Origin of the sequence: Pseudoalteromonas sp. P1-26, assembly GCF_001401795.1 — a bacterium.
Classification (GTDB): domain Bacteria; phylum Pseudomonadota; class Gammaproteobacteria; order Enterobacterales; family Alteromonadaceae; genus Pseudoalteromonas.
In genome coordinates this window covers 1-57,671 of record NZ_LKDX01000003.1, presented here as the reverse complement: position 1 = coordinate 57,671, position 57,671 = coordinate 1, and the positions used below count along the sequence as shown (strand labels likewise).

Annotated in this window: 49 protein-coding genes and 1 pseudogene (1 of these 50 running past the window's edge); 23 read left to right on the top strand and 27 right to left on the bottom strand. The window is 41.9% G+C overall.

Going from position 1 to position 57,671, the window contains the following annotated elements:
* Positions 1-1,360 carry the 3' portion of an efflux transporter outer membrane subunit gene (locus tag AN394_RS02940; RefSeq protein WP_055020761.1) on the top strand. It extends 38 nt beyond the left edge of the window, so the window shows 1,360 of its 1,398 coding nt (coding positions 39-1,398); its start codon lies beyond the left edge, outside the window; the stop codon is at positions 1,358-1,360.
* A 34-nt stretch (positions 1,361-1,394) separates the two neighbouring features.
* Here the strand turns inward: AN394_RS02940 and AN394_RS02935 are convergent, their stop codons facing one another.
* Genes AN394_RS02935 through AN394_RS02920 form a run of 4 tightly spaced genes read right to left on the bottom strand, consistent with a single transcriptional unit; the run spans position 1,395 to position 4,959 of the window.
* On the bottom strand, positions 1,395-1,883 hold the full coding sequence (locus tag AN394_RS02935) for a DUF3299 domain-containing protein (protein WP_054552700.1): 489 nt from the start codon (positions 1,881-1,883) through the stop codon (positions 1,395-1,397).
* Between the two features lie 8 nt (positions 1,884-1,891).
* Positions 1,892-3,184, bottom strand: a complete 1,293-nt coding sequence (locus AN394_RS02930; RefSeq protein ID WP_055020760.1) for an FtsX-like permease family protein — start codon at positions 3,182-3,184, stop codon at positions 1,892-1,894.
* Positions 3,171-3,869 (bottom strand): ABC transporter ATP-binding protein, encoded by a 699-nt coding sequence (locus AN394_RS02925; RefSeq protein ID WP_055020759.1) that lies wholly within the window; start codon positions 3,867-3,869, stop codon positions 3,171-3,173. The genes AN394_RS02930 and AN394_RS02925 overlap by 14 nt, the downstream gene beginning before the upstream one ends.
* 16 nt (positions 3,870-3,885) lie before the next feature.
* Complete coding sequence (locus AN394_RS02920; RefSeq protein ID WP_235576234.1) at positions 3,886-4,959, bottom strand: CDP-glycerol glycerophosphotransferase family protein; 1,074 nt, start codon at positions 4,957-4,959, stop codon at positions 3,886-3,888.
* A 217-nt stretch (positions 4,960-5,176) separates the two neighbouring features.
* Here AN394_RS02920 and AN394_RS02915 point away from each other — a divergent pair, with 217 nt between their 5' ends.
* From AN394_RS02915 to AN394_RS02875, 9 genes are all read left to right on the top strand, one after another.
* Positions 5,177-6,283, top strand: a complete 1,107-nt coding sequence (locus tag AN394_RS02915) for a phosphoribosylaminoimidazolesuccinocarboxamide synthase (RefSeq protein WP_054561015.1) — start codon at positions 5,177-5,179, stop codon at positions 6,281-6,283.
* Positions 6,284-6,450: 167 nt separating this feature from the next.
* Positions 6,451-7,101 (top strand): methylamine utilization protein, encoded by a 651-nt coding sequence (locus AN394_RS02910; RefSeq protein WP_055020758.1) that lies wholly within the window; start codon positions 6,451-6,453, stop codon positions 7,099-7,101.
* Positions 7,091-9,406, top strand: coding sequence for an EAL domain-containing protein (locus AN394_RS02905; protein WP_055020757.1), 2,316 nt, complete (start codon positions 7,091-7,093; stop codon positions 9,404-9,406). The genes AN394_RS02910 and AN394_RS02905 overlap by 11 nt, the downstream gene beginning before the upstream one ends.
* Positions 9,393-10,226 (top strand): DUF3034 family protein, encoded by an 834-nt coding sequence (locus AN394_RS02900; protein ID WP_055020756.1) that lies wholly within the window; start codon positions 9,393-9,395, stop codon positions 10,224-10,226. Before AN394_RS02905 ends, AN394_RS02900 begins: the two co-directional genes overlap by 14 nt.
* The gene (locus AN394_RS02895; protein ID WP_054561011.1) at positions 10,226-10,645 is read left to right on the top strand and encodes a group 1 truncated hemoglobin; all 420 of its coding nucleotides are present in this window, start codon (positions 10,226-10,228) and stop codon (positions 10,643-10,645) included. The genes AN394_RS02900 and AN394_RS02895 overlap by 1 nt, the downstream gene beginning before the upstream one ends.
* Positions 10,646-10,726: 81 nt before the next feature.
* A complete protein-coding gene (locus tag AN394_RS02890) occupies positions 10,727-11,797 on the top strand; it encodes a CDP-glycerol glycerophosphotransferase family protein (protein ID WP_327077752.1) in 1,071 nt (356 codons plus the stop codon).
* Positions 11,794-12,201: an adenylyltransferase/cytidyltransferase family protein gene (locus tag AN394_RS02885; protein ID WP_054561010.1), complete on the top strand. Its 408-nt coding sequence runs from the start codon at positions 11,794-11,796 to the stop codon at positions 12,199-12,201. The genes AN394_RS02890 and AN394_RS02885 overlap by 4 nt, the downstream gene beginning before the upstream one ends.
* A gap of 51 nt (positions 12,202-12,252) precedes the next feature.
* On the top strand, positions 12,253-13,416 hold the full coding sequence (locus AN394_RS02880; protein WP_055020755.1) for a capsular biosynthesis protein: 1,164 nt from the start codon (positions 12,253-12,255) through the stop codon (positions 13,414-13,416).
* On the top strand, positions 13,416-14,255 hold the full coding sequence (locus AN394_RS02875) for a sulfurtransferase (protein WP_054561008.1): 840 nt from the start codon (positions 13,416-13,418) through the stop codon (positions 14,253-14,255). The genes AN394_RS02880 and AN394_RS02875 overlap by 1 nt, the downstream gene beginning before the upstream one ends.
* Here the strand turns inward: AN394_RS02875 and AN394_RS02870 are convergent.
* From AN394_RS02870 to AN394_RS02860, 3 genes are all read right to left on the bottom strand, one after another.
* Positions 14,230-15,768, bottom strand: a complete 1,539-nt coding sequence (locus AN394_RS02870) for a sulfotransferase (RefSeq protein ID WP_055020754.1) — start codon at positions 15,766-15,768, stop codon at positions 14,230-14,232. The genes AN394_RS02875 and AN394_RS02870 overlap by 26 nt on opposite strands.
* A gap of 292 nt (positions 15,769-16,060) precedes the next feature.
* Positions 16,061-18,493, bottom strand: a complete 2,433-nt coding sequence (locus AN394_RS02865) for a TonB-dependent receptor (protein ID WP_055020753.1) — start codon at positions 18,491-18,493, stop codon at positions 16,061-16,063.
* Between the two features lie 180 nt (positions 18,494-18,673).
* Positions 18,674-19,030: a DUF5522 domain-containing protein gene (locus AN394_RS02860; protein WP_055020752.1), complete on the bottom strand. Its 357-nt coding sequence runs from the start codon at positions 19,028-19,030 to the stop codon at positions 18,674-18,676.
* A gap of 43 nt (positions 19,031-19,073) precedes the next feature.
* On the opposite strand from AN394_RS02860, the gene AN394_RS02855 reads away from it, so the two are divergent.
* Positions 19,074-19,397, top strand: a complete 324-nt coding sequence (locus AN394_RS02855) for a hypothetical protein (protein WP_054561005.1) — start codon at positions 19,074-19,076, stop codon at positions 19,395-19,397.
* Positions 19,398-19,437: 40 nt separating this feature from the next.
* Here the strand turns inward: AN394_RS02855 and AN394_RS02850 are convergent, their stop codons facing one another.
* On the bottom strand, positions 19,438-20,406 hold the full coding sequence (locus AN394_RS02850) for a class 1 fructose-bisphosphatase (protein ID WP_055020751.1): 969 nt from the start codon (positions 20,404-20,406) through the stop codon (positions 19,438-19,440).
* Positions 20,407-20,566: 160 nt separating this feature from the next.
* Between AN394_RS02850 and AN394_RS02845 the strand changes: the two genes are divergently transcribed.
* Together AN394_RS02845 and AN394_RS02840 are read left to right on the top strand one after the other, a co-directional pair.
* Positions 20,567-22,996, top strand: coding sequence for a zinc-dependent metalloprotease (locus AN394_RS02845; RefSeq protein ID WP_054561003.1), 2,430 nt, complete (start codon positions 20,567-20,569; stop codon positions 22,994-22,996).
* A gap of 105 nt (positions 22,997-23,101) precedes the next feature.
* Positions 23,102-23,884, top strand: coding sequence for a YggN family protein (locus AN394_RS02840; RefSeq protein ID WP_054551020.1), 783 nt, complete (start codon positions 23,102-23,104; stop codon positions 23,882-23,884).
* Between the two features lie 61 nt (positions 23,885-23,945).
* On the opposite strand, the gene AN394_RS02835 is transcribed toward AN394_RS02840, so the two are convergent.
* Both AN394_RS02835 and rsuA read right to left on the bottom strand, forming a co-directional pair.
* Positions 23,946-25,520, bottom strand: coding sequence for a methyl-accepting chemotaxis protein (locus tag AN394_RS02835; protein ID WP_055020799.1), 1,575 nt, complete (start codon positions 25,518-25,520; stop codon positions 23,946-23,948).
* 154 nt (positions 25,521-25,674) lie between these two features.
* The gene (rsuA, locus tag AN394_RS02830; protein ID WP_055020750.1) at positions 25,675-26,373 is read right to left on the bottom strand and encodes a 16S rRNA pseudouridine(516) synthase RsuA; all 699 of its coding nucleotides are present in this window, start codon (positions 26,371-26,373) and stop codon (positions 25,675-25,677) included.
* A gap of 58 nt (positions 26,374-26,431) precedes the next feature.
* Here rsuA and zapE point away from each other — a divergent pair, with 58 nt between their 5' ends.
* Positions 26,432-27,544: a cell division protein ZapE gene (gene zapE / locus AN394_RS02825; protein ID WP_055020749.1), complete on the top strand. Its 1,113-nt coding sequence runs from the start codon at positions 26,432-26,434 to the stop codon at positions 27,542-27,544.
* A gap of 60 nt (positions 27,545-27,604) precedes the next feature.
* Here the strand turns inward: zapE and AN394_RS02820 are convergent, their stop codons facing one another.
* Positions 27,605-30,625 (bottom strand): TonB-dependent receptor domain-containing protein, encoded by a 3,021-nt coding sequence (locus AN394_RS02820; RefSeq protein WP_055020748.1) that lies wholly within the window; start codon positions 30,623-30,625, stop codon positions 27,605-27,607.
* A gap of 330 nt (positions 30,626-30,955) precedes the next feature.
* On the opposite strand from AN394_RS02820, the gene AN394_RS02815 reads away from it, so the two are divergent.
* Positions 30,956-33,085 (top strand): winged helix-turn-helix domain-containing protein, encoded by a 2,130-nt coding sequence (locus tag AN394_RS02815; protein ID WP_055020747.1) that lies wholly within the window; start codon positions 30,956-30,958, stop codon positions 33,083-33,085.
* On the opposite strand, the gene AN394_RS02810 is transcribed toward AN394_RS02815, so the two are convergent.
* Together AN394_RS02810 and AN394_RS02805 are read right to left on the bottom strand one after the other, a co-directional pair.
* Positions 33,086-33,415, bottom strand: coding sequence for a 5-carboxymethyl-2-hydroxymuconate Delta-isomerase (locus AN394_RS02810; protein ID WP_054560998.1), 330 nt, complete (start codon positions 33,413-33,415; stop codon positions 33,086-33,088). It abuts the gene before it with no gap.
* Positions 33,416-33,425: 10 nt separating this feature from the next.
* Entirely contained in the window at positions 33,426-34,013 is a 588-nt protein-coding gene (locus AN394_RS02805; RefSeq protein ID WP_054560997.1) for an outer membrane beta-barrel protein, read from the bottom strand.
* Positions 34,014-34,116: 103 nt separating this feature from the next.
* Here AN394_RS02805 and AN394_RS02800 point away from each other — a divergent pair, with 103 nt between their 5' ends.
* From AN394_RS02800 to AN394_RS02775, 6 genes are all read left to right on the top strand, one after another.
* The gene (locus tag AN394_RS02800) at positions 34,117-34,587 is read left to right on the top strand and encodes a CreA family protein (RefSeq protein ID WP_054560996.1); all 471 of its coding nucleotides are present in this window, start codon (positions 34,117-34,119) and stop codon (positions 34,585-34,587) included.
* Positions 34,588-34,590: 3 nt separating this feature from the next.
* Positions 34,591-35,373, top strand: a complete 783-nt coding sequence (locus tag AN394_RS02795; RefSeq protein ID WP_054560995.1) for a hypothetical protein — start codon at positions 34,591-34,593, stop codon at positions 35,371-35,373.
* Between the two features lie 6 nt (positions 35,374-35,379).
* On the top strand, positions 35,380-36,000 hold the full coding sequence (locus AN394_RS02790; protein WP_055020746.1) for a LysE family translocator: 621 nt from the start codon (positions 35,380-35,382) through the stop codon (positions 35,998-36,000).
* Positions 36,001-36,007: 7 nt separating this feature from the next.
* Positions 36,008-36,523 (top strand): gamma-glutamylcyclotransferase family protein, encoded by a 516-nt coding sequence (locus AN394_RS02785; RefSeq protein ID WP_054560993.1) that lies wholly within the window; start codon positions 36,008-36,010, stop codon positions 36,521-36,523.
* Positions 36,520-38,067, top strand: a complete 1,548-nt coding sequence (locus AN394_RS02780; RefSeq protein WP_055020745.1) for a serine hydrolase — start codon at positions 36,520-36,522, stop codon at positions 38,065-38,067. The genes AN394_RS02785 and AN394_RS02780 overlap by 4 nt, the downstream gene beginning before the upstream one ends.
* Positions 38,068-38,135: 68 nt before the next feature.
* Entirely contained in the window at positions 38,136-39,056 is a 921-nt protein-coding gene (locus AN394_RS02775; RefSeq protein WP_054560991.1) for a histone deacetylase family protein, read from the top strand.
* Here the strand turns inward: AN394_RS02775 and AN394_RS02770 are convergent.
* Positions 39,053-39,346, bottom strand: a complete 294-nt coding sequence (locus AN394_RS02770; RefSeq protein WP_054560990.1) for a hypothetical protein — start codon at positions 39,344-39,346, stop codon at positions 39,053-39,055. The two genes, AN394_RS02775 and AN394_RS02770, sit on opposite strands and share 4 nt — an antisense overlap.
* Positions 39,347-39,424: 78 nt before the next feature.
* Between AN394_RS02770 and AN394_RS02765 the strand changes: the two genes are divergently transcribed.
* Positions 39,425-41,929 (top strand): EAL domain-containing protein, encoded by a 2,505-nt coding sequence (locus tag AN394_RS02765; RefSeq protein WP_055020744.1) that lies wholly within the window; start codon positions 39,425-39,427, stop codon positions 41,927-41,929.
* On the opposite strand, the gene AN394_RS02760 is transcribed toward AN394_RS02765, so the two are convergent.
* The 13 genes from AN394_RS02760 to rsmD form a co-directional block, all read right to left on the bottom strand.
* Positions 41,926-42,735 carry a DUF2797 domain-containing protein gene (locus AN394_RS02760; protein ID WP_054560988.1) on the bottom strand — a complete coding sequence of 270 codons (810 nt, stop codon included), beginning with the start codon at positions 42,733-42,735 and terminating at the stop codon, positions 41,926-41,928. The genes AN394_RS02765 and AN394_RS02760 overlap by 4 nt on opposite strands.
* A 46-nt stretch (positions 42,736-42,781) precedes the next feature.
* Positions 42,782-45,280, bottom strand: coding sequence for an EAL domain-containing protein (locus tag AN394_RS02755; RefSeq protein ID WP_055020743.1), 2,499 nt, complete (start codon positions 45,278-45,280; stop codon positions 42,782-42,784).
* Between the two features lie 94 nt (positions 45,281-45,374).
* Positions 45,375-46,661: a phosphoribosylamine--glycine ligase gene (purD, locus tag AN394_RS02750; RefSeq protein WP_055020742.1), complete on the bottom strand. Its 1,287-nt coding sequence runs from the start codon at positions 46,659-46,661 to the stop codon at positions 45,375-45,377.
* A gap of 15 nt (positions 46,662-46,676) precedes the next feature.
* Complete coding sequence (locus tag AN394_RS02745) at positions 46,677-47,498, bottom strand: class I SAM-dependent methyltransferase (protein WP_055020741.1); 822 nt, start codon at positions 47,496-47,498, stop codon at positions 46,677-46,679.
* A 102-nt stretch (positions 47,499-47,600) separates the two neighbouring features.
* The gene (gene purH, locus AN394_RS02740) at positions 47,601-49,187 is read right to left on the bottom strand and encodes a bifunctional phosphoribosylaminoimidazolecarboxamide formyltransferase/IMP cyclohydrolase (RefSeq protein ID WP_054560984.1); all 1,587 of its coding nucleotides are present in this window, start codon (positions 49,185-49,187) and stop codon (positions 47,601-47,603) included.
* Positions 49,188-49,421: 234 nt separating this feature from the next.
* Positions 49,422-49,712 (bottom strand): DNA-binding transcriptional regulator Fis, encoded by a 291-nt coding sequence (fis, locus tag AN394_RS02735; protein ID WP_002957804.1) that lies wholly within the window; start codon positions 49,710-49,712, stop codon positions 49,422-49,424.
* Positions 49,713-49,733: 21 nt separating this feature from the next.
* Complete coding sequence (dusB, locus tag AN394_RS02730; RefSeq protein WP_054551040.1) at positions 49,734-50,705, bottom strand: tRNA dihydrouridine synthase DusB; 972 nt, start codon at positions 50,703-50,705, stop codon at positions 49,734-49,736.
* A gap of 270 nt (positions 50,706-50,975) precedes the next feature.
* Positions 50,976-51,857: a 50S ribosomal protein L11 methyltransferase gene (gene prmA, locus AN394_RS02725; protein WP_055020740.1), complete on the bottom strand. Its 882-nt coding sequence runs from the start codon at positions 51,855-51,857 to the stop codon at positions 50,976-50,978.
* A 64-nt stretch (positions 51,858-51,921) separates the two neighbouring features.
* Positions 51,922-53,778, bottom strand: coding sequence for an RNA polymerase sigma factor RpoD (gene rpoD, locus AN394_RS02720; RefSeq protein ID WP_054560981.1), 1,857 nt, complete (start codon positions 53,776-53,778; stop codon positions 51,922-51,924).
* A gap of 123 nt (positions 53,779-53,901) precedes the next feature.
* Entirely contained in the window at positions 53,902-55,653 is a 1,752-nt protein-coding gene (dnaG, locus tag AN394_RS02715) for a DNA primase (RefSeq protein ID WP_054560980.1), read from the bottom strand.
* A 136-nt stretch (positions 55,654-55,789) separates the two neighbouring features.
* Positions 55,790-56,236, bottom strand: coding sequence for a GatB/YqeY domain-containing protein (locus AN394_RS02710; protein WP_054551044.1), 447 nt, complete (start codon positions 56,234-56,236; stop codon positions 55,790-55,792).
* Between the two features lie 21 nt (positions 56,237-56,257).
* Positions 56,258-56,473 (bottom strand): 30S ribosomal protein S21, encoded by a 216-nt coding sequence (rpsU, locus tag AN394_RS02705; protein ID WP_002957797.1) that lies wholly within the window; start codon positions 56,471-56,473, stop codon positions 56,258-56,260.
* Between the two features lie 145 nt (positions 56,474-56,618).
* A complete protein-coding gene (rsmD, locus tag AN394_RS02700) occupies positions 56,619-57,236 on the bottom strand; it encodes a 16S rRNA (guanine(966)-N(2))-methyltransferase RsmD (RefSeq protein WP_054560979.1) in 618 nt (205 codons plus the stop codon).
* Positions 57,237-57,298: 62 nt separating this feature from the next.
* On the opposite strand from rsmD, the pseudogene AN394_RS21590 reads away from it, so the two are divergent.
* Positions 57,299-57,671: pseudogene (locus tag AN394_RS21590) on the top strand (hypothetical protein); the annotation flags it as partial.

The window sequence follows — 57,671 nt, the reverse complement described above, 5'->3', positions numbered from 1 at the left end:
TCAAGGCTGTGCTGTAGGGCCTGATTTTGAAGCACCTGAGCATAGTGAAGTTGCTAATTTTATGGGCGCAACAGCAACGCCACAATCGGAGGCTTTAGCGGGCTGGAAGCAAATTTATAGCGACCCTCATTTGCAAAAGCTGATTAGCCAAGCGCTTCTTAACAACCAAGATATGTTAATTGCGCAATCGAAAATTATTGAAGCGCGAGCTCGGTATCGAATTACGGATGCCGCTTTATGGCCTGATGTGAATGTAGGGCTTACTTCAGAGCGAGAAGAAGAGCTTAATAGCAGCCCAGAAAATACCTTTGATTTAAAAGGTTACTTAAGTTGGGAGCTAGATTTATTTGGTAGTAACCGACGCGCAAGCGAAGCCGCACTGGCAAATTATTATAGCCAAGAGCAAGCAAGAAACGCGTTGCAGCTCGCCTTGATTGCTGATGTTGCTCAGCAGTTTTTTGCCCTCAAAGAAGTTGAAGAGCAATTAAAAATTAGCCTCAGTACGATTAAGCTTCGCGAGAAGGAGCTTGAAATTGCGCGTATTCGTAAAAAAGGCGGTATTATTTCAGGGCTAGAACAGCGCCAAGCCGAGGTTGAATTAGAGTCAGCGAAAGTGAAGATCCCTCCTTTACAGCACAGTGAAAGGCGGATTATTAATCAGTTAAAGTTTTTGATTGGTGATGCCAATGCTGATGTGCAAGGGGGGAATGAGTTATCTGTGCAAACCCTTCCTAAGCAATTACCCACAGGACTACCTAGTGAACTGTTAAAGCGTAGACCAGATGTGCAGCAAGCAATGTATCAATGGCAAGCGGCCATGGCTGAAATTGGGGTCGCAAAAGCGGCCTTATTCCCAAAACTTAAGTTGTATGCCGAATATGGCAGTGAAAGTACTGATTTTAGTGATTTGCTCGCCAGTAATTCGCAGGTTTGGTTGCTGGGCTCAGAGCTTTTAATGCCAATATTTAATATGGGGCGCAATCAGGCAAATTTAACGGTGGCGGAACAACGAGCTTATCAGGCAAGTATTCAATATCAGAAAATAGTGTTGGTGGCACTGCAAGAAGTGAGCAATCAGCTTTCGAACTATCAGTCGGCAGAAAAAAGCTATGATGCGCAAAGAAGCTTGGTGCTCAGTAGCCAAGATTACTATCGCTTAGCACGCCTAAGATATAGCAATGGTGTTGCCAGCTCCCTTGATTTAATGGATGCACAGCGCCAGTTATTTTCGGCAGAAATTGCGTTATCGCAGGCAAAAAATGATCGTCTGCAAAGCCTAGCAACGCTTTATAAAGCCCTTGGTGGCGGGTGGTATGAATTAAGCGAACAGGAACTAGAAAAAGAAAAAGTGGTGGATTAATTTAAAGAGCATGCAAAAACATGCTCTTTAAAACTTATAACTCAAATGGTGCTACACCGACGGCTTTCATTTTATAGCCGACTTGGGCAATTTCACCAGACCAGGTTTCGGTGCTGATAACGCCTGTCACGACAATCGCATCGTAGAGGCTTTCGATTGGTACGCCGTCTTTAATCGTGACATGCACAATTTGATTTGGTGGCGGTGGTGGCACGTGGATACAGGCACCAAAATAAGGAACCAATAAAAACTCGGTGATCACTTCGCTGTCGCCTTCAAGGGGAACAACAAAACCAGGCAAACTCACTGATTGGCCATTAAGCTCTTTTACCACGGGTGCATCAAGGTCTGGTTGCACCCAGTTTTGCTCGCTACCTTCATGGTTTGCTTGCGCTTGGGTGTCGATTTGGACATGACCTTTTGGAATTAAATCTTCCCAGAAGATTTCTTTAGGTGCGCCAGCATTAGCTCCAGCACACACAACTAATGCGACTAAAGCGACGAATTTTCGAAAAAACGGCATAACATTCCTTAAATTTTAATACTCATACCATCAGCAAGAGAGTAGAAATACGCGCGAGTTGCGGGAATTAACCCAACAATAAAGCCTGCAACCATTATCGCAGCTAAAAGCATGAGTTCATAGGATGACAATAAGGCTATATTTAGGCTTATTCCGGCATGGCTTTGCAAGTAATCTGCGCCGAGTAGCATTAAAGCATAGAATAATGCGATACCAACAATGCAGCCAAGCCCTGTAATGAGTAATGATTCGACACTGATCAAGGTGAAAATATGCCAAGGTCTTGCGCCAACAGAGCGCAAAATTGCAAGTTCTCTGCGGCGTTGATTGAGGCTTGAAAGCAGGCTCGTTAACATGCCAAGCAAACTGATCAGCACCACGACGATAGAAAATAATAGCAATATTTTTTCAACGATAGAGAGCATCTCCCATAGTTCACGCAAAGTAACACCCGGCATGATGGCAAGCAGTGCCTCATCTTTGTATTGGTTGATATTACGACGTACTTGTAAGGTATAAAGAGGTGAATCGAAACCAAGTAAAAAAGCGGTTATTTGTTTTGGTGTGCCAACTAAATCAACATCACCATGCTGGTCGTGGTCGTGGTCGTGGTCGTGGTCGTGGTCATTTGCATCAGCCTGAGCGGCTTCATGCTGATGAGCATGACCACCATGAATCGCTTCAATTGCTGCAAGTGGAATATGCAGGGTTTTATCAACAGGCGTGCCCGTTGGATTTAAAATACCGACCACTTTAAATGGGTTATCGTCATGATTATGAAAGCTGGTATTGCCCATGCCGTGCGCAATCACTACTTCGTCACCAAGCTGATAGCCAAGGGTATTGGCAACCTCAGCACCTAATACAACCTCAAATAAGTGATTAAACTCATGACCTTGTGAAAAGCTCAACGACTGCTTTTTAGCAAAGCGATAGTGCTCAAAATAGTCTTTATTTGTACCAAGTACAGCTAAACCTTTATGGCTGTCGCCAAGTGACATAGGAATAGCCCATTTCACACCCCGTTGCCCTGAGATGTATTGGTAACTTTTCCAACTCACGCCATTATTAGCATGACCAATGCGAAATACCGAAGACAGCAGCAACTGGATATCACCGGTACGCGCACCGACAATTAAATCAGTGCCAGAAATTGTATTGCTAAAGCTACTTTTAGCATCAACTCGAACCCGCTCAATCGACATCAATAACATTACGCTGATAGCAATTGTAAATAGGGTGAGTAGGGCGCTGGCCTTTCGGTTTAATAAACTTTTTGTGGCGAGTTTAATGAGTAGCATCTGTGCCTCCTTGTAACTCAATAAGGCTGATACTGCGGGTAAATAGCGTTTGTAATGTTTCATCATGGCTAACAAAAATTAGCGTGCTATTTGCTGCGCTTGCCTGCTCAAATAACAATTTTACGAATGCTTGGCGATTTTGTGTGTCGAGTGCTGAGGTAGGTTCATCTGCAATAATAATTTCAGGGCTGCCAATAAAGGCTCGCGCTGCGGCAACTCTTTGTTGCTGGCCAATACTCAGCTGTGCAACTGCTTGATGCTGCAAGTTATCATTTAGCCCTAAAGCGCTCAGTAAGCGGCTTGCTTCAGCGGCTATTGTTGCACTATTTTTTAATGCGTTTTTTTGCCTTTGCTTTGAAAATTGGCAACCTAAAGTCACATTTTCAATAGGCGATAAATAAGGTAGTAAATTAAAGTTTTGAAAAATATAGCCAATATGGTCGGCACGAAAACGGTCCCTTTTACTATTACTAAGTTGGTTAATCGCTTTACCAAGCAGCTCGATATTGCCCTGTGTTGGCACTGTGACGCCAGCAAGCAATGATAATAACGTTGATTTACCACAACCACTCGGACCGTGAAGAAAAACATGTTCGCCTTGATCAATATCTAGCTTAGTAATATTGATCGTCGGCTTGGGTTGTTTTGCGTGCCATTTAAAAAGCACATTTTCAAGCGTGATCATAACGACCTATGAATTGTTACCATCGCCAGTAATTTAATTTTCTACGCATTTTAAAATTACGAATAAAATTACGTGGTTTCGGCTTAAGTGCAGGATTGCTCAATAGTAATTCATTGCTAGCAGCAAGTACACGTTGACTCGATAAGCCGTCTTGATATGGATGCAGTTGCTGGCAGAAGTGCTCAATTTTCGCCATTAATTCAGCAGGCTGTGTGAAGGCATAATCAATCGCTTCAGTTAGTTTATTGACATCTGTAATATCAATAAGATGTTCGCCAGGTGCTTGATTGCAGAAAGTTACGACAGGCTTTCTTTGTAAGATAAACATAAGCAAAATGGATGAGGTATCACACAGCATGACATCAGCAGCTTGTAAGAGTGGTAATACATTATCTGTCTCGACAAAAGTTAGATTGTCGTTTTGTAGAGCCTTGTATCGTTCAACAAGCTCGCTTGGCATTTTCGGGTGAAATTGCACCAAAATTCGCCACTTTCCTTGCTCACTGTATGCTTTTATTTGTTCGTATAATTTAGGTGCAAGAGACAGGCGTTTTGAAAAAGTCGAACAAATTAAGAGTGTTTTTCTGTTGTCGTCTGGGTTTTTATACGGATTGTTTTCAATCTCACTAAAAAAAGGATCGAGTGTTGGCCAGCCGGTTTCTTTTACTTGAAAAAAGCCATGCTTTTTAGCTAAAGCTTGGAAAGGTGCAGTAGTATTTGGACCTTGCGTACAGTACAAATCAAAACAACCTCTAACTTTAAAATGGTCATTTTGGCCTTTGCTATTTAACTTCCCCGCATCAAAGCCATGGAATACACCAACTTTAACGCCAGGTATAAAAGTGGGAATACTATTAGAAGGTGCAAAAAGTACATCGGGTTGCCAATCGTGTATAGCATCAACGCTATCTAAGGTTTGCTCGCTTTCATCAAGAAAATCACGATTTACAGTTTTCCCATGTAAAAACCATTTAACTTCACCACCACGAGCTAAAATCTCCCGTTGCAATGGGCGTAAGATCGCGTACGAATAGTTCTGCGAAATAAACATTAAATATTTTTTTTCTGCGGTAGCTGCTAAGTAATCCAAGAAAACCTCCTATTTCGAGGGCACTAGTATAGCGAAATAATGTTTATGACAGCAAAATTACTGAAAGTTTAAATTTTTATGGTTTTTATTACATCCGCAGGCTGCTGATGATAGTGCAATGATTGAGCTTTCAAAGCGTCTAGATTATTATAGGCGGCCATAACCCCAATCCCATACATGTGCTCACAAGAGCATGCCAAATACTATCGGAGATAGCATGACTAGCTATAAAGTTTTAGACGTAAACGATGATTTACCGATCCGTACTAAAGGTGCGGTACACAGTGGTAAAGTGCGTTCAGTTTATTGGTTAACTGATGAAGACAGCGCTCGTTTAATTAATGACAAAGGTTATCAAGTTCCAAAAGGAACTGAGCTAGCTATTATGGTTATTTCTGACCGTATTTCTGCGTTTGATTGTATTTGGCAAGGTGAAAACGGTTTAAATGGTGTTCCTGGTAAAGGCATCGCGCTAAACTCTGTGGCATCTCATTGGTTTAAGTTATTTGATAAAGCAGGCCTTGCTGGTAACCATATTGTTGATATTCCACACCCTTATGTATGGATTGTGCGTAAAGCAAGTACTGTAAAAGTTGAAGCCATTGCTCGCCAATATATTACTGGCAGTATGTGGCGTGATTATGCGAAAGGCACGCGTAATTTCTGTGGTATTGATTTACCAGAGGGACTAGCTGCGAACCAAAAGCTAGATGAAGTTTTAATTACGCCATCAACGAAAGGCATTATCACAGGTGTTACTGACATTCCTGAAGTAGATGATGTGAACATTACTCGTGAAAACATCACTAATAACCTATCTGTTTTTAACTTCAAGTCTGAAGACGATGTGGCTAAATATGAGCAACTACTTGTTGAAGGCTTTAAGCTGATCAGTGATGAACTAGCGCAGCTTGACCAAATCTTTGTCGATACTAAATTTGAATTTGGTTATGTTGAAGACATTGATGGTTCAGATAAGCTTATCTACATTGATGAAGTAGGCACGCCTGATTCATCACGTATCTGGGATGGCCCAGCTTACCGTGACGGTAAAATCATTGAAAACTCAAAAGAGGGTTTCCGCCAGTTATTAATTAATAACGTGCCAGACAGCGATGTGTTATTAAATAAAGACCGCATGGACGAGCGTGAGCAGCTTGCTAAAGACTACACCTTGCCAGAATCAGTGATGCTTGAAGTGTCTGATACTTACGTTGGCATTGCGAGTAAAATCATTGGTCAAGAAATTACTATTCCAAGCGACCCACGTAGTGAAGTAATCGCTATTTTAGATAAAGAATACGGCTTAATTAAGCACAATTAATTGCTATTTTTTTAACTTAGATATGCTCTAAGTCAATATTATTAAAGCCAAGTTGGTTTTCTATTAAAACTGCTTGGCTTTTTTCTTGCTTTTCATACCCTCTCTCATTAACTTAAGCTAAGATTAATCTATACTTATTAGCAAACTAGGCTAAGCAAGGTTCAATTATGACGTTTTTTGCGCACTGTGCTCGCACGGTATGTTCTTTTGTAGTTCTGTGCTGTGCAGCAACTGCATTCGCTGCTGATATTTCATTTACCGTTCGTGATCAATTTGGTCAGCCTTTGGCTGATGCTGTCATCGAATTAGAAAATAATGCGAACTTACCACGTTCGCAATTACCCGTTGCTGTGATGGATCAGGTAAATAAGCAGTTTTCACCTAATGTATTGGTGATACAACAAGGGCAGTCTGTTGATTTTCCTAATAGCGATAATATTCGCCATCATGTTTATTCCTTTTCAAGTGCTAAACCTTTTAATATTAAGCTTTACGCTGACCGTCCAGAAAAACCAGAGTTGTTTGATAACAGCGGAGTTGTAGTTTTAGGCTGTAATATTCACGATTCTATGGTGGGTTATATCTATGTCGCAAATAGCGCTAATACACTAAAAACAGCAGAGGATGGCAAAGTACAATTAAAAGGGATTACTGTTCCAACTAGTATAACGATTTGGCACCCAAACCAAGCAAGTGAAATTAATAAAAAATTATCAGTCACTGTAACTGAGCAAGTCGCTGATATTACAATTAATACGAATGAACCTGCACCGCGTAATACGTTTGGTGAGATGTTTAAGGCAGATAATGATTCATAGTTTAAGAGGGCGGATCATAGCCTTATGCGTTAGCCTGGTTTTATTAACTAGTTTAGTCAGTTTAGCGAGCTCTTGGTGGTCGACAAATCGCTTTAACGATCAAAAGCTACGTGAAGATATTAATGTCGCTGAAAATGTTTTTAAGCAATATTTAAGCGCTAAAGAGAGCCTGCTATTAACTGCTGCAAAGGTGCTGACCGCAGATTTTGGCTTTAAACAAGCGGTCGCAACTCAAGACGCCGATACCATTAGTAGTGTATTGAATAACCACAGTCGTCGAATAAATGCTGATTTGATGTTGCTTGTGGATTTATCAGGGCAATTGGTCTCAGCAAATACTGAATTTAATCATAGGCCAGATGAGTTTTCTGCATTGATGAATGAATTACTCATTGATGCTGAGCAATCAAATTTCATTGTACTTGATCAAACCCTTTACCAAGTTATTTTACTGCCAGTACGTGCGCCGCGAACTGTTGCCTACAGTTTAGTGGGGTTCGAGATTAACGATCTGGTTGCTGCAGAGCTTAAAAACCTCACCACAATGGATGTGAGTTTTATTGGTGAAGATGATGGTGTGGTAGAGACATCGCTGCCCAAGCAACCACAAAGCACCTCTGTATTAGCGCATTTTAATAACGAGACAACGCAGCGCATATTTGGTGAAAAGCCGGTCTATAGAAACCGCCTGGTTGAACTTCCATCTTTGCCCGGACACCTAGTTTCTGTGCTATTAAGTGCTGATTTAACCCAGAGTTATCGTGAGTTTGAACAGCTGTTTTTCACCATTATTGTGCTTGCTGCTATTACGGTTGTGATAGGCGTATTGACCAGTGGAATCTTAGCTAAAAATCTCACAACACCGCTTTCAAAGCTTACTTTACTTGCGCAGCAATTTGCCCGTGGCAACTATAAAGCTGAATTTGTAGGTAAAAAGCAAAGTAGTGAAATCACCACCTTAATTGATGCCTTTAACAACATGGGTAACGACATTAAAGAGCGTGAACAGCAAATAAGTTTTCAAGCTAGCCATGATTCATTAACTGGCTTTTATACCCGTTCTGCTATGTTAGAAAACATGGAAAACTTGTTTGCCGAAGGGGCTGAGTACACACTGGTTGCTATAGATATCCGCGGCCTTCGCCATATCAATGATAAATTAGGCCCGCGTATTGGCGATGATTGTCTTAAAGCGGTTGCTGAGCGGATTGGTGAATACTCAGCTCATCATAATGGTGTTAATGCTCGGATTGGCGGTGACGAATTTTTAACTTTATTGCCAGCCGATGAAACGAAACAATTTAAAGATGCGGTAATGAAGTTAGTTGCTCAGTTACAGGCTGGCTACTTAATTCAAGGCTTAAACATTACGTTACGCTTTAGTGTTGGGGTGGTGCATTGCCTTTCGCAAAATGTCAGCCCTGAGGATTTAATGCGTCGCTCGTTAATTGCTGTTGATACCGCATCTTGCGAGCATAAAACTATTCATTATTATCAAGAAGGTGAAGACGAAGAACATCTTGAGCGCCTAGCAATAATTGATGAACTTAAGCAAGCCCTTGTTGATGATGACGGTCAGCTGTTCATGACCTATCAGCCAAAACTAAATATTAAAACTAATAGCATTGATAAAGTTGAGTCGTTAATCCGCTGGCAACGCAAAGACGGTCAGTGGGTTTCACCAGAACTGTTTATTGATTTAGCAGAGCAATCGGGGGTGATTGTTGAGTTAACTTCTTGGGTTGTTAAAACCGTAGTGTCGCAAGTTGCAGCATGGCAACAGCAAGGTATTACTATGCAGGCTGCAATTAATGTTTCTGCGCAAGATATTGCATACCCAAGCTTTTACTCACACCTTGCTAAACAGTTAGAAAAACATGCTGTTAATGGGCGCTTGATCACAATTGAGCTTACAGAACGCGATATGATTGAGAACGAAGAGCAAGGTATTAAGGCGCTAGAAAACCTCAAAACCTTGGGGGTTAAAATCTCGTTGGATGACTATGGTGTAGGGCAAACATCGCTTGGGCGCTTAAAGTCATTACCGATTGATGAGCTAAAACTTGATAAGTGTTTTATTTTGCAATTAGATCAGTCTCGTCAAGATCAATACATAGTGCAATCTACGGTTACTCTAGGTCATCAGCTGGGCTTTTCGGTTGTTGCTGAAGGGGTTGAGAACAAAAATTCACTGGATATTTTAGTGCAAAATAAATGCGATTATGCACAAGGGTATTATTTAAGTAGGCCACTAAAATCAGAGCAGTTTTTGCAGTGGTTAGAGGTGTACAATGAAGCGTCTTAATTGGTTGTTTGGGTTAACTTGCCTTGCTTTTACAAGTTCAGGGTTAGCTGCATCGGGTAAATTATTAGCAACGCCCGGAGTCTCCCAAGTTGAAGGTAGTGCGGGTGGTGGTATTGTCCCTTGGGCGCAACTTGCAGGCTATGCAAGTGATGATGAAATAGCAATAAATGGTTTTTGCAGCCGTGCAGACGTGAGTGATTACCGCTTAGATGTTTGTGGCGCGCAGCTAAATATTTATGATCGCGTTGAATTTAGTTACGCAGAGCAACGCTTCGAAGTTCCGGCATTAAATACCGATATTGAGCAATCAATTACAGGAGCGAAAGTGCGCTTATACGGCGATATCGTTTACAGTAAATGGCCGCAGCTGAGCTTGGGTGTGCAACATAAATCACTGGATGACGGCAGTATCGCAAACCTACTCGGTGCCAAAGACACCAGCGGTACCGACGTATATCTTGCTGCTAGTAAACTACATTTGGGCGCGCTTGCTGGGTATAACTGGTTTTGGAACACCACCTTTCGTTATAGCGATGCTAATCAGCTTGGCTTGTTAGGCTTTGGCGGCCCTGATAGCGATAAAGAATTGTTATTTGAAGCATCGACAGCTGTGTTTTTAACCCACCAAATAGCCGTTGGTGTTGAGTATCGTGAAAAGTCCAATAACCTAGGCTTAGGGGAGCAAGATTGGCAGGATGTGTTTGTTGCTTGGTTTCCTAATAAGTATGTTAGCGTGACTGCTGCTTGGTTAGACTTAGGAAGTATTGCTGGGGCTAAGGATCAAACAGGTTGGTATCTTTCTGTAACAGGGTATTGGTAATGATGAAAACACTTTTTACATTTGTATTTGCCGTTATGTTAGTTGGTTGTGCAAGTAGCAACAATAGCACCTTGTATCAGCAAATTAATGGCGAACAAGGAGTTGAAAAACTGGTTGATAGTTTTATCAATCAAATAGGCCGTGACGAACAAATTTTAGCTTATTTTAAACAAACGAATGTCGCCCATTTTCGACAAGGCTTTATTACTCATTTGTGTAGCGTCACAGACGGTCCTTGTGAATATAAAGGCGATAATATGGTTGATATCCACACCGGAATGAATATCCCTGAAAAAGACTTTAACCGTGTGGTAGAGCTTTTGATTAATGCTATGGACGAACAACAGATCCCGCAAACGGTACAAAATCAAATCCTTAGCCGCCTAGCACCGCTGCGCCCTGAGGTAATTGATATTTAGCTAATATAAACTTTAATTGTGGGCTGAAACAAAAATGTAATTTATGTACAATAGCTATTGATTTAAGTTATTAAGTTGTAAATGATGCAGTTATATTTTGATGTTCAACATCTATATTATATTCCACAATACCTGCCTGTTTTAAAGGAGTTAAAAGAAAAAGGCCACAAAGTCTCAATGGTTTTTTATAAAGAACAAGATGAGCGCAGTCGTGCAGTATGCTGTGACTTTATAGATAAAAATGCAATAGTTGCAAAGTGGTTAACAAACACAAGTGAAACCTTTGACTTTTATCAGAACTCAGATGCAGATTGGGTCGTATTTGGCAATACATTCGCAGGTGCTGAGGATTTAAATAAAAAGACTGTACTGATGCAGCATGGGATAGGCCCAAAACAGTGTTATTACGACGTATCGAACAACAAGATGACAGTGCGGTTTGTTGAAGGTGAACACCGACTTCAACGTTTAAAAACACTCTATCCTGAAGGTAACTTTATTGATAGCGGCTACGCAAAATTAGACCCTATTTTTAATCAGACTCTTGGTACTATAAGCCTCAAAAATCTAGGCCTAGATCCAACAAAAAAAACTTTGCTGTATGCGCCTACTTTTTATCCGAGTTCTTTAGAATGTTTCAGCGATGATTTCCCTGAGCATTTTGATGAATTTAATATTATCGTTAAGCCTCATTTCTTTAGTTTGTTTAAGAAAAAATATAAAAAACAACGCCTAAAGCTTGAGAAGTGGGCTAGCGCTAAGAATGTTTACCTTGCTAATGAGTTCGATTTTGACCTTACTCCTTTTTTAGAACTTGCTGATATAATGATTTCTGATGCATCGTCAGCCATATTTGAGTTTGCAGCATTAGAAAAGCCTGTTATCTGGTGTGATTTCTATAAGCTGCGCTGGTCTTACAGAGGTATTTTTTCTTATAGGTTAAAAGCTCGACTTGATGAAGATATCAAATACTTCAATGAGCTATGTACTCGTGCAGGAAGTTATAAAGATTTAAAGCAGTTATTAACTTCAAGTGTTAACGAAACAGCCGAATTTAAAGAAAAAAGAAAAGAAATAGTCTATAAACTGGCAGGTATTACGGATGGTCACTCTGCTAAGAGAATTGTATCTTATTTAGAGGAGCACCAATGAAACGGGTAATTACATTTGGTACGTTCGATATTTTTCATGTGGGACACATCAATATATTAGAACGAGCTAAAGCGTTAGGAGATTATTTAATAGTTGGTGTATCTTCCGATGAACTAAACTTCTCTAAGAAAGGTCGAAAGCCCGTATATAGTGAAGCTGATAGGCTGAAAATTATTAGTTCATTGAAGTGTGTCGACGAAGTATTTGTAGAGCATTCTCTAGAATTAAAAGGTGAGTATATAAAAGATCATCAAGCCCATTTGCTAGTTATGGGGGACGATTGGGCTGGTCGATTTGATCAATTTAGCCAACTTTGTGATGTAACTTATTTAGAGCGTACTCCCTCTATCTCTACAACAGAAATAATAGAAGTTGTGAGGCAACCTTCAAACTGTCATTTATAATTAATAAAATAGCTGTATGCGCTTACGTTCAATCAAAAATAAGATGTGTATATGGCTTTTTTATTTATCTCTCGCAACAATGTGCACGCCCGCTATTACAAAGAACTGACTAGGAAACTGCCTTTAAAGAGTAAAGTGCACTGCATGGGCTTACCTAGATTTACTGCTCTTAAATACTTTAGCAAGGCAATACAAATTGATTTTAGTAAAATAATCTCGGAGCAACTATTACGTAAACAAGCGCGTAATAGTTTATGGAATAACCCGCTAATAATTAAAAGTTACTCTGCTTTGATGCTGCTGGTGGAGCGGTGTCGGTTCGCTAAGTATTATGATTTATTGAAGTCAGAATCGCCACAAGCTTTAGTCATTTGGAATGGTAATAAATTACCGAATGTTACTGTTTGTATGGCTGCTAAGGCTTTAGGAGTGACCACCTATTACTATGAAAATGGGTTACTGCCCGGAACAACAAGCTTAGATCCAAAAGGTATTAATTTTGCGGCTTCTGTACCGCGAGATAGTCAATTCTATTTAAACTTTGATCCGCAGGGGAAGTTGCCATTTTCTGCGCCTGATTTAATTCCTAGAGCGAACCATAAAAAGCGTTGTAAGTTTGACGCAATCGAGTTACCCAAAAAATACTTATTTGTGCCATTTCAAGTTCCACACGATACTCAAATAGCTTGTTACTCTCCTTGGCTTAAGTCAATGGAAGAGTATTACGATGCTGTTGTTTCAGCTGTAAAACAGTTAAATGATCCAGAACTTAAAGTTGTTTTTAAAGAACATCCTTCATGGCATAAGCACTATGAGCACTTGTACGATAGAAATGATGTTGCCGTTTTTGCCAACGGAAATTGTACTCGAGAACTTATTAATGGTGCTGAAGCCGTTATAACTATTAACTCGACAGTTGGCTTAGAATCTTTATTACTTGATAAAAAAGTGATTACCTTGGGGCTTGCTTGTTACAACATTGATGAGCTCGTACTAAACGCAAGTGATCAAACTGCCTTGATTAAAAGCTTGGAAAAACTACAAAATGGCTGGCAGACCAACAGTATTCTGAGAGATAAGTTTTTTACCTACTTAAAGCATGTGTATTGCTTGCCTGGTGTTTGGAAAGAATGTACAACTGAGCATGTTGAAGCGGTCGAAAAACGCTTAACTCAACAAGATACATTTGCACAGCTATCGCAAAAGGAAAGCTAATGAAGAACATCGTCTCGCCAGAATGGCTTAACGAGCATTTAAACCAGGATAACTTGGTTGTCTTTGATGCAGGAATGGTGCGCCCTGGTTTACCGGGTGAGTATGCACCTAAGGCTATGCTGCCTAATGCACAGCGTTTTGATTTCAAAAAGACGCTGGCAGATAACAGTAATCCTGTACCAAGTATGATGTGCAGTACCGGGCAGTTCACAGAACATATGCAGCTTGCTGGGGTTAACCAAGACTCTCTGGTTGTGATTTATGAAGACCAAGGCTTATTCAGTTCAGCGCGTGCGTGGTGGATGTTTAAAGCAATGGGCTTTGATAATGTAAAAGTGTTAAGTGGCGGTTTAGCTAAGTGGCAGGCACTTGGTTTTGCTACACAAGCAAGCTATTCAGCTGCTTATGGTCAAGGCAATTTTGTTGCCAGCCCGCGTGCTGATTACTTTATTAGTGCTGAGCAAGTACTTAACTCACTTGACGAACAAAGCACACTAACACTCGATGCTCGCCCTTATGAGCGCTTTACCGGTGAACACGCTGAGCCGCGCGAAGGTATGCGCAGTGGTCATATTCCAAATAGTCGCAGTTTATCTCTAGCAACAGTGCTAAATAACGGTGAGCTTAAACCGCTTAGCGAATTGCAGGCATTATTTGAACAACACATAGCGCCGCATCACACCCAGTTGCAGTTTAGCTGTGGTTCAGGTGTAACCGCTTGTGCAATTGCATTGTGTGCCGATGAATGCGGTTACGCTAACTTACGTGTTTACGATGGCTCATGGAGTGAGTGGGGCGCTCGTCACGACCTACCTATTGAAACAGGTCCGCACCAATAAACTCAGCGTAATTTTGCCAGCTGCCGATACTGTTTTTATTCAATGGCTGGCGAATTTGCTTTTTACTCGCCGTGGCTGATGCCGCATTGCTTTTATAAAAAGTGAGGCAGTTTTCCTGCCAGCTTAAATCACAAAACGCATAGAGCTTTTGCGTTTGTAGGGTCGGCTCAGCCACCAATTGCTCATAGCTTTGCAAAAAAACGTTCTCAGGATACTTGTTGGCAAAATGACTGACTAATGCCGAGTAATCTTGATGGAATGAGGCAATATCTTCAAGTGTAAAACTGTAGTGATGGAACACACTTTGCGGGCTATACATCTGCCTAAAATTGGCAATGCTGCAATCTTGCCAGCCCCGCTGCATACAAACGATTTTCGCATTAGGAAAAGCCGCTAAAATAAAATCAATATAGTAAAAGTTAAATGGCTGTTTATCACAACTTCTTAGGCCGTCACTTAGCAGCTCGGCTCTTTGTTGATAGCTAGCCAATGCTGTTTTTATTGCCTCAGATTCATATGCCTTATCGAGCATTTCGCTGTCAATCACACGAGCTGATTGCGTGGCGTCTTGTATGAGTTGCGCAATATCATTAAACTCCCCAACCCCTTGCAGTTGTGTACTTTGATTAAGGATTTTTTCAACTAAGGTTGTGCCAGAGCGGGGAAGGCCAACAACAAAAACGGGTGAGAACTCAGAGTCACTACTAGCTGGTGCTTGCTGTTTGCTTTGAGTAATGAGCTTTTGACAAAAGTGGTGGTGTTGGCTTGCTTGATAGTTAAGTTTACCGGCTATCGCTTGCTTACTTAGTGCAAAGTATTTAAATGCATTTTTGTAGTCATTAAGGTGCTCATAATTAAGGGCAAGACTATGAAAATACACTTGCTGTTCAACAATGCTTTTTTCTTTATCCGCCAAGGCTTGAAGTTTTTGGATATGTTGCTCTGCATCTATAATAGTATTAAGTTCAGCCTGCGAATAGTGGGCTTGATAAAAGCTAGGTTGCTTTGTGGTTAGTTGCTGCAATAAGCTTTTAGCTTCATCGAACAGTCCGTGAATTTTATAACACACCGCCAAATTATAGCTAATTTGTGGGTTATCTTTATTGCGCTGGTAGGCTGCTTGTTGGAAGCTAAGAGCGTCGTCATAATGCCCTAAACGGGTCGCAATGTTGGCTAATGTATCAAAGTCTGCGCCACTAAAACCAGCTGTTTGTATAGCGCTTTGATAATGCACAGCTGCATTACTGACTTTGCCTAACAGTACGTATAACTTGGCAAGTGCTAAATGATAAACTGCAAAAGGGGCTAGGCTTAGCGCTTTTTCAAGGAGCTTAATAGCTTTGTTGATATCGCCAGCTGCGGTGTTGACTTCGCTGAGTAAAAAGTAACAAACGTGGTCTTCAGGATTTTGTTTTAGGCGCTGCACAAGTAGGTGATGTGCATCGTTTAGTTGTTTATTTGCTAACAACTGTTGGATATGAGCGCGAAGCGCTTGTTGGGTATCATTTAGCATAAGCGCATATTATATCAATTCACCAGAAACTTAATTTTATACCAATCCAATAATACTTAATCATTTTGAGGGATTAAACCTGTCGCTAGCTGCGTTAAAAATTTCTGATTTACGACTGCATGGATGCAGAAGGTAGAGCAATGCAGGAGCAATTGCCGAGAACAACTAAATAACGAAATTTTTGCCTTGCTATCAACGAGGTCTTCTTGCCTCAAAATAGACCAATTAATTAAGCGAATTGGTATTAAAAAGCCCTGCCTGAAGGTGGCAAGGCTTTTATGGGTATGTTTAATTACAGCTCAAAGTTGTAGCTAAACTTCATACCGATAGTACGCGGCGCTGTGGTGTAGTGACCATAAACACGCTGTAGCTCAGGTAGCTCTTTATTAAGCTCAGCATATTGCGACATACCAGCCCAAGACTTATCACGACGTACAGAAGTGAATGCGTACTTATCGAATAAGTTGTCTACGTAAAGCGTTGCAGACCACATATCACCAGTAATTTTGGCAGATAAGTTACTTAGTGCATAACCTGGTAATACTTCGCCGTCTGCTTTTAAGCCTACTTTGGTGATCACATCGCTTTGCGCTGTGATACCGTAGTTTACGCTTAATAACTTATCACCTAAGACATCTTGCTCGTAACGAAGACCAAACGAGAATTGATGCTCAGGAGCGCCCGGTAAACGGTCGCCTTTGGCACCATCATAGTAGCTTTGGTACTGTGCTAAGTCATCGCCTAACACACCAAATAAGTAAGGCGCATCTTCGGTCAATTCAGCCTTTGCATACGCGTATGTCGCATATGCAGCCCAATTATCACCAATCATTGCGCGAGTAGAAAGCTCAACACCTTTCGAATTAGCAGAGCCTGCATTTGAGGTAATTAGCTCTTGACCATTTACGGTGCTGCTACCCACTTGTGCATCTTTCCAATCAACATTAAATAGCGCCGCATTAAAATGTAGGCGGTTACGTAACCATGATGACTTAAAGCCTAGCTCGTAGTTGACCGTTGTATCTGGTTTGTAATCTTCTTCGTTTGGCAGGGCACAAACAATTTGTTGCTCAGGTAATACATCAGGGCAAGGAGCAATACCGTTACCACCACCAATACGGAAACCTTCACTCACGGTAAAGTAAGCAAGTACACCATTATCGAATGTATAGTTAGCATTAAACTTAAATAAGTTACCGTTATCGCTAGCGCTCACATTTTCCATAACAAGGTTATCTAGTGAATCAAAATCACCAGAATAAAGCGGTGTAGCAGAGCCTGATGTTGTTGATACATCGTATTCGTAAAAACGAGCACCTAAAGTTACATCAAACTGATCTGTGATGCTGTAGCCGACTTCACCAAAAAGTGCTTTTTCAGTGGTCTCGCTATCTGAAATTAGAATGTACTCAAGGTCTTGTTCAACATTTGGAATACCACCACCCCAGTACTCAGTCAGACCCGGCGTGTACTCACGATCATCAGAGTAACTTTCTACTTTGTTGTAGAAGCCGCCTACAATCCAGCTAAAAGCACTATTACTATTTGAAACTAAACGAAGCTCTTGCGTAAATGTATCGCGATCTGAGGTATCGTGCGTGTAGCCAACAAAAGAAGGGAAATCGGCATAGCCTGACCAAATATCGTAAAGTAGATCAGTTTGATCGCGCTGACCAGATTGCTCATAGCTAGACCAACCAGATGCAGATACCAGCTCAGCAAAACCAAGATCTGCTTTTACTTCTAAGCTTAATAAATCGTTTTCTTCTTCACCTGGTTCAAGTACACGAGCTACGTTTTCGTACTTTCCTGGGACACCTTGTAGCGCACTGCTATCAGCAAGAGAGCCGTATTGCGATGTCGAGTTACCGCCATTTTCTTGCTTTTGATAGAAGTAGTTTAGCGTTGCATCAATATCTTCGGTTGCAAGCCAACGAAGTGATAAACGTGCAGTGGTGATTTGCTCATCGTTAACATCGCTTACGCTTTTTAAGTTGGCATTTACATCGCTGCTGTCTGAAAAATCAGGATTTGGGTTTGATACACCCGGTTCTTGAACCACGTGGGTGTAGTCAATGTAACCAGGGTTATCGTAATAATTTAAGCTAGCACGAAGCGCTAGTTTTTCTTCAATTAGCGGGGTATTGAATACCACACCAAACTCACCGCCAGTGCCGTCACTTTCGTTAATGCTAAATACATCGCCTGTAACCTTACCTTCGGTGATATCAAGCTCTGGTTGTTTTAGTAAGTAACGAATTGCACCACCTAAAGTACCTGCACCATACAGTGTACCTTGTGGGCCAATTAGCACTTCAACACGGTCAACGTCAGTTAAACGTAAGTCGATGCTAAGTGGAATTTCACCAACATAGGTTGCCACTGTGCCACTATCAGAAATACGGTCAGAAGTATTTGTATTCAAACCACGAACGATAATCGGAGAACCTTCACGGCCACCTTGATCAGAAATTGTTAAGCCAGGTACCCAGCGTGCGACATCTTCTAGATCACCAATGTTTTGGTCGCTAATTACATCGCCATTGAGCGCTGTGATATTAAGCGGTGCATCTTGCACAGAGCCTGCACGTCGTGTTGCAGTAATTTGAATAGTTTCAATTGATTTATCAACTTCGATAGCATCTTCTGCAGCAAACGCCATATTGCTATTGATTAAAACTGCAGAAATTGCACTTGCAAGTAGAGCAGGCTTAAAAGTGTTCATGATTGATTCCGACTTAGTTACAGTAAATTTATGCTTAAAAAATAGACGTTACTAGTAATTTAAGCTTAAAAATTGATGATTTAGTGAATTTATATCCAATTATAATGTATTTTTATTCTTATCGTCCATGCGTTATTTGCAATTAAATGCAAAATATTTGAATAAATACTCTGTAAGAGGTTAGCTATCGGAATAAGGGCAATGAGTACAGCCATTACTACAGCAGTGGCCACGTTTTAAAAAGAACCAGCGGCTAAATACCATGTAGTTGTTTTGCATGGTGTAATCGAGATTTTCTATTAAATTACCTTGAGTAAAATAAGGCTTAGCGAAGGCAACCTGCTGTTCAAGAGGCTGTTGGTAAAGTTTAGATAAAAATGAATTGATCTTTTTTATAGTACAGTCTCGGCATAAACATTCTGTTGCAGCCTCATCGAGTGGTAAAATGTTGGGCAGCTCACTACACCAACAGGCATTAATATTGTCGGCTTGGCAGTTAAGCGTTGCTTTGCATTGTGAGCAAGTAAGGGTTGTCATTAAGTAAAAAGATGCTTTGAGATTGAAAAGGTAAGCATAGCAAATGGATAAATTAGACGCATTAGATGAGTTTGCCCGCTTTGGTGATAACCGATTTGAGGCAATCTCAGTAATTACCAGTACTCCAGACACACAAGGTGGTGTCCATACTCTGACGCAAGATGTTTTCTGTCAGGTTTTACAGCGTGTTATAGACGGCGAAATAGATATCGATGAATTAGAACTTTGGGCAAACGTAGTCGAGTCTAGGCAAGACATCGACGAAAGCGCCGTTGAAGGGGCTATTTATGCGCTAAGTAATAACGAGCAAATGGGTGAGTTGAGTACAAGTACGCTAAAGAAGTTATTAGCAGTGACTTTAGGCTGAAAGAATTTTATACCTTTCAGCCTAAGGCATTTACTGCTTACTATTTATGGTAGCTTAAGCAGGTTTCCACTTCGTTCTTCGAACCTAAAATCACCGCCACACGTTGGTGAATAGCATCAGGTTGAATGTCCATGATGCGCTCAGTGCCTGTTGAGGCAATACCGCCAGCTTGTTCGATTAACATTGCCATTGGGTTTGCTTCGTATAATAAACGTAATTTGTTAGGTTTATTTGGATCTTTCGTGTCGGTTGGGTAAGTAAAAATACCACCACGGCATAATACACGGTGCACATCACCTACCATTGCAGCAATCCAGCGCATGTTAAAGTTACGACCACGCGGTCCAGTATCACCAGCAATTAAGTCATTGATGTAATTTTGCATTGCTGGTTGCCAATGGCGTTGGTTTGAAGTATTGATTGCAAATTCGCTAGTCTCTTCAGGTACGGTTGCAAAATCTTGCGTTAATAAGAAGGTACCGTGCGTTTTATCTAAGGTGAAAAAGCGTGTGCCTTTGCCAGTTGTTAACGCCAGCACGGTTGATGGGCCATATAATACATAACCCGCTGCAACTTGGTTTTTACCCGGTTGCATAAAAATACTAGGATCAGCCGGATCAGCCCCTTCAGGCGCCGCCATAATTGAGAAAATCGTACCAACGAGTGAGTTGATATCAGTATTTGATGAGCCATCAAGTGGGTCGAATGCAACAATGTAGTTGGCATCTGGATTACCCGCAACGGTGAAGTCTTCTTCTTCAGAGGCAATGGCTTTTACGTAGCCCGATTCTAATAAAATATCTTTTAAAAGTTGGTTAGTTAGAACATCGAGTTTTTTCTGAGTTTCACCCTGAATGTTTTCGTCTAGGGTTGAGCCTAATACGCCAGATAGGGCGCCTTGACCAACACGAAATGAAATTTCTTTACATGCCGCAAGTACCGTTCTGATCAATGAGATCAGTTCACGAGGGCAACCATCTTCTAACAATACCGGTGGGAGTCTACGCATTCTATTTTCCTGATAACGTTGTAGCCAGACATTTTTAGTGTGAGAGAGAATGTCTTAGCAAGCGCTGAATTTCGTCTTAAATAGCTGATTTTTCTTGGCGGTACTTTATACTGCTTAATACCTATACAGTATTTAAAACGCGAATAACAAAGATAAGATTATGCAAAAAATACCATTACTACGATATCTGCTCTTAGCTGTGCTACTTACTATGATAACTCAAGCACACGCAGCAATTAAGTCTATAAATGATTTTACTGAAAAAATGACTCATTTTTCAGGCTATTTTTCATTTTACTACGATACAGAAAACGGCAAATTGTATCTTGAGGTGGATAAACTCGAGCAACAATTTTTATTACAACAAAGCTTACCTTACGGTGTTGGTTCAAATGATATTGGCTTAGATCGTGGTCAGTTAGGCGATACTCACTTAGTTCAATTTGAGCGTTTTGGCGATAAGGTGATGCTAAGAGCTATTAATACTTATTACCGTGCTAATACTAATAACCTTGCGGAACAACAAAGTATTAAAGAGGCGTTCGCATCAAGTATTTTAGCGGGTTTTAGTGTTGTAGCTCAGTCAGATACTGCCGTACTTGTGGATTACACCCCTTATTTATTAAGCGATGTTCATGGTGTAAGCCGTCGCTTATCGGCAACCGGGCAGGGAAGTTTTAACTTAGATAGCAACCGCAGCGCGGTTTATTTAGCACGTTCAAAAGCATTTGAAAAAAATACTGAATTAGAAGCCGTGCTAACTTTTCAAGGTAATAACCCAGGAAAGTATGTTCGCCAAGTTAGCGCAGACCCTTATGCGCTGACAGTGCATATGCATCACTCATTAATTGAGTTACCGGACGATAACTACACCCCTCGCAAATTCCACCCTCAAGCAGGTTTTTGGAGCATTGAGCACAAAGATTATGCGGCAGCGCTGGGTGAATCTATGTATGTGCGTTACATCCCGCGTCATCGTTTAGCGAAAAAAGATCCGAGCCTGCCAATCAGCGAGCCCGTTGAGCCGATTGTTTATTACTTAGATCCGGGTGTACCTGAGCCAGTTAAAACAGCGTTACTTGATGGGGCTAAATGGTGGAATGATGCCTTTAATGCAGCAGGTTATAAGAACGCATTTATCGTTAAAGTGCTCCCTGATGATGCAGACCCTATGGATATTCGCTACAACGTAATTCAATGGGTGCACCGTGCAACCCGTGGTTGGTCATACGGCAGCTCCGTGATTGACCCTCGAACAGGCGAAATTATCAAAGGTCATGTGACACTGGGTTCACTGCGTGTTCGTCAAGACATCCTAATTGCAGAAGCATTAGCAGCTCCCTATTTTAAAGGTAATGAAGTGGCTAAGCGCTTACAAGCAATGGCACTTGATCGTATTCGTCAATTAAGCGCCCATGAAGTCGGGCATACTTTAGGTATTTCGCATAATTTTGCAGCGTCAGTGGCAGACAGAGCCTCTGTAATGGATTATCCACACCCACTACTGAGCTTTAACGAGCAAGGTAAATTAGATGTAAGCCGAGGTTATGCTGCTGGCATGGGCGTGTGGGATACCCAAGTGGTTAAATACGGTTATAGCGACTTCACCAATCAAGATGAAGCACAGCAATTGGCCGCAATTTTAGCTGAAAACAAAAGCAAAGGGCTGGAATTTATTTCAGACAGTGATGCCCGCGCTCAAGGTGGTGCTCACCCAACAGGGCATTTATGGGATAACGGCAGTTCACCGAGTGATGAGTTAATGCGTGTACTTGATGTTCGTAAACAAGCGCTGACGAGCTTTGGTATCGAAAACATCAAAACAGGCACTGCTTTATCGCAATTAGAAGAAATGCTGGTGCCACTTTATTTGTTCCATCGCTATCAAGTTGAAGCTGCGGTTAAATTAATTGCCGGTGTAAATTACGAATACGAAGTACGCGATGGTTCACAACCAAAAGGGGCGCAGGTTGTGGCAAAGCAAACACAACAAGCGGCAGCCGATGCAGTACTTGCGACATTAAAAGCTGAGAACCTTGTTTTGCCTGAGTCGGTATTAGCGCTTATTCCACCAAAAGCGTATGGTGAATCAAAATCACGCGAGAGCATTGTTGGCCGCACAGGACTCACGCTTGATGCGATGGCGCTGCCTGAGGTTGCTGCAGCACATAGCTTGAGCCTACTTTTTAATAGCCAACGCATTAACCGTTTAGCACAGCAGCAAGCACGAAGCGATGCATTTTATGGTTTAGATGCGCTATTAGCACAAACTTATCAGCAAGTTTTTGAGCAAAAAATTGCTTCAGGGATGGCAGGTAAAATTAGCCAACGTGTACAGCTTTTAACTGCAAAACAGTTTGCTGACTTAGTGGCAAGCAATGAGGTGGCACCCGAAGTGCAAGCACAGCTTCGTTACTACTTAGCTAAACTTGCAAAGAGTTACCAGCAAGAATCTATGCTAGGCAGTGCATCCGTTGGTAACAGTGCATTTAAGCAATATTTAAGCGAGCAAATCAGTTACTTTTTAGAAAGTGGTGAATGGCCTACAAACTTTAAAGTGCTGCCAATGCCACCGGGCTCACCAATTTAATCCTCCTTTATTTTAAGACGCCTAGCATAGCTAGGCGTTTTACTTGCATAAAATTGGATATTTGCTAATCTAGCGGCCTTCCTTTTTTGTCTTTTTGAGGTGTATATGGCGTTCTTTTCTCGCTCGTTGTTAGCAGCGGCCATTACATTCTCTAGCTTTTCAAGCTACGCAACCCTAGAAAAAAAACAATGCGATGTAGAGCTAAGCCATGGCTTAATCATCACCGATGATGTCATTCGTATCGTTGATAAAGGTCAAACTCGCGTACAGATCAACAACGATAACCAATTATTTATACGAGGTTATTGGGTTGATTTAAGCCCTGATGAAAGCAAAGTTGTGGAGCAATTCAGTCGAGGCATTAGGCAAACCGTCCCTGAGCTTGTTGACTTGGCGACCGATGGTGTAAACCTTGGCTTAAGTGCTATCGAGCAAGTTGTTGAGGGCATGTCAGACAAAGAGCCAGAAGTGTTAAAAACTCAGCTGCAATATGTTGAGCGTGCACTGATGGATAAATTTAAGCGTGGTGATGACTTTTTCTTTATTGCTCCACAGTCGCTGTCGAAAATCGATGACTTTTTTACCAAAGAAATCAGTCAGAAAATTCACTCTGCAGTGCACGGATCACTTGGCGCTATTTTAGTCTCGTTAGGCGATGCTTTTAAATCCCGCGAAGGTAATATCGAAGACCGTATCAATGATATGGGGCAGCGTATGGATATCATCTCAAAAGAAATTGATAAATCACTGCAAAAGAAAGCTGAGCAATTAGAGATGAAAGCCTCAGAGTACTGTGAGTGTTTGAACTCATTGGATGTCACTGAATCGCGCTTACAACAAATGGTGCCGGGGATGGCCGATTTTGATTTGGTACAAATAAAGTCTTAATACGAATTTAAAACGAGAAAGCCCAGCAGTTGCTGGGCTTTTTCGTTTTTACTTGTTTGAATTAGCTAAACTTAGCGGTTTCAGTTTCTAAATTGCTAGTAAGACCTTTGATCAAATCGGTTGCTGTATGGGCCTGATTTGATACATCAGCCGTTTGTGAAGCGGTGTCTGAGATAGTCACGATACGTTTGGCAGTGTCTTCACCGGCATCAAGCTGCTCTTTTGCAGCAATAGCTATCTGATGGCTCATTTGCGCGATTGCGCTGAGTGAACTGGCAACGCGTTTTAGTTCTTCATTGGCTTTAGTCGACTTTTCAACGGTTTGTTCACTGGTACTAATACTAAGCGAAACAGATGACTTGGCATCTTGGGTTGCAGCTTGTAGTTTGCCAATCATATTGCGGATTTCTTCAGTGCTGGTCTGTGTGCGCTGAGCAAGCCCACGAACTTCATCAGCAACTACAGCAAAACCTCGTCCTTGCTCGCCTGCTCGGGCAGCTTCTATCGCCGCATTAAGCGCAAGTAAGTTCGTTTGTTCGGCAATACCTTGAATAACACTGAGCACATTAGCGATATTATTTACTTCATCATCAAGCACTTGAATGTTATTACCAGCGCTGTCAATTTGCTGCTCTAAAAGCGCGATGGTATCAGCAGCCTCGCTGGTTAAGTGGCTGGCACTTTGACCTTGTTGCTCAGCTTCTTGCACTGAGTAAGCAGCTTGTTCAGCATGCTCCACAACGGTTTGTGCTGAGGCTGTTAACTCGGTAATAGCTGAAGCAACCATTTGAGTTTCTTCGTTTAGGCTACGAGTCAGTTTGTCGAGCTCAACAGAGCGAGACTCGTTATCAACACTTTGATTTTTTAAGCTATCTGTAACGCCTTTAATGCCGCCAACAACGCCACGTAAACCTTGCTGCATGTAATGCATGGCAGCAATAATGCTCTCAGGTGGAGCATCTTGGCGAATATGTGAGTTTAAGTTGCCGCGAGAGACGTTTTTTACAATACCAATTACTTCGTCAATTTCGCCGCCCAAGGCATTAGTGAGCGATGAACCAAAGCGGGCAATGGCAAAGGTCAGCGCAATGGCAATAAGCATAGATAAGCCGAGCAGCCACTTTGCAGTATTCCAATAACGTTCATCAACTTCTTTGGCGCTAATGCCTGTACCAACATACCAGCCAAACAGCGGTGTTTTTTGTACTACAGAGGTTAAATCAACGGTTTCACCATCTCGCACTGAATCCCAGTGATAGGTGATGATTTTATTGGTAGTGTTACCCACGAGATTTTCGACCATACGGCCGATACTGTTGCCGCTGGCATCTTTAAAATCGTTAAAGCTGGTACCGTGTAGTTCTGGGTCGTGCGGAGTAGCAACAAAATCTAAGTTGTTGTCGACGACGTAGACATATTCTGAGTCATGGTATTTATTTTCTCGAAGTACCTGAATAGCGAGCTGCTTTGCTTGTGCTTCTTCGAGTTGATTGCTTTTAACCATCAACTCAAATTGCTCAACAATATTGGTGGTGCTCTTCATGAGCTGATTGATACGCGCGATATTGTCGCTTTCGCTGGCATGGCGTAAAGATTGTAAGCCAAGTAACGCTATCGCAGATAACGCAATAAACATAGCGATAGCAAATAAGGTAATTTTTGTTTTTAAAGCTAATCCTGATAACACAGTCAGCCTCCTTTATTATTTCCCCTGTTAACTTTTACCACGTTTGTCTGGTTTTATTAAGGAAAAATGACAGCGTTATCATGATTTTTGCTCAAGTACCTATTTAGAGCTTCAGTTCGGCTTCTGTGAGGGCACGATATTCACCGCTTGCAAGGCTTTCGTCGAGGGTGATGTCAGCTATTTTTTCACGATGTAATTCAACAACTTTATTATCTACAGCAGCAAGCATTCGCTTAACTTGATGGTATTTACCTTCGCAAATTGAAAGGCGTAAGCTGTAGCTTGCAAGTTTTTCAACAACCGCAGGGCGAGTTAGCTCTTTTTCGTTGTGCAATTGCACCCCTTGCTCTAACGCTGTAATGGCTTCTTCATCGATAGGTTCTTGAGTTTCAACTAAATATGTTTTGAATTTGTTATGCTTTGGTGCAGTAATTTTGTGTGACCAGTCGCCATCATTAGTGATGATCACTAACCCTGTGGTATCGATATCTAAACGGCCTGCAACATGAAAGTCGCTCATATTTGGTTCATCAAGCAAGTCAAATACAGTCGGGTGAAGGTCATCTTTATTGGCACATACATAGCCTGCTGGCTTATGAAGCATGAAGTAGCGCTTACCTAAAAACACCAGCGGCTCGCCTTGCCAGCGCACGTCATCATCTTGGCTGATTGAATAATCAAATGAGGTGATCACCTCGCCGTTAACAGTGGCGTATTTACGTTTGATACCTGCTTTGGTTTTGCTGCGAGGTAACTCGGCAATATGGCTGATAAATTTATCTAAACGGCATGGAAATTTCATTGGGATCACATTTTTAGTCGGCTACAATGGCGGCGAGTATAGCGGATACTAGTTACCTATGACAGTACAGCAAGGACAAATATTACAGCATTACCAAGCGCAAATAGCCAAAGGTGATTTGCAAGAAGACCGTGCCCAGCGCACAGCGATTAATGCTCTCGATAATCTAGCCACAGAATTAGCTGCACCAAGCCATTGGTGGCAAAGCGCTAAGCCAATAAAAGGAGTTTATTTATATGGCCCAGTAGGGCGTGGTAAATCCATGTTAATGGATGTGTTTTTCAAGCTTGTTAACATTGAAGCTAAGCAGCGTTTGCACTTTCATCATTTTATGAAGCAAGTGCATGAGCGCTTAACTCAGCTGCAAGGGCAGAAAAATCCGCTGACTGTGATTGCTAAAGAGTGGGCAGAGCACATTCGCTTGATTTGTTTTGATGAGTTTTTTGTTTCTGATATTGGTGATGCCATGATCTTGGGTGGCTTATTCAAAGCCCTGTTTGAGCAGCAAGTAGTGTTAGTGGCAACGTCGAACTGTAAACCTGAGCAGTTATATCGCAACGGTTTACAGCGAGCACGATTTTTACCCACTATCGATTTATTAAATGAGCATTGCCATGTTTTAAGTGTTGAAGGCGATACCGATCATCGCTTTCGCTTTGGAAAACAAACCGCACATTATTTTATTGGTAACAAAAAGGCGCTAACAGAGCGCTTTTTAAAGCAAGAGCAAGTAATACAAAGGCAAACAACGATAGAGGTTTGCCACCGCGAGCTTAGCTGTGTAATGCAAGCTCAAGACGCCATTATGTTTGATTTTATGATGCTTTGCTCAGGACCTAGAAGCACCGCGGATTATATTTATTTGGCAGAGCGTTTTCAGCGCGTTTATTTACTCAATGTGCCAGTAATGGGGCGCGGAGCAACAGGTAAACAAATTGTGCATGGCATTGAAGATAGTTATCAGCGAGAAAAGCAGGATTTACAAGAACACTTTTTAGATGATGAGGCACGGCGCTTTATTGCTTTGGTTGATGAGTTTTATGATCGCAGCCGATTACTGGTGATTTCGGCCGATGTGGGTATTAGCGATTTATATCAAGGCCAAAAACTGGCATTTGAATATGCGCGTACCGAGTCTCGATTAGTTGAGATGCAAAGCTGGAAAAGATAAAAGGCGCATTAAAAATGCGCCTTTGATGTCAGCCTAGCTGGGGATCTTCATATGAAACGGTTAAAAGCTATATTGAGCACCTACATACACGTAGCGACCAGCACCACCGCCGTATGCGCTGTAGTAGTTACCACGGCCATATGGATAAAAGTCACCTTTATTATCAAACACGTTATTCACACCACCGAATACGCGCAATTGGCTCTGTTCACCAAGTGACATGGTGTAAGACGCTGAAAGGCTGTGTTTTAAGAACGAGCCATAATCTTGGTAGGCAAGTTTTTCTGGATTACTGATACAAGTATCTTCACCAGCCTCACAGCGGGCATCGTTTTCGGCAATATACTCTTGATAATCTTCTTCAAGACTCTGGCTTGCTTTAAACGAGCCTAAGTAATTTGTACGCCAGCGAATACGTAAGTTATCGTTACGCCATGTCAGTGACATTGAGGCTTTATCTTTGCTGCTGCCGTAACCTGCGTAGTGACTGGTTACTAAGCTGCCATCAAGTCCTTCATAGGTTTGCGAGTTTTCGATTACATGGTTGTAATCTAGTTTAAATGACAACTGACCTAGGTTATCTAAGTCTAATTTGTACTGTGCAACCACATCATAACCACGTGCAGTTAGCTCATCGAGGTTATATTGACGCTGAAGAATTTTGATAATGTTACCTTCGCTATTACGGGTAATATCATTACAAAATACGTTGTCTTCACCCCATGCTGCTTCTGAGTCGTAACATTCACGCATGATGTTTTCATTGCTGATCTGCGAAATCGCATCAACAATCGCAATATCGTAGTAATCAACGGCAAGATTAAAGTTTTCTAAAAAGGCAGGAGCCACTGTCACACCAAAGGTATAAGTATCAGCGGTTTCTTCTTTTAGATTTTCGTTACCTGCCCCTGGAGAGTAACTGTTATTCTCATCGCTAAATTCAAAGTTAGGATCAGCAGCAAGTTGCGCAGCTAACGTCGGTTCTTTGCGGCAGTTATCGTGACCTGCTTTAGTTGATGTTGCCGTTAAACCGTCACAAATATCATCATAGCTGTCGTAATCGCCACGCGGTGGTGACATAAGCTCTGTGATTGTAGGAGCACGTTGAGCGCGAGCGTAGTTTGCTCTAAATGCATAGCCTTCGATTGGTTCCCAAAATACACCTAGCTTGTAGCTGGCAACAGTGTTGACGTTTTCCATGCTGTAGTTAGCTAAACGTAATGAAGTTTCTGCGCTTAAATTTTTTGCTAAAGGGGCATCTTTTAAAAGTGGGATCGCAAGCTCTGCAAAGGCTTCATAGACCTCAACTTCACCATAAAAATTTGGTACATAGTTAAAGGTAATACCGCCTGCTTTCATGTCGTCGCTGGTTGATAGGTCTTGGCTGTCTTTACGGTATTCGCCACCAAATACTGCGGATACTGAGCCTGCTGGTAATTCAAATAAATCACCCGCAACGTAGCCAACCACACCGTATTGTTTTATTTCGGTATCAATAATTGGGTTGGTACGGATCCAAGCAGCCATCTCATCGGTGATAGATCCCTCACCAAATAAGTTAATTGGCACACAGCCTTCAGCACGAGCTGCTTCATCAATACATTGAATGGTGCCATCCGCTAACTCTTCTGCTTGCAAAGCTTGATTAAGTTTTACAGTATTTAATTCATTGCTACGAATTTGGTGTTGGGTAAAACGACCATAACTTGCAGATAGATCCCAGTCCCACTCGTCATTAAATAATGTGCCTTGAAGACCTGCCCAACTACGAATCGTTTTACGGGTATTATCAGTGCTGATATTCCCCACTTCACTGAAGCGGCGATCCCAATAAATACGATCTTTATATGGGTTGGCATCGAGGATTTCTTGCGGAACATATGGGTTGTCGATTGGGATGTAACCCGGTGCTACATCTGCAAGGGGCTCGCCCGTGGTCGGGTCATAACGCGGTACATAGGCACCTTCGTATTCATCTTCAGGCGACTTATTGTTAAAAGAGCCACTTTCACTGTATTGAACTTGCGCGTAGAACATCACATCGTCAGTTAAGTCGTAATCAATTTTAACTGCAGCAGATGCGTTATCGCTTGGTACATCAAGCATCACGTATTGCCTAGAATTCACACCGTAAATTTCTTCGTTGCCTTTCCAGTCATCACGTAGAGTTTGACCGTCATACCAAAATTGTGTGTCGTTACGGCTATTTTCTAAGAACACACCGCCCGGAATACCGTCGCTTTTGCTAACCCAATCAGCTTGTGTGATGTCACGCATACATTGATCGCCATCTGCTGTTTGCATTACATTACACATGCGATCTGGATCGTAATCGTAACTATCTTCGATTTGTGCGCGTTTACGATCGTAAAAAGTCATACCGAAATCACGGTCCCAGTTGGCACTGAAATAGGCGTAACCGCGATCTTCAGCAAACGAGGTACCGTAGTTTAAATCAAGGGTAAATTCTTTACCGCCGCCATCGGTGGTTTCACCTGTGTTCGCTTTAAAATCAAAGCCTTCTTTTTTTGATTGGGTGATAATATTCACCACACCTGCTACAGCATCGGCACCATAGGTTGCAGATGCACCGCCACTGATTATTTCAACGCGCTCAACCATACCGCTAGGAATGGTATTTAAACTGACATAGTTGCCACTGTAGCTGTTTGAAACAACACGACGACCATCAATCAATGTAAGGGTACGGTTAGCGCCTAAATCTCGAAGTTGCACTGTCGATAAACCGGTTGCTGATACACTTGATTGGCTGGTGGTGTTACCTATGCTCTCGCTAAGAGCTGGCATGTTATCAACCAGAATATCTGATAAGTTGGTTAAACCTGTATCGGCAATAGCTTCACGGTCCATTGTGACCAACGGTGTTGGAATTGAAAAACTATCGCGTTTAATACGTGAACCCGTTACAACGATTTTTTCAGGTTCTTCAGTTTGTTCATTAGCGGCTGGAGTGGTGTTGGCAGGGCGGGCAATCTCAGCCTCATTGGCAAATGCATGTTGGCTAAAACCACTGGCAACAGCAAGTGCAATAGCACAAGGTTTGGTTAGTAGATTTCTCACAGGCGTTCCTAGTTGTTTTATTTTTAGTTTTTAGAACCAGAGTGATGCTCTTTTTAAGGGCAGTTAAAATTTACAGTGAACAACACTCTGGCTGGTCGGTATTGACGTAAAAATTTTTATAGAAATGTGAACCTAACTACAATCTTAGGTGGCTCGTTTATGTCTCTATTTTATATCTATTGAATATCTATTTATTTAAAATCAGTGGGTTAAGAAATATTCATTGTTAACTGTTTTGCAACGTTAAAGCTGGTGAAAGGGCTGCTTTTACGATAAATTGATAGGGCTTTATACTGCTGTACTTCTAAAATGGGGTTTTATTTAGAGTAAATGGAAACATCTAATCGCGTTTATCAGCTGGGCTCATGTATTGTTAACCCTCTCGAAAATAAACTGATCTGCAATGGCAGTGAACAGCTTTTGCAGCCTAAGTTTATTGAGTTGTTAGCTTGCTTAGTGGCGCGTTACCCCGAACCAATCACCCGTGAAGAGCTCATCAATCATGTATGGGAAGGCAATTTTTATGTCGGTGAAAAAGCCTTAACAAATGCTATTTGGCATTTACGAAAAGCATTTAAAGAGCTCGACCCAGAACAAACTTACATAGAGACATTACGAAAAACGGGTTATCGCGTTTTGTTAAAGCCCGAGCCAATAGATACAACCGATAAAGAAAAGTCAGTGGGTTTTAGTATCACTACTGCGCAAATCCGCCAGCTATTTGTGGCTTTGTGTGTCATTAGCTTGGTTGTGATGTATTGGTTGTTCTCTTCGCCTGCTAAGCAAACAAATTCAAGCTTTGTGTTGCCGCTTAATAGCATCGAAAGCGTGACGGCAAGCCCTGGTCGTGAGATTTATCCTTCAATTTCTGATGATCAGCACTATTTGGTGTATTCATGGCGACAACTTGGTAAACCAAATAACCTGTATTTACGGGATTTACATTTTCCTGAGCACCCAGCAAAGCAATTAACGGACTCACCTTTTACAGAAGGGCGCTCTGTGTTTAGCCCTGATGCAAACACATTATATTATTACCGCATGGCCTCTGATGCCTGTGAAATTGTAAAACTCTCTTTGGTAAATGCCACCAGTGTCGTGCTAGGTGAGTGCAGTAATAACTATGCGCCTGATCTTGATATCAGTAGTGATGGTAAAACCTTGGCCTACATTGCTGATCATACAAGTAAGTCAGGTGACTATGTCACTCGTATCAAACTGCTCGATTTACAGGCAAAACATACAAAAGAAACAGTTATTCCTTGTAATGATGACTGCGAAACTGTGTATGAGTCAGTGTCGTTTTCGCCGGATGCACAGCGAGTTGTGGTTTCGCGTACTGTTAAAAACAACCAAAAAGCGCTGTTTTTAATTGATGTTAAAACAGGGCAAAGTCAACGCTTAACTCATGATTTTGTAGATATTCATGGTGTGGATTGGCATCCATCTAAAGAACAATTGGCGTTTAGTGCAGTTGAGGGCGGCAAACGGTATGGCTACTTCTATGATATTAATAATCAAACCCTAATCAACACGCAAATTGCGGGCATGAGCTCACCTAATTACAGTAGCGATGGCAGTGTTTATTATCATCAGTGGGATTTGGACAAGGTGATCACGCGTTTGAAAATAGACGAACAAGTGGCCAATTCACCGTTTTCTATGTTGTCGACCAATTTTAGCTCGCTATTCCCTGAATATAATCAGCAGCAAAATAAACTGCTGTATGTGTCGAATGAATCGGGCAGTTCACAGCTTTGGATTGTTAACCCCGATAGTAGCTCGCGAAAGCAGCTTACTGACTTTGCACATAACACGGGGGAAGTTCGTGATCCAACCTGGTCAGCCGATGGACGCTATATTTTGTTTTCATTGTATGACAATGGCAGTACCCGCTTATATGTTTATGATTTCAAAGTAGAGCAAAGCCAGCAAATCAAGCTGCCATTTAGTCATGCAATTAAACCCAAGTTTAGCACTGATAGCCAGCATATTTTAGTCTCTGATGGTGACTACTTATATCGTTATGACTTAACAGGTAAAAGCCTAGGTAAAGCTGTTGACGTGCCTGCACAGTATGGCGTTGAAACACAATCAGGCGATATTTTATTTACCAACTCGCGCCATGCTATTTGGATTAAACATCATGATTCCGGTGTTGAAGAAATGCTGGTGAACGATGTTAAGTTGGCGCGCAGTTATGCATGGTTGCTGGTGGCAAAGAACGCGTATCATGAGGGGCGTATTTATTATTATAAAGAACGCTTAGGTGATTACCGTATTAGCTACTATGACTTAGCAAATAAGCAGCATCATGATTTAATTGCTTTACCGGAGCGAGCTTATAGTCGCTCATCGGGCTTGACCTACATACCCAATGAGCGTTGGCTGGTTTACACCGCGTACTTATCGCCTGAGATAGAAATCAAGCGCTTACCCGCAGCCTATTTACCAAAGTAACTAACACTTACGGTAGATGTCAGCATCCATATCGTAAATATTAACGCTTAAGCTATACGAGCGGCGGCAGTATGTTCTTAAGCAACTTAGTAATTGCTCACTGAGCATTTGCTTTTGCTCTATGGTTCTGCCTGCCATGATTGATGCGCCGATGTGAATAAAGCCATCTTTACCTTCACCTAATTCGTAATGCTGATAAGCAATTGCACGAGTCTTTATGGTCGAAAGCTCAAATAAGCCTGAGTCAAAAACGGCTTGGTGAACTTTTTCAACTAACACTTGTGGCAGAATTGGCAAGTCTTCTGAGTGTTCTATAACAATGTGCGGCATGGGGTCTTCCTTAAAAGCGGTAACTAAAACCGATGTTTGTCTGAAATTGGTTTAACACATCACCATCAAAGTGCCATAGACATTGGTCGTCTTCTGATGTTGGCAATGTGCACGATACGTTACTTGCATTATTTACAATAGTTGCCAGCCAGCGAGTTTCAACATAAACCCGTGCTTGTTCAGTAAATAAATAATCTGCGCCAGCATAAAGGCCAGAGGTAAAATATGTATCAGAGTCGGCAAAGTCAGTGCTGACGTGGTTTGCGCCAATTTGGGCACCAACAAAACCAACTATACGGTCAGCTAATGGCACTTCTACGGCACTTTGAAATAGCAGGTATTGCATCTCGACTTGCTTGTTAGTTTGGTCTTTCATATCAAGCTCGGTTGCTGAATAAAAAAAACCATAACGAGCATTATCAATGGTTCTATCTAGGCTGACAGTAAAATGGCTGTCATCCTCAAGCTCAATTTTAAGGTTTTCTTCGGTTTGCACCGAGTTAGTAAAGTTTTTGCCGAAACCAGCGCTAATAGAGTAGTCAGCTTGAGCTGTACTACTTAAGAACATTAAACACAGTAAACCAAGCGATTTTTTCATTGTTTAGGTGCTCGTTGTTGAAGATATTTTGAGATAGTATTGAAACATAGCAAGCAAATCGTTGTAAACGGACAACTATCGCTTTTTAATAAGGAACACTAGGATGAAGTTACTAAAATTAGCTGCTCTTACTGCGCCACTGATTTTGTTGAGTGGTTGCTCGGATGATGCTGCTTCGGTGAGTTTAGGATTATTTACGACCAAAGATATTAAAGTGGTATCACAACAAGACCCGCTGATCAGCGGTGTTACTTGTCACATTAGCCATATTGAAGCGAACCTTGATTTTGCTGATCCATCTGATATGTCTATTGCCTGTCGTCAAACAGGCCCCATTACCGCTGACCAATTAAAACAAATTGACCGCAGTAAATCAGGCGAAGTGGTATTTAAATCATCGAAAAGTATTTTGTTTAAATCGTTAAAAGTACGTCGTATTTATGATGCGCCAACACGCACTTTATTATATTTGTCTTATTCAACGAAAGAGTCGAGCGGCAGCCATCATCATGCTTTATCAACAGTGCCTCTTTACAATACGGATGCATGGCAATGGGCACAATCACAAGAGTAATTTATGTTAGCGTTATTTAAGTCGGCCCCACTTGTTGATGAGCAAGAGCAGCAGTGGTTAATCGATACCTTTTTATGGGCTGTTGAACACTTTGATAGTGAATATTTTTTAAAACACACACAAATCATTTTACCTAACGGGCAGTTCTTTCCGGATAGGGTGTCTAGCGTCAGTGAAATGGCTGAAAAAGTATTTAGTCGAGTTGTTGATTATGCGGGGATGCAGGCGTGGCCAATTAACTTAGTTGCGCCATCTGGGCTTACACCGCAGGTGTTTCCGCATTTTGAATTTCAAGACAATTTACGCGGTAGCGAGGCGAGCTTAATTGTGCCGGCAAATCATCCGGTGAATATCTCCTTTAACCCGAACCAAATCAATCAACCGCAAGATTTAGTGGCAAGTTTTGCTGGTACCTTAGCGACCATTTTGATTCACCATGTGGGTGTCTTACCTCCCGGCGGTAAAGAGTACTTACCGCAAGCAAGCGATGCGTTGGCATGCTATTTAGGCTTTGGGGTGATGATGAGTAATACGGTGTATCAATTTAAAGGTGGCTGCGGCTGCGGTTATAACCCTTATGCCAATCGCCAAGCAGCGCTGACTGAGCCACAAACGCTATTTATGCATGCGTTGGTTACGCATTTTAAAGGGGATAATCAGTCGAAGAAGTTTTTAAAACCCCATTTACGCAGCCAATATAAAAAAGCGCAAAAGCAAATTAAAGCATTGGTAAATGACAGTGCAAATCCGTTGTTATTAGCATTAGATGAACAAGCAGTAGGGTAATATTGAGTGCAGTATTTAGATGAGTTTTTATTAATAGCCATAGCTCACTTTTTTGCGGTAGCAAGCCCAGGTCCTGACTTTGCAATTGTACTAAAGCAAAGTATTCAACAAGGTCGTAAAAATGCGCTTTGGACCAGTGCTGGGGTTGGTGCGGCTATTTTGCTGCATATTGCTTATTGTGTATTAGGTGTGGCATTAATTTTATCTCAGTCACCTAGCTTATTCATGGCTTTAAAATACCTTGCAGGGGCTTATTTGGCATACTTGGGTGTGCAAGCGTTACGAAGCGCAAAACCTAGCGATAGTAAACAGCAAACCCTTGCCCCTGCTGAGCCTGAATCGGTGTATAAAGCATTTCGACGCGGTTTTTTTACCAATGCCCTTAATCCCAAAGCAACACTGTTTTTTATGTCGTTGTTTACTCTTGTAATAAGCCCTGAAACACCTGTTGTAGTGCAGGCTGGTTATGGCATGTATATGGCAATGGCGACTTGGCTGTGGTTTTCATTTTTATCATTGGTGTTATCAAAAGCATCAGTGCGAGCATTTTTCTTAAAAAGCGGATACTGGTTTGATAGAGGCATTGGCGTGATCTTAATTGCCTTAGCTATTCGCGTTGTTGTGTGAGGTAAGTATGACGCTATATAACTTTTCATTTGGTTCAAATATGTCATCGAGCAGATTGCTGGCAAGGCTGCCTGAAGCAAAGCGGGTAGGCACAGCTATTTTAAAGGGCTATGAGCTGACGTTTGATATGGTAAGTACCGACGGCTCTGCAAAGTGCAGCGTGCGCAAAACAGATCAGGCAGATGCCTTGGTATATGGTGTTGTGTATCAGTTAAACGAAGCTGAAAAGTCGATTCTTGATGATATCGAAGGGCCGCGTTATGACTGTGTAGATATCACCGTTGAACTCATTGATGGCGAGCAACTTGCTGCCCATTGTTATATTGCTAATACCTTAGATGAGTCTTTACTGCCATTCGACTGGTATCTTCAGCATGTTCATCGCGGAGCGCTTGAAGCAGGTGTACCAAATCATTACAGTGAAGCAATACTCGCAAGACCAAGTTGCGATGATCCAGATAAAACCCGAGCAGCGAAAGAGTTCGCTATTCACAACAATAAAAATCATCAAGGGATATTATGATATTTCGTAAATTAGCCGTTGCAGCGGCGCTGTTATCGAGCTGTTCGTTTTACAGTTATGCCGATATTGAGACTAAAAAAATTGAAAAAGTAATCGAAACGTCAATGGCACGTTTTGACGTACCGGGTATGGCTGTAGCGATTGTTGAAAATGACCAGGTCGTGTTAGCAAAAGGTTTTGGTGTATCTCACCTTGATACCGGTAAAAAAGTAAATAAAGACACCTTATTCGGTATCGCGTCAAACACCAAAGCATTTACCGCAGCAGCGTTAGCTAAATTAATTGATGAAGGTAAGCTTAGCTGGGATGACAAAGTAATTGATCATCTTCCTGAGTTTCGTCTGTATGACCCTTATGTAACACGTGAAATGACCATTCGCGATTTATTAAGCCACCGTAGCGGTTTGGGTTTAGGGCAAGGCGATTTAATGATTTGGCCAGATACTGACAAATCGATTGATGAAATTATCGCAGGGCTAAAATACTTAAAACCGGCGAGTAGCTTTCGCAGTAAATACGCCTATAACAACTTAATGTTTGTGACAGCAGGTGAGGTGGTAGCCCGTGTGTCTGGCATGAGCTGGAATGATTACATCGAGAAAAATATTCTTCAGCCACTTGATATGAAAAACTCACGCGCAGGTTTTTCACGTATCCCTAGTAGCAATAAAAACTGGGCGACGGGTCATATTCCAATGGATGGCCAACTACACCCATTTTTTGTGAACTACCTTGAAGATTTCCGTGGCGCTGGTGCGATTGCATCAAGCGTAAGCGATATGAGCCATTGGCTTCGCACGCAGCTTGCTCATGGCAAAATGCCAAATGGCCAGCAGTTATTCACTGAAAAACAGCAGCAACAAATGTGGCATCCACACATTACGTCAATGGCATCAAAAAGTGCTTATGAAGCTTACCACCAACAATTCAGAGGTTATGGTTTAGGCTGGAGCATTGAAGATTTCCACGGCATTAAAAAGCTGGGCCACGGTGGTGGTATCTTAGGCATGGTGTCTCAAGTGACATTATTACCAGAGAAAAACCTCGGTATTGTTATTCTGAGTAACCAGCAAGCATTCAGCGCGCTCTCTGCGGTGACCTATGAAGTATTAGAAGATGCATTAGATCTTGAAGACAAAGACTGGGTTGAAGATCTTGCTAAAAAGCACTTTGAAGGTAAAAAAGAAGCTTACGCAAACGCAAAACCAGAAACACCTGCAGATTATCAAGCGAAACTACCAAACATCAACTACACAGGCACACTGCACGATAACTGGTATGGTGATGTGGTAATCGAGGAGTTAAATGGTCAGCTACGTATTGATTTTACTCATACAAAGCGTTTGAAAGGTCAGCTTGAGCATTACACCGGCAATACATTTATTGTTAAGTGGGATGAAAAGTTACTTGAGGCAGATGCTTACATTGAGTTTCAAATGAGCCCTGATAACCGAGTGAGTAGTGCAAAAATGCGCGCTGTCTCAACGGCGGTCACAGACTTTAGTTTTGACTTTAGGAATTTAGATTTACGCGCTAAAAAGTAAACCAAAGTCGCAAAGCCACCATTAGGTGGCTTTGTTATACTGGGGGAAAATAATTCAAGGAGCGTATTATGAGAACGGCAGTTATCTCACATCCATTTTGTCGTAAACATAAAATGATTGAGGATCACCCCGAATGCCCTGCGCGTTTAGATGTGATCACCGACCGCTTGCTAGCAAGTGGTGTTGATATAGCAATTACTCACTTACAAGCTCCTAAAGCCAGCCGCGACGACTTTTTACGTGCTCATGATGAACCTTTGGTAAGCCATGTAGAGCAAACAATTCCCGATGAAGGACTTGCTGAATTAGACGGCGATACATGGCTGTGCCCAGATTCAATGAAAGCAATTGAACGAGCCGTTGGTGCTGGATTACTCGCCGTTGATGAAATCCTTGCTGATAAACTGGATGCCGCATTTTGCTCGGTTAGACCGCCAGGGCATCATGCAAACCGCAGCACTTCTGCAGGTTTTTGCGTTTTTAATAACCTAGCCATTGCCGTGAAATACGCGCAAAGCAAAGGTGTTAAACGTATCGCTATTTTGGACTTTGATGTACACCACGGTAATGGCACGCAAGATATCTTTTTAGATGATGACAATGTGTTGTTTTGCTCTTTGTTTCAACACCCTTTTTACCCAAATACTGCGGTTGAAAATAACGCGACTTTAGTTAACTCACCGCTGCCAATTGCCAGTGATGGTAATGACTTAAAAGCTGTTTACCTTGAGCAGTGGCTGCCAAAACTCAATGAATTTAAACCTGAACTGTTGTTTATTAGTGCTGGCTTTGATGCTCACCTTGAAGATGACATGGCAAGCCTGAAATTTGTTGAAGACGATTACGCATGGCTAACCACGCAATTAGCTGAGTTTTGTCAGCAGCAAGATTGCAAAGGGATTATCTCTTATCTTGAAGGGGGCTATGCTTTATCAGCTCTAGGTCGTAGTGCCGTTGCGCACATTAAAGCGCTGGTGGATGCGCCTTAATCTGCCAGCATCGCAAAGGCTTGCGTTGGTGTAAGCCGAGTAACCTTACTTAAACAGCATACTCCCTCTTGTGCTAGGTGCTCAGTCACTCTATTAGCAAGCTCTATATCAGTTAATGCTTTCACGCTTTCTCCCTGCAAGTTGACATACTGCCCTGTTGCCAAAAGTAGCATCGCTTCATGTTGCTGCTCTTCACTTAAGCCATATAAAAAGCTTTCTATATCGGCTTCGTCTTCAACTAATGCTATTTCATGGTCTGAAAAAATAATCTTAGGAAATGATGAGTGCATTTATTGTCCTGTGTCAAAGTTGCATAGGTTGAAATGATTATAATTGCCAATTCATGTAAGAACTAGGAAAGTCGACTTATGAATCAACCAAGACGACATCAAAAGGTGAGTGATGTCTTTTCGCAAAAGCTGGTATCGTGTCCTGCGCATACGCCTTTGGTCGATGCGGTGAGGTTGATGCATGTTCACAATGTGACGGCGATTTTTATCAAGCATGAGCAGTCTGTTGTTGGGATTTGGACTGAGGCTGATTGTTTGAAAATTGACATCAGCAGCCCGCTCTATAAGAACCTTGCCATTCACGAGGTCATGTCGGCGCCTGTTATTACAGTACCAAATCAATGCTCTGTCAGTGATGCAACCCTACGTTTTCAACAGCATGGCATTCGTCATTTATTGGTGATGGATAGTGAGAATCAGCCTGCAGGTATGTTAAACCTTTCGGATATTGTGCATAACCAAGGTTTGGACCACTACCTACAATTTCGACCTATTCATGAGCAGTATCGCACTGACCTAGAGATAGTTGATGCGCAAACACCGATAGAAGAGGTTGTGCAACTGATGCGCGCAGGCCGCCTTGATAGTGTACTGGTTTATAACCGAGAGCTTGAACTGCACGGTATTATTACTCAGCGTGATATTGTTGAGCTGATCATTCAAACCGAGTGGCTAAATCCTTGTTGGCAATATGCTAGCTACCCGTTAATTGAAATTGATTGTGAAAGCAGTTTATTTGATGCGTATCGCACTATGACAGAGCGTAATGTGCGTCATTTGGTGGTCAGAGATGATGAAATTTGCGGGGTGATTTCATTTGCTGATTTGATCACAGAGATTGAGTCAGCTTATTGCTGCGAGCTTGAACGGGCCATAGAGCAGCGTGATATTGCTTTGCAAAAGTCACAACGTAACCTATTTTTAGCAAATAAAATTATTGATGCCTCACTCGATGGCATTATGTTAACCCGTAAAGACGGCACTATTATTCAAGTTAACCCTGCTTTTACTAAACTGACCGGCTATGCTGAGCATGAAGTAATCGGTAAGCGTCCCAATATTTTAAGCTCTACAAAACATAGCCGTTCGTTTTATCAAAAAATGTGGCATGCCATTGAATACGAAGGGGTCTGGCAAGGGGAGATCTGTAATTGCAAAAAAGATGGTGAAGAGTTTGTAGAGTGGCTCACCATTATCCAGATTAAAGACCCTAACTTTGATGAAGTGCTTTATGCGGCAATTTTTAGCGACATTACAGAGCGCAAACGTGCCGAAGAAAAAATTGCCCAGCTCGCCTATTACGATGAGCTGACAGGCCTGCCTAATCGGCGCTTATTTCATGACAGACTCTCAATAGCTCTTAGCAGCGCCAAACGAAACCACGATCTATTAGCGGTGATGTTTATCGACTTAGACCGCTTCAAAGAGGTTAACGACAGCTTAGGACATGACGCTGGTGATAACTTATTGCAGCAAGTGGCAGAGCGTATTTTATCAATTCTACCTGAAGGGGATACTCTTGCGCGCTTAGGTGGCGATGAGTTTGTTTTATTATGCGAAGTAAATCGGGTTGAAACACTGCTCAACTTTGCCGAACAAGTCTTGCAGCAGGTGAGTATGCCGCTTGCTATTAACGAGCATGTGGTTGCAATTACAGCTTCTATTGGCGCTGCGGTTTACCCTGATGATGGCGTAGATAGCGCTACACTGCTTAAGCATGCAGATATTGCTATGTACCGTGCTAAAGAAGTGGGGCGTAATTCATTTCAATTATTCAAGCCTGCGATGAATGCACGTTCTTTAGAGCGATTGGCAATGATGAGCCGATTACAAAACGCCATAGAAAGCGATGAGTTTGAGCTTTATTTCCAACCTAAGCAGGAGTTAAATTCAGGCAAAATTTTAGGGGTAGAGGCTCTCTTGCGTTGGCATGAGCCAAACCTTGGGGTGATATCACCCGCTAAATTTATTCCCCTTGCTGAAGAACTAGGCCTAATTGTGAAACTTGATTTATGGGTCATCGAGCAAGCTTGTAAAGAGTTAGAAAAATGGCAGAAACAAGGCATTGAGGCAGGGCGCTTAGCAATTAATATTTCGGCAAATCACTTACGTCAGGGGCAACTAGCATCGAATGTTGAGCGCTTACTTGAGCGTTACGATGTAGACCCACACAAGCTTGAAGTAGAGCTCACTGAAAGCTGTTTTATCAGCCACTTTAGTGAGGCTAAGCAAGAGTTACTCGCGCTTAAAAAGCTAGGTGTGCATATTACGTTAGATGACTTTGGAACGGGCTATTCGGCTTTAAGCTACTTAACCAAACTGCCAATTGATACGTTAAAAATAGATGCCAGCTTTATCGCAAAAGTGCCCGATGAATACGGTAACAGTGAAATTGTCACGGCGATTATTAGCCTGGCGAAAAGTTTAAGTATTCATGTTGTCGCGGAAGGGGTAGAGAAGGTAGAGCAGTTAAATTACTTACGTTCACTTAACTGCGATACCATTCAAGGCTATTACTTTTGCCGCCCAATAGCGAAGCAGCAATGGTATGACTTTTACCTCAATAGCGAAAAAAGTGCCTAAGCTAGGCTAATTTCGTAAGAAGTAAACTTACGAATATTAATGACGCCAGTATCAAAAATTAAGTACTGGCCTTTAATGCCTTTTAAAATACCTGATACTTCTGGTGCTTTATCAAAATTGAAAGAGCTGATTTTGCTTGGGTATTCACTGACTGGGTAGTCTAGCTCAACTACATCTTCATCGAGCTTTTCAATGGCTGTTGCGCCAAATAGCTCTGCAAGTTCACTCAACTTAGCATCAATTTGTGGGATCAACTCTGCAGCAGCGGCTTTTAAATCAATCGCTTCAGATTGGCCTTTCAGCATGTTTCGCCAATTGGTTTTATCAGCAATAAACTCGGCTAAAGCAACCTCAACTAAACCCGATTGAAGGCGGGTTTGTACTTTGAATATAGGTAAAGCTTGCGTCGCACCTTGGTCAATCCAGCGTGTAGGAATTTGAGTATGGCGGGTAATACCTACTTTTAGGCCTGAGGTGTTGGCTAAATACACGTAATGCGGGATCATGCAGTTTTCTTCACCCCACTGTGGCTCTCGACAGGTACCCTTATCAAAGTGGCACGTTTCAGGTTTCATGATACACATGTCACAGCTAGCCAGTTTGCGCATACACACAAAACAGTGGCCTTGAGAGTAGCTTTTCTTGGTTTTCTTACCACAGTTACAGCAAAAAATATTGCCGGTGAATGTCAGCGTGAGCGGCTTACCAATATAGTCATTTAATGAAACTAGCTCATCACCGATAGGTAATTGATATTCGACAGGAGAGGTCAGTGTCGATTTTAATTTTCTGATCGTACCTTGCATCTTTACATGGCCCCTAAAGATGTTAAAAAGGGCAGTGTAACACGGCCTATTTAAATTGTGAGGCAATAAAGCTTAGATACTCATTAATCGGTACCGCTTTGCTGTAATAATAGCCTTGCCCTTGATCTGCGCCCATCTTGATCAGCATTTTTTCTGTTTCTTGGTCTTCAATGCCTTCGATGGTGATATTCATATCAAGGTTATGAGCCATATCAATAGCCGTTTTTACCACTACCTGGTTGGTGGTGTTATTCACTAAATCAAGAATAAAGCTCTTATCGACTTTAATCGTGCTAAATGAATAATTTACTAAGTAGTTCAACGACGAGTAACCAGTACCAAAATCATCGAGTACCACCTTGCTACCGAGTTTATTAAGTTCGCTGATAAAGCTGACCATTTCATCATGGTTTTTGATAAGCGCAAATTCAGTCAATTCAAACTTTAACTGATCCGCAGTAATGCCATGCTTTAAAATGGTGTTTTCGACTTTTTCGACAAGCTTAGGGATCGCTAGATTCTTGGCACTTAAATTAACGCTAATGGTATGCTCGCGATAGCCTTGTCGATTAAGCTGGGCAGCAGCTAGGCAAGCCTGATCAATCACCCATAAGCTCAACTCGTTAATTAAACCAGTACGTTCAGCCAATAAAATAAGTTGCTCAATGTCCAGGTATTTACCCGCTGTAGGCCAGCGTAACAATGCCTCTGCGCCACAGATAGCACCATTGCGTAAATTAATAATGGGCTGTAAGTAAATGGCTAAGGTATTGCTTCGCATTGCTTGTTGTAACTCAGCGGCAAGGCTGACATCCATATCGATATGCGGTGTAGTAAAGTCGATGTTTTGCTGTTTTTGTGACAACCCTAAATAGCCACGTTGTAGCCAAATATCAAAGCCATCATCACTAACCGGTTCGGTAATGCTATAGCGGTAGTAAAGCTGCAGGTCTAAGCCTGCCACTTTATACTGCTTAGGCAGCTGTTTGCATAAGTTGCTAAGTTCTTGGTGCAGCTCTGCTTGCGATTGAATTTTGGTGGAAATAAAAGCCAGTACACCATTGCCTAAGTCAGCCACTTTTGGACTGTTATCTAATGCCGATTCTAAATTAATAAATTGCCTATTCTTATTAATTTGATGCTCTAGCGATTGGGCCACAGTGATAATTATTTGGCTGCTTTGGCTTGGCTTTAGAATGCTCATTAGGGCATTAAATTGCTCTATTTTCACTAAACAAAGATTAGCGAGTCTTTGCTCCGAGGTAATCGCCATATAGGCTTGTTTGAGCATTGCTTGGTTGAGTAGCTCAGTTTGTTGGGTATGGGTTGCATGATACAGCGCTTTTTCACGTTGATAACGCACCCGGTCTGCCAGCGCCATTGCCATAAGCACAATCTCACAGAGAATGGCGACTAAAAATATGTGCCTAACTGCAAAGCTATAAGGAATAAAGCCCGTTAGTTCTAACGGCTGAATGGCAGCGCCTACAATCAGTGGCACCCACGACATGACATAAAATTTTGCCCACCGAAAACCGCTCACCAACTTTTTGTAAATCATGCAAATACATAGAATGTATAACGGCACCATGATGGCAAAAAAGATTTTTGAAGAATGGTATTCCAGCATAAAAAAGCTGATAAGACTGAGGCTAAACAGCAAGGCTAAAAAGCTGATACTGAGTTTGTATAAGCGGCAATTGTCTTTGTGGTAGCGTAAGAACATGGTGCAAAACGCGACAGTGAAAAATGCAATCGCGTAGTTACTGAAGACCACTTGCTCATTAAAAAAGATTTGCCACGATAACGGCCATAAGTAAAAACCAAAGCCGAGCACTGAGCCCATAAGTAGCAGTGCTGAGATGATGTAGCCTATATAAATAAGGTAGACGCGGTCACGGATCCCTAAAAATAATACCAAGTTATACAAGGCTGCCATGATCAGTACACCAATGAAGATCCCCCAAATTCCTGATTGCGAACGTAGTAGATCTTGAAACTCTTTTTCACCATAAATATTGATAGGCGTTTTGCTAATCCCAACCGTATCAATTTTTATAACGAGTGATGTTTGCTCATAGCCCTGCATGGTGAGCATGCTGTGCGGTGTACTGTACTGAAACAAACTGAGGCCTGATACTTTATCACCCAACTCGGTTGTATCTATAAGCTGCCCCTTATCATCAACATGATAAACGCTAAGATAATCAACCATAGGGTTGTCAAAGTGAATCGCCAGCTCCACAGGCTTTGCTTGACGGTTTTCTAAATCAAGCTTTAACCAATAATCTTGCGCCGCTAAATCCCACTCAACATCTTTAAAAGGGCGCTGTTTAAGTTTGTCTGGTTCAGCTAAAAACTGCTCGAGAGTCAGCGCTTTACTACTATCTATTCGATAAGCTGTATTACTGTAGATGGGGGCTGTTTTATCTATAGTGTAGCGGGTAGGGCTGGCTAAATGTGCAGCTAGGGTAGCAATGATAAAAAACAAAATTGTCAGAATAAGAAATGAAACAAAGTTATATTTCAGTGCTTTATTATTCAAAATTAGTTCTTTATCTAGGCAAATGTTCTTAACAGTGTAGCATTAAAAAAGCGCAGATAAACTGCGCTTTTTTCAGAATTAGACTGGTTTGACCTTAATTCTGTTCGCGAGTAATTGCACGGTAAGCGATATCAGTACGATATTCCATGCCTTCCCAGCTGATTTGTTCAACCAGTTTATAAGCACGTTGTTGCGCTTCGGTTACTGTGTTGCCAAGTGCTGTAGCACAAAGTACACGACCGCCAGCTGTTACTACGTTGTCGCTGTCTTGCTTAGTCCCTGCGTGGAATACTTTCTCACCTTCAGGGTAAGTAACTTGCAAGCCGCTGATTGCATCACCTTTCGGGTAGCTATCTGGGTAGCCTTTTGCTGCTAATACAACACCGACTGCTGCACGCGGGTCGAACTCGATTGCTGTTTTATCTAGTTCTTCACGGTTAGCCGCTTCGATAAGCTCAACAAGGTCAGACTTAAGACGAAGCATCATAGGTTGTGTTTCAGGGTCGCCAAAACGACAGTTGTATTCGATTACTTTTGGCGTACCATCAGCGGTGATCATTAAACCTGCGTATAAGAAACCAGTGTATGGGTGGCCTTCTTTTGCCATACCTTCAACCGTTGGGTTGATCACTTCGTTCATAATTCGTTGGTGAATTTCATCAGTCACCACTGGAGCCGGTGAGTATGCACCCATGCCGCCAGTGTTCGGACCTTGGTCACCGTTGTAAGCGCGTTTGTGATCTTGGCTAGTTGCGAATGGCAGTACGTTTTTGCCATCAACCATCACGATGAAAGAGGCTTCTTCGCCTTCTAAGAACTCTTCGATAACTACACGGCTACCTGCTTCACCAAAGCTGTTGCCTGCAAGCATATCTCGGATAGCTTCTTCAGCTTCAAGCTCAGTCATTGCAACGATAACGCCTTTACCTGCTGCTAAGCCATCAGCTTTAATAACAATAGGCGCACCTTTTTCTTTTAGGTAAGCAAGTGCAGGATCGATTTGTTCAAACGTTTGGTAGTCAGCAGTTGGAATGTCGTGACGTGCTAAGAAGTCTTTAGTGAATGACTTAGAGCCTTCTAGCTGTGCAGCACCTGCTGTTGGGCCGAAGATAGCTAAACCGTTTTCACGGAATGTATCAACGACACCTAAAACAAGCGGTACTTCTGGACCAACAATAGTTAACTCAACGTTGTTTTCTTTAGCAAAAGTAACTAAACCTGCTAGGTCTTCAACGTTGATAGCTACGTTTTCAAGTTTTGGCTCTAGTGCAGTACCTGCGTTACCAGGAGCAACGAAAACGGTGTTTACTTTAGTATTTTGTGCAGCCTTAAACGCAAGAGCGTGTTCGCGGCCGCCACTGCCGATGACAAGTACATTCATGGCGTATAATCCTATTTATAGCGGTTTTTTAAACTTCAGCGTCATACGATCACTCTCACCAATCGCTTTATATTTAGCAGCATCTTTTTCGTCAAGTGCTAAACGTGGTGGTAGTGTCCACACCCCTTTAGGGTGATCCGCTGTATCAAGAGGGTTTGCATTAATGTCACTGCTTGCCACTAGTTCAAAGCCAGCTTGCTTTGCAATTTCAATTACATAGCTTTGCTTCATATAACCTGATGATTTCTGATCTTCATCGCTGCGCGCTTCAGGTAGGCGGTGTTCAACCACACCTAAAGTGCCGCCTGGTTTAAGTGCTTTATAAAATGCTTTAAACGCACTTAACGCGCCTTCTTTATCTTTACCCATGTACCAGTTGTGTACATTTCTAAATGTTAAGACAAGATCTGCGCTACCCGCTGGTGCAATATCAAGATGTGTTATTGGCGCAAATTCAGTTAGTTTAACTTCACTGAAGCGTGCGTCATCGCTCATCTTTTTCTTAAAACCAGCTAATGAACGTTGGTAATAACCCACCTCAGAATCAGCAGGGAAATGTGCCGCGTAGTAAACACCATGGCCTTTTACAGCCGGTGCAAGGATTTCACTGTACCAACCACCGCCAGGTGCAATTTCAACAACGGTCATGCTTGGCTTGAAGCCAAAGAACTCAAGTGTCTCAACTGGATGGCGATATTGATCACGTGCGCTATTTTTAGCATCACGTTCGCTTGATTGCACAGCTTGTGTAAGCGCTGATTCATGGCCATGGCTTAAAGCTTGTGCTGATGTCAGTGCAAGGCTGGCAACAAGTAACGATTTTACGGCAAATTTCATCATCTGTTCCTTCATTATATGGGTAATTATTATTATTAATCAGAATACGTGAATTTGTGGCAAACAAAAAGGGTTAAGCTATGTGCTTAACCCTTTATGTGATTAGTGGCGGAAATGGCGCATACCTGTAAATACCATTGCCATACCAGCTTCGTCAGCTGCAGCGATAACTTCTTCATCGCGCATTGAACCACCTGGTTGAATAACAGCGGTGATGCCAGCCTCTGCTGCTGCATCAATACCGTCACGGAATGGGAAGAATGCATCCGATGCCATAACTGAACCTTTTACTTCAAGGTTTTCGTCAGCGGCTTTGATACCAGCAATTTTCGCTGAATAAACACGGCTCATTTGACCTGCGCCTACACCAATCGTCATACCGTCACGTGCGTAAACGATTGCGTTAGACTTAACGAATTTAGCTACTTTCCAGCAGAATAATAAATCTTTTAATTCTTGCTCAGTTGGTTGACGCTTAGATACAACTTTAAGGTCGCCTTGCGTTACCATACCTAGGTCGCGGTCTTGAACTAGAATACCGCCATTAACACGCTTGATGTCGTGACCTGTTGCATTACCAGACCATTCACCACATTCTAATAAACGTACGTTTTGCTTAGCAGATACGATTTGGGCTGCAGCTTCAGATACTTTAGGTGCAATGATAACTTCAACGAATTGACGAGCAACAATAGCTTCAGCTGTGTCTGCATCAAGTTCTTTATTGAATGCGATGATGCCACCAAATGCTGATGTAGGGTCAGTTTTGAATGCGCGATCATAAGCTTCAAGAATGTTGTCACCAATTGACACACCACAAGGGTTCGCATGTTTTACGATAACACACGCTGGTACGTCGAATTCTTTTACACACTCTAATGCTGCGTCAGTGTCAGCAATGTTGTTGTAAGAAAGTGCTTTACCTTGCAGTTGAACTGCAGTCGCAACAGATGCTTCAGTTAGGTCGTTTTCAACATAAAAAGCAGCGTCTTGGTGTGAGTTCTCACCGTAGCGCATATCTTGCTTTTTAGTGAACTGCATGTTGATAGTACGTGGGAATTTAGTCTCTTCAGCAGCTTCCTCTGTGTAGTCAGGAACCATTTTGCCGAAGTAGTTTGCAATCATGCCATCGTACTGAGCTGTGTGCTCGTAAGCAGCAATAGCTAGATCAAAACGTGTTTTATACGTTGTTGAACCGTTGTTGCTTTGCATTTCGCTGATTACGCGGTCGTAATCTTTTGCATTAACTACGATAGTTACGTCTTTATGGTTTTTCGCCGCAGCGCGAACCATAGTTGGACCACCGATATCAATGTTTTCAATCGCATCTTCTAGGCTGCAGTCTTCTTTCGCAACAGTGTTTGCGAAGGGGTATAAGTTAACTACAACGATATCGATAGCAGAGATGTTGTGATCCTCCATTACGTCTTCATCTTGACCGCGACGCGCTAAGATGCCGCCGTGAATTTTTGGATGAAGTGTTTTTACGCGACCATCCATGATCTCAGGGTGACCAGTATGGTCAGATACTTCAGTGACTTTGATGCCGTTATCAGCAAGTAATTTGCAAGTACCGCCAGTTGATAAAATATCCACGCCTTGTGCTTCAAGAGCGCGAGCAAATTCAACGATACCGGTTTTATCTGACACACTTAATAGTGCGCGACGAATTGGACGATGTGTATCCATTGTAGTTTTGATTACCTCAATGTTTGAGCTAGCTTAGAAAGGCGGTATTTTAACTGAATCTGCTTTAAAAAACGACGTTTAAAGCGTGAGGATTTTGCATAGTTTTTAACAGCTATAAAAAAAGCACCCTAAGGTGCTTTTTATTAAAAACTTTTATATCAGTTGTATTGGATTAGTAAGCGTTTATTAGCAAAATAAATATGCTGGCTTACTACGAGTCCAATATAACCAGTATTAGTTCATGCCGTATTTTTTAAGCTTCTTACGTAAAGTACCACGGTTGATACCTAGTAAGATTGCAGCACGAGTTTGGTTACCACGCGTGTACGTCATTACTTCTTCAAGTAATGGTGCTTCTAGCTCAGAAAGAACAAGGTCGTATACGTCTTGTACGTCTTGACCATTAAGTTGCTTTAAGTAGTGATGAACAGCTTTTTTCACTGCATCACGCAACGGCTGTGGTTTCTCGTGTGACTGTACATGAGGGTTTGTGATAAATGGAGAAGTCACGTTTTGTTCGAACATCGTTATATGTCTCTTTCTTTCTTAGTTAGCTGCTAGTGTTTTAAAGTATTCTTCTAATGCGTCGACTTGTGCCTGTGGGTTATCTAACGCATTAAATACTCGCCTAAACTGACCGTCACTGTCATGGGTTTGCAAATACCAAGATACATGCTTTCGAGCGATACGCGCTCCCATTGGCTCCCCGTAAAACTGATGAAGATTGTCTAAATGCTCCATCAAAATGCTACGCACCTCTGCAATTTCAGGTGCTGGCAAATGTTCTCCAGTTCGCAAATAGTGGTCTATCTCCCTAAAAATCCAAGGGCGACCTTGGGCGGCTCGACCAATCATAATGGCATCTGCACCCGTATAATCCAAAACCTGCTTTGCTTTTTCTGGTGAAGTAATATCACCATTGGCAACGACAGGGATAGACACTGAACGTTTAATATCCCTAATTGTGGCGTACTCTGCTTCACCTTTATACATACATGCGCGCGTTCGCCCGTGTACTGCCAGTGAGGCAATGCCATAACGTTCAGCTATTCTCGCAATCTCGACACCATTACGGTTATCCTGATCCCATCCGGTACGGATTTTTAAAGTGACAGGGACATCGACAGCATTAACAACGGCATCGAGTATCTCTTGTACTAATTCAGGAAACTGTAATAAGGCTGAGCCTGCGAGTTTCTTATTCACTTTTTTAGCTGGGCACCCCATATTGATATCTATGATCTGTGCACCATTGCTGACATTGAATTGTGCTGCCTGTGCCATAAGCTCAGGATCGGCTCCGGCGATTTGCACCGAACGAATTCCCGATTCACCGCTGTGATCCATACGGTTCATCGATTTTTCGGTTTTCCATACTTTCGGGTTTGACGAGAGCATTTCAGAAACAGCAAGGCCCGCACCTAAGCGACGGCAAAGTTGTCTAAATGGTCTGTCTGTAATGCCTGCCATTGGCGCGACAATTACATTGTTCTCAAGTTGGTATGAACCGATACGCACTGTTATTCAATTGGCCTCTTTTCAAGGGGCGCTAAGTTTACGGCTTTTTTAGCAAAAATCAAAGGCTATAAATTGAACAAAAGTGACTTTTTTTTGCCCTTTTCGTATTGACTTTTGATAACAGTTTGACGGGTAGGTTGATTTGTTTGATATTTGAACAGAAAAATTTTTACTCACAAAAAAGTGAGAAACTACTAACTGTAAAAATAAGGTAAAGCCTGTTAAATACTGGCTTTACCTATTATGTTTGAGTAAATACTCTAGTGCTATTTAGGCTTTCTTGATGCCGCTTACTCGGGTCCATTCACCCTCAACAGCCACGTCATCAAGTGCTAAAAACGGGGCGTAAACATCGGCTACAGACTGAGCTTGTTCTTCTAAAATACCTGACATAGCAATTTTACCATTCGGTTTTAAAAGACCTAAAATCACTTCATGTAGTTCGCGAAGAGGTTGAGCTAAGATGTTTGCAACCACAATATCGGCTGTAAACTCTGGCTGATCTTCAGGTAAATACACTTCAAGTTTATCTGCAACGCCATTACGTTTTGCATTATCGCGGCTTGCTTCAAGGGCTTGAGGATCTATATCGATACCGATCATACGTTCAGCGCCGAGTTTGATCGCAGCAATTCCTAAAATACCTGAGCCACAACCAAAGTCGACCACAGTTTTACCTGTTAAATCTTGGCTTTCTAGCCATTTTAAACAAAGCGCAGTCGTTGCATGGGTACCTGTACCAAAAGCAAGGCCTGGATCGAGTAATACATTAACCGCATCAGGATCTGGAATATCGCGCCAGCTTGGGCAGATCCATAAGCGCTCACCGAATTGAATAGGGTGGAAGTTATCCATCCATTCACGTTCCCAATCTTTATCTTCAAGCTGTTCAATTTTATAAACGAGCTTATCGGCGAGTGTTGCTTCAGCATTTAATGTTGCTACTACGCTGTCCATATCATGGTTAGCGTCATACAGGCCAATCACAGTGGTATCAGCCCATAACTGCACAGTACCAAGTTTTGGCTCATAAATAGGGGTATCTTTGGCATCAACATAGGTGACTGACGCACTGCCAGTGTCCATGAGTAAGTCGCTGATTAATTCTGCGTTGTCTGCATTTGCGTTGATGCGAATTTGGATCCAAGCCATGAATATCTCTCGAATAGAAAAAAGGCCGCAACAGCGGCCTTTTAGTTAATAACGCGATACTAAATTACTTAGCATCTAAGAAGCTTTTCAGTAAGTCAGAGCGAGAAGGGTGACGTAATTTACGTAACGCTTTCGCTTCGATTTGACGAATACGCTCACGTGTTACGTCAAATTGTTTACCTACTTCTTCTAATGTATGGTCAGTGTTCATGTCGATACCGAAACGCATACGTAGTACTTTAGCTTCACGTGCTGTTAAGCCCGCTAGTACATCGTTTGTTGCGCCACGTAGTGATTCCATGGTTGCAGAATCAATAGGTGAGTCGATAGTGGTATCTTCAATGAAGTCACCTAAGTGCGAATCTTCATCATCACCGATTGGTGTTTCCATTGAAATTGGCTCTTTAGCGATTTTAAGTACCTTACGGATCTTGTCTTCAGGCATTAACATACGCTCAGCTAATTCTTCTGGGCTCGGCTCACGACCCATCTCTTGTAGCATTTGACGAGAGATACGGTTTAATTTGTTGATCGTCTCAATCATGTGCACAGGAATACGGATGGTACGTGCTTGGTCAGCAATCGAACGCGTGATTGCTTGACGGATCCACCATGTTGCATAAGTAGAAAACTTATAACCACGGCGGTATTCGAACTTATCAACCGCTTTCATTAGACCAATATTACCTTCTTGGATAAGGTCTAAGAACTGTAAACCACGGTTGGTGTATTTTTTCGCAATTGAAATTACAAGACGTAAGTTCGCTTCAACCATTTCTTTCTTCGCACGGCGAGCTTTCGCTTCACCAATACTCATGCGGCGGTTGATATCTTTAATTCGTTCGATGCTAAGGCCTGTGCTTTCTTCAATTGCACTTAGTTTGCTGATGCAACGAATGATTTCTGGTTTAACTGTTTCAAGTGCTACTGAGTATTTCTCGTTTGCAGCAATCTCAAGGTCAATCCAGCTTGTGTCTGTTTCGTTGTTAGCAAAGTGCTTGATAAAGCTCTTTTTCGGTAACTTAGCAATTTGTACAGCTTGTTTCATGATGATACGTTCTTGTACACGAACGCGGTCCATCATTTCACGCATGTTGTTAACCATGCGGTCAAACTGTTTTGGCACTAATTTAAAGGTTTTAAATAGTTCGCCTATTTCTGCAATAGCTTCAAGTGAATCCGGGTGCGAGCGACCTTTTTCTTCGAACGTTTCGCGTGCTTTGTTATAAAGCTCACGTAAGTTTTCGAAGTGAATACGAGCTTCTTCAGGATCTGGACCTGTGTCGCCATCGCTATCATCATCGTCATCACTGTCGTCATCTTCATCATCGTCTTCGTCGTCTTCTTCGTCGAGTTGCTCTTCGTTTAACTCAGAACCGATGTGTGTTGCAGAGATTTGTGATTCTTCTTCATTATTAGGATCAAAGAAACCAGAGATAATGTCGCTTAAGCGCATTTCTTCTGCTTCGAACTTGTCCCATTGCTCTAGTAGATAAGTAATTGCTTCAGGGTATTCAGCAACTGAAATCTGTACCTGGTTAATACCTTCCTCAATACGCTTAGCGATAACGATTTCGCCTTCACGCGTAAGAAGTTCAACAGTACCCATTTCACGCATATACATACGTACAGGGTCAGTTGTTCGACCGATCTCTTTTTCTACAGTCGCAAGTGCAGCTGCCGCGGCTTCTGCTGCGTCTTCGTCTGTCGTTGTTTCTTGCATCATTAATTCATCGGCATCAGGTGCGTTTTCACTTACCTTGATACCCATATCATTAATCATGCTAATGATATCTTCTACCTGATCTGAGTCGATAATGTCTTGTGGAAGGTGATCATTAACTTCTGCAAAAGTTAAATAACCTTGCTCTTTACCTTTTTGAATCAGAAGCTTTAATTGTGACTGAGGAGTTGGATCCATAGAGATTTATTCTTCCACTCTGAAAGTTGATACAACAGGCGCCAGCTCGCTTACTAATTAAGCGACACGAAAACTAACTAGACGCAGTGAATAGCACAGTATAACAGCATTATTCAATTCTGACTAGCTGTTGCTGCCTTTTAACGCTTGCGTCAGTAAGTGGCATTCTAGCCTTTCTTCGCTGCTTAAGCCTTGGGTCTTGTCTTTTATTAATAGGGTCTCTAGTCGATAATTTAAACACTGGTCTTCAATAAATTTAAAAGTATTTTTAAAAACAGTCTCTAAACGATCGTCATTTATTTGGTGCTGCCAAGTTGCTAGTTTCACTAACGCGTCATATTCAGCGCCATCCCTAAATGACTCTAAAATTTGTGCCGTCGTGATACCTTCACGTTCTAGTGCTAAGTGCTGAATGCGTAAAAATAGCTCAATACCGGCTATTTTCATCTCAGCTAATTCTGGCATATAAGCAATGCTGGTCGCCAAATTTGGGTGTTGCAATAAAATACCAATCGCTTGACGCATTGGTGTTATTTTAAATTTACGCTCAATCGCATGCTGTTGCTTTGGCGACTTAACGCGATTATTTAACTGCTCTCTTGTTCGACCAATTAAGCGGCCAAGATGTTCCAAAATATTTTCTTGGTAAAAATCACTAGGGATTTTTTCAATTAGTGGCAGGGCATCACTAAGGAGCTTTGCTTTACCTGCGTCTTGAGTTAGGTCTATCTCTTGGCTGAGCTTATTAAACAGCACCTTAGTAAAATCATCCGCTTCGCTTAACCTAGCTTCAAAAGCGTCTTTACCTTCTTTTTGTACCAGTGAATCAGGGTCTTCACCATCTGGTAAAAACACAAACTTTAACGACTTACCATCACCAAGATAAGGCAGTGCATTTTCTAGTGCACGCCAAGCTGCATCGCGACCTGCACGGTCACCGTCGTAGCAGCAAATCACTTTATCTGTGGTTCTAAATAAAGTGTGCATATGTTCTGCGGTCGTTGCTGTGCCAAGGGCGGCAACGGCATATTCGATGCCTTGCTCAGCTAAAGCAACAACATCCATATACCCTTCAACAATTAAAATATGTTCAAGTTTTTTATGTGCTTGCTTGGCTTCGTATAAACCATAAAGCTCAAAGCCTTTATGGAAAATACGGGTTTCTGGTGAGTTAAGGTATTTAGGACCTTGATCCGCTTGCATAACACGGCCACCAAAGGCAATCACCCGACCGCGTTTATCGCGAATAGGGAACATGAGTCGATCACGGAAGAAGTCAAATTGGCGACCAGGCGACTTTTCAGAGGCTAGTTTTAGTTCTACAAGCTGCTCTTTTTGTTCTTTGTTGCGGCCAAGTTGCTGGCATAGCGCTTCCCATTCACTTGGCGCATAACCAATCATGAATTTTTTCGCTGTTTCACCGCTTAAACCACGACCCTTGATATAGTCTATAACCGTTTTTGAGTTGGCATGATGCTTTAACTGATGCTGATAAAAGCGAGCAGCATGTAACATTAAATCGTAATCGGAGCGCTTTTGTTCTGCAGTGCGTTGCGGGCCGGAACTTGTGCCTTGTTCGCGAGGTACGTCTAAATTGAGCATACTCGCTAATTCTTCAATAGCATCAACGAACTCTAATTTGTCATATTCCATGACAAACGAAATTGCATTGCCATTGGCACCACAACCAAAGCAGTGGTAAAACTGTTTATCTTGAGAAACGGTAAATGAAGGTGATTTTTCGTTATGGAATGGGCAACAAGCTTGGTAGTCTTTACCTGCTTTTTTAAGGCCAACTCTCGAATCAATTAACTCAACAATATCTGTGCGAGCGAGTAAATCATCAATAAACTGTCGAGGGATCTTTCCGGCCATAGCTGTTGTATTTTCCTGCGCTATCTATGCGTTGTAAAATAAGATTTGAACACAATTACTGTGTTTATGAAAGACTAAAAGCAAGAAACCGAGCACTAGGCTCGGTTTGCTTGAATCATACATCTGTATGTGGGGGTTAGGCAGTTAATCGTTGCTTGATTAAGCCAGAAATCTTACCTAAATCGGCACGACCTTCAGCTTTGCTTTTGATAACTCCCATTACCTTACCCATGTCTTGCATACCCGCTGCATTTGTATCAGCTATAGCCGAGTCAATAAGAGCAATGATTTCTTCTTCACTCAATTGTTGAGGTAAGAATTCTTCAAGTGCTTTAATCTCACTGGCTTCAATTTCAGCTAAATCTTCACGACCCGCATCAATGTACTGGGTGTAAGAATCGCGACGTTGCTTAACAAGCTTTACTAAAACAGCGGTAATACCGTCGTCGTCAAGCGTAATTTGCTCATCAATTTCACGTTGCTTGATTGCAGCAAGTACCATGCGGATAGGTTTAAGACGTTCTTTGTCTTTTGCCTTCATCGCATCTTTTTGCGCATCTTTTAGCGTTAATAAAAGGCTCATTTATACAAGACCAAATACTGATTAGTATAATTTAACGCGACGTGCGTTATCGCGAGAAAGCTTCTTCATGTGACGCTTTACTGCAGCAGCTTTTTTACGCTTACGCTCAGCTGTTGGTTTTTCATAGTGCTCGCGACGACGAACTTCTGAAAGGATACCTGCTTTTTCACATGAACGCTTGAAGCGACGAAGTGCTACGTCAAACGGTTCGTTCTCTCTTACTTTAATTACTGGCATTAAAAATTCACCTACCTAAATAATGAGCGTTGCTCAAGTTGATCGAATAACGACCAAGTGGTTCAAAAATGGTGCGGTATTGTAATCCGAAGCAACACCACATGTAAAGAATAATATTAACAGAAACTAGGTTTGCAAAACAGAGTTAATTTGTCTCGCGTTGATATAGCCGACAAATCACTTGTCCGGCAGTTTTTTCTTTTAAAAGCATCCAGTTATCTGGGGTGTCTAAGTCGCTTAGTTCGCTTTCGACCTCAACATATATAAGTGCTTGGGCAGATAACCAGCTATTTTTTTCGAGTAAAAAACAACTTTTTTCAGCCAAGTTTTGTCGAAATGGCGGGTCAACAAAAATTAGATCAAATTGCTCGTTTTGCATGTTTTGTTCTAATAATGAAAGGCTATTGCCTTGTTTTACGACGGCATTATCCAATTTAAGGGTGCTAATGTTTTCTTTTAGTTGGCTAGCGGCACCTTTATCTAGTTCGAAAAACACAGCATGATCAGCAAAGCGCGATAACGCCTCAAAACCTAAACCGCCGGAACCGGCAAAGCAATCGAGTACCGCTGCGCCTCGGGTATCTTGCATTAGCCAGTTAAATACAGTTTCTTTTATTCGGTCTGTGGTTGGGCGCAAGCCTTGCACATCTTTTACGGGTAATTTTCTACCGCGAAATTGCCCACTAATAATACGAATAAATCCATTTGCTGATTTATTGTTCGCTGCTTTTGCTTGGCGGTTAGCTGTTGATTTTTTTCTCATTTAACTCACTAATCATTGGTAACTGACCACTAGCTCAGATAATATTGTATGCAATAGCTAGCGTGTCATTTTTCTACTGCGCTAAAAGTGATAGTATTGCGACCTTAGCGATAGATGGTACCTGTTTATGTTTGGCTAAAAAGCTGAACTGTCACCAAACTATTATTCATGTAAGTTTATCAGATTTTTATAAGTGGTTATTAGCAAGTATGGCAAAAAAAAGTAAATTCCTGTCTTGGTTTGGTTTTGGCAAATCAGATAAGCAACAAGCAGAGCAAGCAGCAAAAGAGGCTGATAACCAGAAGCAAATAGAAGAACAACAGCGAATTGAAGCCGAAAAGGCTGAAGCTGAACGTTTAGAACAAGAGCGTATCGCTGCTGAAAAAGCAGAGGCTGAACGTTTAGAGCAAGAGCGTATCGCTGCTGAAAAAGCAG

What these genes read in the sequence shown, in the direction of transcription:
- AN394_RS02935 (WP_054552700.1), bottom strand. Translation starts at nt 1,883, where the DNA reads ATGCCGTTTTTTCGAAAATTCGTCGCTTTAGTCGCATTAGTTGTGTGT.
- AN394_RS02930 (WP_055020760.1), bottom strand. Translation starts at nt 3,184, where the DNA reads ATGCTACTCATTAAACTCGCCACAAAAAGTTTATTAAACCGAAAGGCC.
- AN394_RS02925 (WP_055020759.1), bottom strand. Translation starts at nt 3,869, where the DNA reads ATGATCACGCTTGAAAATGTGCTTTTTAAATGGCACGCAAAACAACCC.
- AN394_RS02915 (WP_054561015.1), top strand. Translation starts at nt 5,177, where the DNA reads ATGACTAGCTATAAAGTTTTAGACGTAAACGATGATTTACCGATCCGT.
- AN394_RS02910 (WP_055020758.1), top strand. Translation starts at nt 6,451, where the DNA reads ATGACGTTTTTTGCGCACTGTGCTCGCACGGTATGTTCTTTTGTAGTT.
- AN394_RS02905 (WP_055020757.1), top strand. Translation starts at nt 7,091, where the DNA reads ATGATTCATAGTTTAAGAGGGCGGATCATAGCCTTATGCGTTAGCCTG.
- AN394_RS02900 (WP_055020756.1), top strand. Translation starts at nt 9,393, where the DNA reads ATGAAGCGTCTTAATTGGTTGTTTGGGTTAACTTGCCTTGCTTTTACA.
- AN394_RS02895 (WP_054561011.1), top strand. Translation starts at nt 10,226, where the DNA reads ATGATGAAAACACTTTTTACATTTGTATTTGCCGTTATGTTAGTTGGT.
- AN394_RS02890 (WP_327077752.1), top strand. Translation starts at nt 10,727, where the DNA reads ATGATGCAGTTATATTTTGATGTTCAACATCTATATTATATTCCACAA.
- AN394_RS02885 (WP_054561010.1), top strand. Translation starts at nt 11,794, where the DNA reads ATGAAACGGGTAATTACATTTGGTACGTTCGATATTTTTCATGTGGGA.
- AN394_RS02880 (WP_055020755.1), top strand. Translation starts at nt 12,253, where the DNA reads ATGGCTTTTTTATTTATCTCTCGCAACAATGTGCACGCCCGCTATTAC.
- AN394_RS02875 (WP_054561008.1), top strand. Translation starts at nt 13,416, where the DNA reads ATGAAGAACATCGTCTCGCCAGAATGGCTTAACGAGCATTTAAACCAG.
- AN394_RS02870 (WP_055020754.1), bottom strand. Translation starts at nt 15,768, where the DNA reads ATGCTAAATGATACCCAACAAGCGCTTCGCGCTCATATCCAACAGTTG.
- AN394_RS02865 (WP_055020753.1), bottom strand. Translation starts at nt 18,493, where the DNA reads ATGAACACTTTTAAGCCTGCTCTACTTGCAAGTGCAATTTCTGCAGTT.
- AN394_RS02860 (WP_055020752.1), bottom strand. Translation starts at nt 19,030, where the DNA reads ATGACAACCCTTACTTGCTCACAATGCAAAGCAACGCTTAACTGCCAA.
- AN394_RS02855 (WP_054561005.1), top strand. Translation starts at nt 19,074, where the DNA reads ATGGATAAATTAGACGCATTAGATGAGTTTGCCCGCTTTGGTGATAAC.
- AN394_RS02850 (WP_055020751.1), bottom strand. Translation starts at nt 20,406, where the DNA reads ATGCGTAGACTCCCACCGGTATTGTTAGAAGATGGTTGCCCTCGTGAA.
- AN394_RS02845 (WP_054561003.1), top strand. Translation starts at nt 20,567, where the DNA reads ATGCAAAAAATACCATTACTACGATATCTGCTCTTAGCTGTGCTACTT.
- AN394_RS02840 (WP_054551020.1), top strand. Translation starts at nt 23,102, where the DNA reads ATGGCGTTCTTTTCTCGCTCGTTGTTAGCAGCGGCCATTACATTCTCT.
- AN394_RS02835 (WP_055020799.1), bottom strand. Translation starts at nt 25,520, where the DNA reads ATGTTTATTGCGTTATCTGCGATAGCGTTACTTGGCTTACAATCTTTA.
- rsuA (WP_055020750.1), bottom strand. Translation starts at nt 26,373, where the DNA reads ATGAAATTTCCATGCCGTTTAGATAAATTTATCAGCCATATTGCCGAG.
- zapE (WP_055020749.1), top strand. Translation starts at nt 26,432, where the DNA reads ATGACAGTACAGCAAGGACAAATATTACAGCATTACCAAGCGCAAATA.
- AN394_RS02815 (WP_055020747.1), top strand. Translation starts at nt 30,956, where the DNA reads ATGGAAACATCTAATCGCGTTTATCAGCTGGGCTCATGTATTGTTAAC.
- AN394_RS02810 (WP_054560998.1), bottom strand. Translation starts at nt 33,415, where the DNA reads ATGCCGCACATTGTTATAGAACACTCAGAAGACTTGCCAATTCTGCCA.
- AN394_RS02805 (WP_054560997.1), bottom strand. Translation starts at nt 34,013, where the DNA reads ATGAAAAAATCGCTTGGTTTACTGTGTTTAATGTTCTTAAGTAGTACA.
- AN394_RS02800 (WP_054560996.1), top strand. Translation starts at nt 34,117, where the DNA reads ATGAAGTTACTAAAATTAGCTGCTCTTACTGCGCCACTGATTTTGTTG.
- AN394_RS02795 (WP_054560995.1), top strand. Translation starts at nt 34,591, where the DNA reads ATGTTAGCGTTATTTAAGTCGGCCCCACTTGTTGATGAGCAAGAGCAG.
- AN394_RS02785 (WP_054560993.1), top strand. Translation starts at nt 36,008, where the DNA reads ATGACGCTATATAACTTTTCATTTGGTTCAAATATGTCATCGAGCAGA.
- AN394_RS02780 (WP_055020745.1), top strand. Translation starts at nt 36,520, where the DNA reads ATGATATTTCGTAAATTAGCCGTTGCAGCGGCGCTGTTATCGAGCTGT.
- AN394_RS02775 (WP_054560991.1), top strand. Translation starts at nt 38,136, where the DNA reads ATGAGAACGGCAGTTATCTCACATCCATTTTGTCGTAAACATAAAATG.
- AN394_RS02770 (WP_054560990.1), bottom strand. Translation starts at nt 39,346, where the DNA reads ATGCACTCATCATTTCCTAAGATTATTTTTTCAGACCATGAAATAGCA.
- AN394_RS02765 (WP_055020744.1), top strand. Translation starts at nt 39,425, where the DNA reads ATGAATCAACCAAGACGACATCAAAAGGTGAGTGATGTCTTTTCGCAA.
- AN394_RS02760 (WP_054560988.1), bottom strand. Translation starts at nt 42,735, where the DNA reads ATGCAAGGTACGATCAGAAAATTAAAATCGACACTGACCTCTCCTGTC.
- purD (WP_055020742.1), bottom strand. Translation starts at nt 46,661, where the DNA reads ATGAATGTACTTGTCATCGGCAGTGGCGGCCGCGAACACGCTCTTGCG.
- AN394_RS02745 (WP_055020741.1), bottom strand. Translation starts at nt 47,498, where the DNA reads ATGAAATTTGCCGTAAAATCGTTACTTGTTGCCAGCCTTGCACTGACA.
- purH (WP_054560984.1), bottom strand. Translation starts at nt 49,187, where the DNA reads ATGGATACACATCGTCCAATTCGTCGCGCACTATTAAGTGTGTCAGAT.
- fis (WP_002957804.1), bottom strand. Translation starts at nt 49,712, where the DNA reads ATGTTCGAACAAAACGTGACTTCTCCATTTATCACAAACCCTCATGTA.
- prmA (WP_055020740.1), bottom strand. Translation starts at nt 51,857, where the DNA reads ATGGCTTGGATCCAAATTCGCATCAACGCAAATGCAGACAACGCAGAA.
- rpoD (WP_054560981.1), bottom strand. Translation starts at nt 53,778, where the DNA reads ATGGATCCAACTCCTCAGTCACAATTAAAGCTTCTGATTCAAAAAGGT.
- dnaG (WP_054560980.1), bottom strand. Translation starts at nt 55,653, where the DNA reads ATGGCCGGAAAGATCCCTCGACAGTTTATTGATGATTTACTCGCTCGC.
- AN394_RS02710 (WP_054551044.1), bottom strand. Translation starts at nt 56,236, where the DNA reads ATGAGCCTTTTATTAACGCTAAAAGATGCGCAAAAAGATGCGATGAAG.
- rpsU (WP_002957797.1), bottom strand. Translation starts at nt 56,473, where the DNA reads ATGCCAGTAATTAAAGTAAGAGAGAACGAACCGTTTGACGTAGCACTT.
- rsmD (WP_054560979.1), bottom strand. Translation starts at nt 57,236, where the DNA reads ATGAGAAAAAAATCAACAGCTAACCGCCAAGCAAAAGCAGCGAACAAT.